The sequence below is a fragment of the Tepidiphilus sp. HLB4 genome, from assembly GCF_054823945.1.
In genome coordinates, this window is sequence record NZ_JSYB01000087.1 from 1 (window position 1) to 55,065 (window position 55,065).

Below are 55,065 nucleotides of genomic sequence, written 5' to 3' on the forward strand. Positions count from 1 at the left end.
GAATTTACAGAAAGGATGGTACACAACCTTTCCGACACAACCGCTCCGACAGCTTGGCTAGTAGTGGTAGCGGCCTTGCAAAAACTCGATCCGATCCGCTTTCACCAGATAGACGCAACGGTGTTCCTGCGTGATCCGGCGTGACCAGACATCCGGGCCCAGATACTTCAATGGTTCGGGATTGCCAATGCCCTTGAATGGATCTCGCAGGACGGCCTTGACCAGCTCCAGGAGGCGCTTGGCAGTGCGGCGTTCTGTTTCCACCCAGTAGCTCAAGTCCTCCAAGAACTCGGGATGAAACACCGCGACGCGCTTGAGCTCAGCCTTCGATGCCATAGAGTTTCTCGAGGGCATCGACCGCAGTGGGTGCGACCTCACCGGCCCGAGCACGGGCCAGGGCAGTCAACAGACGTTCCGCATTCTTTGGCGAGCGCAGCAGATGCGCTGTCTCCATCAGGCTTTGTAGTTCATCGGCGGCAATCATTGCAACGGCCCCCCCCGAGCGGCGACGCACCACGACGACTTCACGGTCATCGACCGCACGATCCATCAGAGTCTTGAGTTGCTTGCGGGCCTGGCTGTAGGTGGTTTCGATGGTCATGACGATCTCCGTTAGTTGGACATATATATTGTACAACTATGACATGACAAAGGAACCCCTTCTTCCGTCAGTTCCCACTCACTGCTGTCACACGCTGATTTTGGAAAGAAAAAAAGCCGACCCCCAGAGGCCGGCTTTTCTTCACCCTCGCGAGGGAGGAAGCTCACTCGAATTCGAGGATCACCTCGTCCACCGCCAGGCTCGCGCCCGGCTTGGCGACGATCTTCTTCACCTTGCCGTCCTGCTCGGCGCGCAGGATGTTCTCCATCTTCATCGCCTCGATCACGGCGAGTTTCTCGCCCGCCTTCACCTCCTGCCCTTCGGTGACCGAGACCTCGCGCAGCAGCCCCGGCATGGGCGAGAGGAGGAACTTGGACATGTCGGGCGGCGACTTGAGCGGCATCAGCGGCCACAGGGCGGCGATATGCTCCGGCAGCACGCGGGCACGCAGCTCGGCGCCGTGGTGGCGCAGCACGTAGAGGATGCCCTCGCGTTCGAGCTGCACCGTCATCGGCGCATCGCCGATGCGCACCTGCAGCACGATCTCGCCCAGGCGCCAGCGCGGATCGAAGTCGATCTGCAGCACCCGCTCGCCCGAGCGCACCACGAAGCGGGAGTCCGAGAGCGACTCGACCGTAGCCGGCGTGGCGCCTTGGGCATCGATCACCCGGTAGTTGGGCGAGGGCGCGTAGCGATGTCCGTTCATCTGGCCGGAGAGTCGGGCGTTGCGCAGCCGCCACTTGTGCTCGACCGCCGCCAGGATGAGGCGCAGCATCAGCGGGTCTTCGTGCGGCACCATCTCCGGCGTGAAGCCGTGGGGGAATTCCTCGGCGATGAAGCCGGTGGTGAGCCGCCCCTCGCGGAAGCGCGGATGCTGCATGAGCGCCGCCTGGAAGGGGATGTTGGAGTGGATGCCGCGAATGACGAAGGCATCGAGCGCCTCCTGCATCCGCCCGATCGCCTCCAGCCGGTCGCGCCCGTGTACGATGAGCTTGGCGATCATCGAGTCGTAGTACATCGAGATCTCGCCGCCCTCATAGACGCCGGTGTCGACGCGCACCTGGCCCGGCACTTCGGCCGGCGGACGGAACTTCACCAGGCGCCCGGTGGAGGGCAGGAAGCCGCGGAAAGGATCCTCGGCGTTGATGCGGCATTCCATCGCCCAGCCGTCGATGCGCAGCTCGGATTGCGACAGCGGCAGTTTCTCGCCGGCGGCGATGCGGATCATCCACTCGACCAGATCGAGCCCGGTGATCATCTCGGTGACCGGGTGCTCGACCTGCAGCCGCGTGTTCATCTCGAGGAAGTAGAAGGACTTGTCCTTGCCGACGACGAATTCCACCGTGCCGGCGGACTGGTACTGCACCGCGCGCGCCAGCGCCACCGCCTGCTCGCCCATGGCGCGGCGGGTGTCCGGGTCGATGAAGGGGCTGGGCGCCTCTTCCACCACTTTCTGGTGGCGGCGCTGCACCGAGCATTCGCGCTCGAAGAGATAGACATAGTTGCCGTAGGCGTCGCCGAAGACCTGGATCTCGATGTGGCGCGGCTCTTCGACGAACTTCTCGATGAAGACGCGATCGTCGCCGAAGGCGTTGCGCGCCTCGTTGCGGCAGGATTCGAACCCTTCGCGGCACTGGGCGTCGTCGTAGGCCACGCGCAGCCCCTTGCCCCCGCCGCCGGCCGAAGCCTTGATCATCACCGGATAGCCGATGTCGCGGGCGATGCGCACCGCCTCCTCGGCCGATTCGATCGGCTCGTTGTAGCCGGGGATGGTATTGACGCCCGCCTGCATGGCGAGCTTCTTCGAGGCGATCTTGTCGCCCATGGCGGCGATGGCGTCGGCCTTGGGACCGATGAAGACGATGCCCTCTTCCTCGAGCCGGCGGGCGAACTCTTCGTTCTCCGAGAGAAAGCCGTAGCCGGGGTGCACCGCCTCGGCGCCGGTCTGCTTACAGGCGGCGATGATTTTGTCCATCGCCAGGTAGGATTCCTTGGAAGGCGCGGGGCCGATGCACACCGCCTCGTCGGCGAGCTGCACGTGCAGCGCACGGCGGTCGGCCTCGGAATAGACCGCCACGGTGGCGATCCCCATCTTGCGCGCGGTCTTGATCACCCGGCAGGCGATCTCGCCCCGGTTGGCGATCAGAATCTTTTTGAACATGGTGGTGTTTTCCCTCATTGCGATGAACCGTTGGCGTGCCGCCTCACAGCGGGATGTTGCCGTGCTTGCGCCAGGGGTTTTCGAGCTTCTTGTCCTCGAGCATCGCCAGCGAGCGGCAGATGCGCTTGCGCGTGGCGTGCGGCATGATGACGTCGTCGATGTAGCCGCGCCGCGCCGCCACGAAGGGGTTGGCGAACTTCTCGCGGTACTCCGCCTCGCGCGCGGCGATCTTCTCGGGGTCGTTCTTCTCGTCGCGGAAGATGATCTCGACCGCCCCCTTCGGCCCCATGACGGCGATCTCGGCGGTGGGCCAGGCGAAGTTGACGTCGCCGCGCAGGTGCTTGGAGGCCATCACGTCGTAGGCCCCGCCGTAGGCCTTGCGGGTGATGACGGTGATCTTGGGCACCGTAGCCTCGGCATAGGCGTAGAGGAGTTTGGCGCCGTGCTTGATGATGCCGCCGTATTCCTGGGCCGTGCCGGGCAAGAAGCCGGGCACGTCGACGAAGGTGACGATGGGGATGTTGAAGGCGTCGCAGAAGCGCACGAAGCGCGCCGCCTTGATCGAGGACTTGATGTCGAGGCAGCCGGCGAGCACCATGGGCTGGTTGGCCACGAAGCCCACGGTGCGCCCTTCCATGCGCCCGAAGCCGACGACGATGTTCTTGGCGTAGTCGGGCTGGACCTCGAAGAAGTCGCCCTCGTCGACCACCTTGAGGATGAGCTCCTTGATGTCGTAGGGCTGGTTGGGGTTGTCGGGCACGAGGGTGTCGAGCGAGGGTTCCATGCGCTCGGCCGTGTCGCTGGTGGGGCGCACCGGCGGCTTCTCGCGGTTGTTGAGCGGCAGGAAGTCGAAGAAGCGGCGCAGCTGCAGCAATGCTTCGATGTCGTTCTCGAAAGCCGCATCGGCCACGCCCGAGCGCGTGGTGTGGGTGACGGCCCCGCCGAGCTCCTCGGCCGTGACCTCTTCGTGCGTGACGGTCTTCACCACGTCCGGGCCGGTGACGAACATGTAGGAGGTATCCTTCACCATGAAGATGAAGTCGGTCATGGCCGGCGAATAGACCGCGCCGCCCGCGCACGGCCCCATGATCATGGAGATCTGCGGGATCACGCCGGAGGCGAGCACGTTCCTCTGGAAGACGTCGGCGTAGCCGCCCAGGGACGCCACCCCTTCCTGGATGCGCGCCCCGCCCGAGTCGTTCAGGCCGATCACCGGCGCGCCGACCTTCATCGCCTGGTCCATGATCTTGCAGATCTTCTCGGCGTGCGCTTCCGACAGCGACCCGCCGAAGACGGTGAAGTCCTGGCTGAAGACGAAGACGAGCCGGCCGTTGATGGTGCCGTAGCCCGTCACCACCCCGTCACCGGGGATGTGCTCCTTCTCCATCCCGAAATCGGTGCAGCGGTGCTCCTTGAACATGTCCCACTCTTCGAAACTGCCCTCGTCGAGCAGCACCTCGATGCGCTCGCGCGCGGTGAGCTTGCCCTTGGCGTGCTGGGCGTCGATGCGCCGCTGCCCGCCGCCCAGGCGGGCCCGGGCGCGTTGCTCTTCCAACCGACGGATGATGTCCTGCATGGTTTATCCTCACTGACTGATGGTCTGGCTCGCATCGAGCAGGCGCCGCGCCGCGACCACCGGCGCGAGCCGCCCGCTCTCCACGTCCCGTTCGATCGCCGGCAGCATCGTGCGCACGGCGGGGTGCTGGCGGAAGCGGCGCTTGAGTTCGGCGTCGATCCGTTCCCACATCCAGGCGAGCGCCTGATGGCGGCGTTTTTCGGCAAGTGCGCCGTTTTTCTGCATCGTGTCGCGAAAGGCGAGCACCGTCTCCCAGAAGCGATCGAGCCCCTCGCCCTTGAGCGCCGAGACGAGCAGCACCGGCACGCGCCAGTCGGGGTGCGGCGGGCGCAGCATGTGCAGCGCCGTCTCGAGCTGGGCCTTGGCCCGCATGGCCGCGGCCGGGTCGGCGTCGGCCTTGTTGATGACGATGAGGTCGGCGAGCTCCATGATCCCCTTCTTGATGCCCTGCAGGTCGTCACCGGCGTTGGGCAGCTGCAGCAGGACGAACATGTCGGTCATGTTGGCCACCGCCGTCTCCGACTGCCCCACCCCCACGGTCTCGACGATGACGACGTCGAACCCCGCCGCCTCGCACACCAGCATCGTCTCGCGCGTCTTCTCGGCCACGCCCCCGAGGCTTCCCGCCGAGGGGCTGGGACGGATGAAGGCGCGCGGATCGCGGCTCAGGCGCTCCATGCGCGTCTTGTCCCCGAGAATGGAGCCGCCCGAGACGCTGGAAGAGGGGTCGACGGCGAGTACGGCGACCCGATGCCCGCGCTCGACGAGGTACAGGCCCAGCGCCTCGATGAAGGTGGACTTGCCCACCCCCGGCACGCCGGAGATACCCAGGCGCAGCGCCCTACCCGTGTGCGGCAGCAGCGCCTGCAGCACGGCCTCGGCCCGGCGCTGATGATCGGGCCGGCTCGATTCGATGAGGGTGATCGCCTTGGCGAGCGGCCGCAGCGCATGCGCGAGCACCCCTTCGACGAGGGCGCGATCCTCCTCGCCGAGTACGGACTGCCCGTCAAAACCCGCCGGCACCGCTTCCTGCTGCGACACGGCTCACCCTCGGCCGCGGGCGGCGCGGATCGCCGCGAGCACCTGGCGCGCCGCCTCGGGAATGGGCGTGCCCGGTCCGAAAATGCCCTTGGCGCCGGCGGCGTAGAGGAAATCGTAATCCTGCGCCGGGATCACCCCACCGACGAAGACGATGATGTCCTCGGCCCCCAGGCGCTTGAGCTCGTCGATGAGCGCCGGCACCAGGGTCTTGTGGCCGGCGGCCAGCGTCGACACCCCTACGGCGTGCACGTCGTTTTCCACCGCGTGGCGCGCCGCCTCTTCGGGCGTCTGGAACATGGGACCGATGTCGATGTCGAACCCCAGGTCGGCGAAGGCGGAGGCGACCACCTTGGCGCCGCGGTCGTGCCCGTCCTGGCCGAGCTTGGCGATCATGATGCGCGGGCGACGCCCTTCTTCCTCGATGAAACGCTCGATCTCGTCCTTGAGCATACGCCACTCCTCGCGCCCCTCCACGACCGCGCCGTAGACACCGGTCACCGTCTGCGGGTTGGCCTGATAGCGGCCCCAGACTTTCTCCAGGGCATCGGACACTTCTCCCACGGTGGCGCGGGCGCGCACCGCCTCGATCGCGAGTGCGAGCAGATTCCCCTCGCCGGTCTGGGCACAGCGGGTGAGCGCCTCCAGCGCCTGCTGCACGCGCACGGGGTCACGCTCGGCGCGCAGCTTCTTCAGCCGTTCGATCTGCTTCTCGCGTACGGCGCGGTTGTCGATCTCCAGCACCTCGATGGGGTGATCTTCCTTCTCCAGACGGTACTTGTTCACGCCCACGATCACGTCGAGCCCGGCGTCGATGCGCGCCTGTTTCTCGGCGGCGCACTCCTCGATCTTCAGCTTCGCCCAGCCGGATTCGACCGCCTTGGTCATACCGCCCATCGCCTCGACTTCCTCGATGAGGGACCAGGCCTTGTCGATCATCTCCTGCGTGAGCGTCTCCATCATGTAGGAGCCGGCCCAGGGGTCGATGACGTTGGCGATGTGCGTCTCTTCCTGCAAGATGAGCTGCGTGTTGCGGGCAATGCGGGCCGAGAACTCGGTGGGCAGCGCGATCGCCTCATCGAGGGCGTTGGTATGCAGCGACTGCGTGCCGCCGAAGACCGCAGCCATGGCCTCGATCGTGGTGCGGATGATGTTGTTGTAGGGATCCTGGGCGGTGAGCGACCAGCCGGAGGTCTGGCAGTGGGTGCGCAGCATCATCGAGCGCGGATTCTTGGCGCCAAACTCCTTCATGATGCGCCACCACAGGTAGCGCGCCGCGCGCAGCTTGGCGATCTCGAGGTAGAAGTTCATGCCAATGGCGAAGAAGAACGACAGCCGCCCGGCGAACTTGTCGATGTCCAGGCCGCGCTTCATGGCGGTGCGCACGTATTCCATGCCGTCGGCCAGGGTGAAGGCGAGCTCGAGCGCCTGCGTGGCCCCCGCCTCCTGGATGTGGTAGCCCGAGATCGAGATGGAGTTGAACTTGGGCATGTGCTCGGCCGTGTAGGCGATGATGTCGGCGACGATGCGCATCGACGGCTCGGGCGGGTAGATATAGGTGTTGCGCACCATGAATTCTTTGAGGATGTCGTTCTGGATTGTGCCCGAGAGCTGATCCTGCCGCACCCCCTGCTCCTCGGCGGCCACGACGTAGCCGGCGAGCACCGGCAGCACCGCTCCGTTCATGGTCATCGACACCGAGACCTTGTCGAGCGGGATGCCGTCGAAGAGGATCTTCATGTCCTCGACCGAGTCGATCGCCACGCCCGCCTTGCCGACGTCGCCGATCACCCGCGGATTGTCGGAATCGTAGCCGCGGTGCGTGGCCAGATCGAAGGCCACCGAAATGCCCTGCCCGCCGCCGGCGAGCGTCTTCTTGTAGAAGGCATTCGATTCCTCGGCGGTGGAAAAGCCCGCGTACTGGCGGATGGTCCAGGGTTTGACCGTGTACATCGTCGGCTGCGGCCCGCGGATGAAGGGCTCGAACCCGGGCAGCGTGTCGGCGTGCGGCAGACGGTCGAGGTCGGCGCGCACGTAGAGCGGATGCACGACGATGCCTTCGGGGGTGTGCCAGTCGAGCCGGCTCAGGTCGCCGTCGGGCGCCTGCTTGGCCGCGGCTTTTTTCCAGGCTTCGAGATCGGGTTTGGGGTAGACGGGTGCGGAGTCGGACATGGAGACATCCCTCGACGACGATGGAGGCGTGACATCCGCGCCGTCGAAACGCGGCACCGATCGGCAGGCGGCGCGGAAACCGGAAACGGCAAATATAATATGTAATCCATAATTATGGAAGACCCGGAGCCGCAGCGATGACTCCGCAACGCATCGCGCCCCAGGCGCTCTATCAGGAAGTGGCCGAACGGCTGCGCCAGCGCATCTTCGCCCACGAGCTGCCGCCGGGGCGGCCGATCGACGAGCTGCGCCTGGCGGCCGAATACGGCATCTCGCGTACCCCCCTGCGCGAGGCCCTGAAGGTGCTCGCCGCCGAAGGGCTGGTGACCTTGATCCCGCGGCGCGGCGCCTTCGTCAGCCAGATCTCCGGCGAAGAGCTGGATGCGATCTTCGACGTGCTCGCCGTGCTCGAGGGGCACGCCGCGCGCCGGGCCGCCGAGCGCCTGGACGAGGCATCGGCCCGGCAGCTGCGGCAGCTGCACGAACGCCTGGAGGAAGCGGCGCGCGCCGGGGCGATCGACGCTTTCTTCGAGGCGAACCAAGCTTTCCATGCAGAAGTTTTGCGCCTTGCCGCCAACCCCTTCCTCTCGGCCACGATCCAGGATCTGCGCCAGAAGATTCGGCTGAGCCGCCACCATTCGCTCTACGACGAAGGGCGGCTGGAGCACAGCCTGCAGGAGCACCGCGAGCTGCTCGCGGCCCTGCTCGGCGGCGAGGCCGCGGCGGCCGAGCGGTACATGCGCGCGCATCTGCGCTCGGGGCGCGAGGCGATCGCGCACGTGCAGCACGACGCCGTGGCCAATCCTTTTTCTTGAATGCGAGGAATTTCCATGAGCGGCACGCTTCATACCCAGCCCCATCCCGAGGCGTCCTGCCTCGTCGTCACCCTGGAAAATCCCGGCAAGCGCAACGCGATCGATGCGGCCCTGTGGCGGGCGCTGGGCGACCTGTTCACGGAACTCGCCGCCGAGGGGCTTCCCTGGCGCAGCGTGATCCTCACCGGCGCGGGCGATGCCTTCGCCGCCGGCGGCGACCTGGAGGAATTCCCCCGCGTGCGCGCCGACCTCGCCTCCGCGCTGGATTACCACGAAGGCAAGGTTGGACGGGCGCTGCGCGCCATCGCCGACTGCCCGCTGCCGGTGATCGCAGCGATCGAAGGCCCCTGTATCGGCGGCGGGCTGGAGATCGCGGCGATGTGCGATCTGCGCGTGGCCGGACGCAGCGCCCGCTTCGGTGCGCCCATCGCCCGGCTCGGTTTCTGGATGTATCCCGGTGAGCTCGCCCTGCTGCGCGAGCGTCTGCCCGAAGGGCTGCTCGCGCAGATGCTGCTCGAAGGGGCCGTGCTCGATGCCGAACGCCTGTGGGGGCTAGGCGTGCTGCATCACCGCGTCGAGGATGGCCATGCGCTCGAAGAGGCGCTCGCGGTGGCGCGGCGCATCGTCGCCGGGGCCCCGCGCGTGGCGCGCATGCACAAGCGCTGGCTCGCTCGCCTGCGCCTGCGCACGCCCTTGTCGGAAGAAGAGAAACGCGCCGGGCTGGACTTCCTCGACGACCCCGACTACCGCGAAGGGCTCGCCGCTTTCCTCGAAAAACGGGCCCCGTGTTTCGCACGCCACGGCCAGGATGAAAAATGAAGGCATTCTCGGGGGCATTGATTGCGTTCGCATTCGCTTCACGCTAAGATCATGGAATCGCCCTTGGCATCCTCAGGAGATAGCAACCATGCGCTTCGCCCCCCTGCCCCTTGCCGCTGCGCTGGGCGCCGTCCTGCTCGGCGGCTGCACCAACCCCGGCGCACCGCTTCCCACCGATTTCGCCCAGGAACCGCAGCAGAAGATCCAGGCGGTACGGCAGTGGCAAACGGTGGCCGCGAGCCTTGCCGAGCGGCTGAGCGTCATGATGATCCGCGACAACAGCTGTACGCCGCAAGCCGCCCTGTGCGACGTCCTCTACGTGCACCCGGCCGCCAATGCCTCCACCTTCGACGCCGCCTTCCGCGAAGCCTTCGTGAGCTACCTCGTCGGCCGTGGCTGGAACGTGGCGCAGGACGGGCCGGCCGACATCGAGATCGACCTCGACAGCCGCTACGCCAAGCTCGCCACCGCCCCCGAAGTCGAGGCGATGGTCACGGCCTCGGCACGGCGCGGTGACCGCTATCTCGCCCGCATCTCCGACGTCTACTACATCACCAGCCCCGAGCTCTACGCCAAGGCGACCCCGCCCCTGTACGATCCCGCCCGGCTGACGGTGAAAGGAGACTGACCATGCGGCGCATCCTTTCCCCCCTGATGCTGGCCAGCGCCCTCGCCCTGTCGGCCTGCGCCACCGAGACGCTCCCGCCCCCGCCCAAGGCCGACCCTTCCATGGTCGTCAACAAGGCCTATGAAACGGCCGATGCGCTCATCGACCAGCTGCCGCCCGAGCTGCGCGCCGGTCCCGTGCTCTTCGCCACCTTCGTCGACGTCGATGCGCTCGATCGCTCCACCACCCTGGGGCGCACGCTCACCGAACAGGTCGCCAACCGCTTCGTGCAGCGCGGCTTCGTCGTCACCGAGCTCAAGCTGCGCACGGCCGTCTTCGTCAAGCGCGACACGGGCGAGCTGATGCTCTCGCGCGAAGTCGATCAGATCGCCCGCGAACACGACGCCCGCATCGTCGTGGCCGGCACCTATTCCCCGGCCAAGGAAGCCGTCTATCTGAGCGCCAAGGCGATCGACCCGGCCACCGGCCAGGTGCTCGCGGCCAAGGACACCATCGTTCCGATGGACAACAACGTGAAGAGCCTCTTGCGCTGAAAAAGCGCACACGGAGCCGAAGGCGCCGCCTGCGGGCGGCGTTTTCATGTCCACTCCAGGACGATCAGGACAACCACAGCATCCGCCGCCAGTCGCAGTGCGCCTCGATCGCCGCAGCGAGCCGTTCGATCGCCGCTTCGCGCCGCTGCGCCGCGCCTTCGCTGACAAGCGCCGCCCCGGCCCAGCGCGAGAGCGCCGCAAACGCCGCTGCCGAATCGAAGAGTCCGTGCCAGTAGGTGCCGAGGATCTGCCCGTCTTCGGAGATCGCGCCATCGAGCACGCCGTCCTCGCCGATCACGGCGGGGCACGCGAGTGCCGGCCCTTCGCTCACGCCGAGGTGAATCTCGTAGCCTTCGGCCTCGGCCCCGCCCAGCTCGGCAGCGAGCCGCCCGCGGCAACGACGCAGCACTTTCTGGGACTCCAGCCGCGTGCGCAAAGGAAGCAACCCCAAGCCGGGCCGGCCACTCGGCGCGCCTTCCAGCCCCAAGGGATCGTCGAGCCACTCGCCCAGCATCTGGAATCCTCCGCACAGACCGACGAGTTTGCCGCCGTAGCGCAGATGCCGGCGTAGCAGCGCCGGGCCGCCTTGGGATTCGAACCAAGCGAGATCCGCCTGCACCGCCTTGGAACCCGGCAGCACCACGAGATCCGCGCCCGGCCAGTGACCGCCGTGCCACCAATGGAATTCGACCTCGGGGTGCTGGCGCCAGGCGTCGAGATCGGTGTGATTGCTCACGCGCGGCCAGGCGATCGCCGTCACCCGCAGCCGCGCGCCTGCGGTGCGCTCCACCGGCGCGAGGCCGTCCTCGGCCTCCAGCGCGAGGTTGCCTAGATGCGGCAGCACGCCGAAGACCGGTTTGCCGGTACGCTCCTCCAGCCAGCGCAGGCCCGGAGTGAGGAGCGAGACGTCGCCGCGGAAGCGGTTGATGACGAAGCCGCGCACGCGCGCACGTTCGCTTGGCGAGAGGCATTCGAGCGTACCGACGATCTGGGCGAAGACGCCGCCGCGGTCGATGTCGGCCACCAGCGCCACGGGGATGTCGACCGCCTCGGCAAAGCCCATGTTGGCGATGTCGCGCGCGCGCAGATTCACCTCCGCCGGACTGCCCGCCCCCTCGACCAGGATCCAGTCGAACTCCTGCTGCAGGCGCGCCCAGGATTCGAGCACCGCCTGCAGCGCCACCGGCTTGTAGGCGTGATAATCCCGTGCCGACAGGGTATGCACCGCCCGCCCGTGGATCACGACCTGGGCGCCGATGTCCGTGGTGGGCTTGAGCAGCACGGGGTTGAAATCCACCCGCGGTTCGAGTCCGGCGGCAAACGCCTGCAGCGCCTGGGCGCGGCCGATCTCGCCCCCATCGGCCGTGACCGCGGCGTTGTTGGCCATGTTCTGCGGCTTGAACGGCGCCACACGTACCCCGGCGCGCGCGAGCAGGCGGCACAGCCCCGCCACCAGCGTGCTCTTGCCGGCATCCGACGTAGTCCCCTGGATCATCAACGCCTGCGCCATGTTCGCCTCCGCGGCCGGAAAGCGCCCGATTATAATGGGCGACTTCGCCCCTTTCCCGCCGTCATGTCCCTTCTCCTGGCCACCGTGTTCGCACTCGCACTCGATCGCCTCTTCGGCGAGCCGCCGCGCTGGCACCCGCTCGTCGGTTTCGGCCGCTGGGCCGCTGCCCTCGAGCGCCTCGTGCGCCGGCACATCGGCGAAGGCATCGGCGCGGGGATGATCGCCTGGGCGCTGGCAGTACTGCCCTGGGTGGGACTGGTCGCCGTCCTGGGACGGGTGCATCCCTTCGTCGAAGACGCGCTCGCCGTCGGCTGCCTTGCGCTCGCCGTGGGGGCGCGCAGCCTGCGCGAGCACCTCGAGCCGGTACGGGACACGCTCGCCGCCGGCGATCTCGCCACCGCCCGGGCGCGGGTGGCCTTCCTCGTGAGCCGGGACACGGCGGCGATGACGGGCGAAGACGTGGCCCGCGCGGCCACGGAATCGGCGCTGGAGAACGGCCACGACGCGGTGCTCGCGCCGCTGGTGTGGTTCGCGCTTCTGGGCGCGCCCGGCGTGGTGCTGCATCGCCTGGCCAACACGCTGGATGCGATGTGGGGCTATCGCACGCCGCGCTACGAGCGCTTCGGCAAGTGCGCCGCTCGCATCGACGATGGGCTCGGCTGGCCGAGCGCCCGGGTCACGGCGCTCCTCTATGCCCTGGGCGGACGCACGGCGGCGGCTCTGCAGTGCTGGCGCCGGCAGGCCCCGCAGTGGGACAGCCCCAACGCCGGCCCGGTGATGGCAAGCGGTGCCGGGGCGCTCGGCGTCACCCTGGGCGGAGAAGCCTGCTATGGCGGCACGCGGCACGAACGCCCCCTGCTCGGCGAAGGCCCTGCACCGACTGCGGCCACCGTGGCCGCCGCCATGGAGCTCGTCGAACGGGCCGTCTGGGGCTGGCTGCTGCTGCTCGCGCTCCTCACGCTGGCGGGAGGCGGACGATGAGCCGGCCGGCGCACGGCGGTCGCCTGCGCGAGGCGGCGCGCCGCCGGGGCATCCCCCTCGACGCCTGGCTCGATCTCTCCACCGGCATCAGTCCCTGGTCCTATCCCCTGCCCGCGGTTCCCGAGGAAGTCTGGCGCCGTCTGCCGGAAGAAGACGACGGGCTCGACGAAGTGATACGCGCCGCCTTCGGCCGCCCCGCCCTGGCGGTGCCCGGCACCCAAGCGGCCATTTCCCGTCTGCCGTCCCTCTTGCCCGAGGTGCGCCGCGTGCTCGTGCCGCATCCCAGCTACGGCGAGCACGCCCATGCCTGGCGCGCGCACCATCTCGTGCGCTGCGCCCCTTGCGCCGACGCGATCGCGGCGCGGCTCGACGAAGTCGACGCGCTGGTGCTCGTGCATCCCAACAACCCCACCGGCGCGCGCTTTCCCGCCCAAAACCTGCACGCATGGCATCAGCGGCTCGCCGCGCGCGGGGGCTGGCTGATCGTGGACGAAGCCTTCCTCGATCCCGGCGAAGCCGGCAGCCTCGTGGCCGAAACCGGGGAACCCGGTCTCGTCGTATTGCGTTCGCTGGGCAAATTCTGGGGGCTCGCGGGCGTGCGCTTCGGCCTCGTCTTCGCCGCCAAGCCGCTGCGCGAGCGGCTCGCCGCCTTGCTCGACCCGTGGGCGGTGAGCCATCCGGCACGCTGGGCAGCCCGGCTCGCGCTCGCCGATTCCGCCTGGCAGGAACGGCAGCGCATCCGCCTTGCCGCCGCCTCGCTTGCCTTGGCGACGATGCTGGAAGAAGCCGGTCTCAGGGTGAGCGGCCGCACCTCCCTCTTTGCCTGGGTCGAGACGCCGCGGGCGTCCGCGCTCGCCGCGGCGCTCGAGCGCCGCGCCCTCCTGGTGCGCCGCTTCGACGATCCGCCGGGGCTGCGCTTCGGGCTGCCCGCCGACGACGCGCAAACCGCCCAGCTGCGGGCGGCGCTCCTCGATGCGATCGCTGAGACGGAATCACGACGATGAACGAATTCGCCCTGATCGAACGATTCTTCGCCGATCCCGCCGCGCACGAACCCCCGCCGTCCTGGCTGCGGCTGGGTATCGGCGACGACGCGGCGCTGCTTGCCGAGGAAAACGGCTGGGAGACGGCGATCACCTGCGACACGCTGGTCGAGGGACGGCACTTCCTGGCCGGAACCGATCCGGAAGCGCTCGGCTGGAAAGCGCTGGCGGTGAACCTCTCCGATCTGGCGGCCATGGGCGCCGTCCCCACCGGCTTCCTCCTCGCCCTCACTCTGCCCGAAGCCGATGAACCCTGGCTCACGGCCTTCGCCTGCGGGCTCTTTGCCTGCGCCCGGCGGCACGGCGCCCGCCTCGTCGGCGGGGACACCACCCGCGGCCCCCGTGCGCTCACGATCACGGCGCTGGGGCGGGTGCCGGCGGGCGAGGCGATCTTGCGCAGCGGCGCGCGTGCGGGCGACGACCTCTGGGTGAGCGGGCAACCGGGACGCGCCGCGCTGGGGCTCGCCGTGCGGCTCGGAGCGCTTCCTTCGACGCTGCCCGGAGCACGGGAGTGGATCGCCGCGCTCGATCGCCCCGAGCCGCGCCTTGCCTTGGGCTGCCGCCTGCGGGGCCTCGCGCACGCGATGCTCGATGTCTCGGACGGGCTGCTGGGCGACTTGCGCCACCTCCTCGAGCGCTCGGCACCGCCCTTCCTCACCGCCGAGATCGAGGTGGCCAGACTGCCCCTCGACCCCCTCGTCGCCGGCGGCGCGCCGCCCGAGCGGGCGCGGGCCGCCCTGCTCTCCGGTGGCGACGACTACGAACTCCTCTTTACGGCCGCGCCGGAATCTCGCGACCAAACCCTCCTTCTCGGCAGGGAACTCGGCCTGCCGCTTTCCCGCATCGGGCGGCTCGTGCCCGCCACGGCACATCCCATGGTGCTCATCGAGCCCGACGGCCGGCGCACCCTGCCCGAGGTTTTGGGCTATGATCATTTTTGCGCATGCAAGGAATACCCATGACCGCCGAGCGCACACGACCCACCGCCGCCTTCCTCCTCGCACACCCGGCGCACTTCATCGCGCTCGGCTTCGGCTCCGGGCTCTCCCCCTGGGCGCCGGGCACGGTCGGGTCGCTCCTGGCCTGGGCGCTCTATCCGCTGCTGCGCTCCCCCGTCTCCGAGGGCGTCTTCCTGCTGTTGCTCGTCTCTTTCTTCCTTGCCGGCATCCTCGCCTGCGAGCGCACGGCCAAGGCGCTGGGCAGCGGCGATCCCGGCGCCGTGGTCTGGGACGAGATGCTCGCCGTCTGGCTGGTGCTCTTCTTCTGCCCGCCGGGGCTTGCCTGGCAGGCGGCGGGCGTGGCGCTCTTTCGCCTGTTCGACATCGCCAAACCCGAACCCATCGCCACGCTGGAGCGGCGGTTTCGCGGCGGCTTGGGCATCATGATCGACGATCTGGCCGCCGCCGGCTACGTGCTGCTCGTGCTCGCCGTGGCGGTGCATTTCCTGGGAGGGCGCGCATGATCCGGCCCGAAGACCCCTTGGGGCGTCTCGCCCGTGAAGTCGGCGCGCGGCTCGCCGCGCGCGGCTGGATGCTCGCCACCGCCGAATCCTGCACCGGCGGGGCCGTCGCCGAGGCGATCACGGCCATCGCCGGCAGCTCTGGCTGGTTCGAACGCGGCTTCGTCACCTACTCCAATGCCGCCAAGATCGAGCTGCTCGGCGTCGCTCCTCTCACCCTCGAGCGCCATGGAGCCGTGTCGCAGGCCGTGGCCCGCGAGATGGCGCTCGGCGCACTCTCGCACAGCCGCGCCGAGGTGGCCTTGTCCATTACCGGCATCGCCGGGCCCGACGGCGGCACGCCGGAAAAACCTGTGGGCACCGTCTGTTTCGGCTGGGCCTGGAAGCGAGACCGGCCGCAGGTGCGCAGCGAGCGGCGCCACTTCGCCGGCGATCGCATCGCCGTGCGCGCCCAGGCCGTGCGCACGGCGCTTGCCGGGGTACTCGCCCTGTGCCGCCCATGAACCATCCTGTGCCATAATCGGTCGAAATCCTTTTGTAATCGCCAGTCACAAGGAATTTTTCGATGGACGACAACAAACTCAAGGCGCTGCAGGCCGCACTCGCGCAGATCGACAAGCAGTTCGGCAAGGGCTCGGTGATGCGCATGGGCGACGCGCAGGTGGAGCGCGACATCCAGACCGTCTCCACCGGCTCGCTGGGGCTGGACATCGCGCTGGGCATCGGCGGGCTGCCGCGCGGCCGGGTGGTGGAGATCTACGGCCCCGAATCCTCGGGCAAGACCACCCTCACGCTGCACGTCATCGCCGAGATGCAGAAACTCGGCGGCGTGGCCGCCTTCATCGACGCCGAGCACGCGCTCGACGTGCAGTATGCGAAGAAATTGGGCGTCGATATCGACGATCTCCTCGTGTCGCAGCCCGATACCGGCGAGCAGGCGCTCGAGATCGCCGACATGCTGGTGCGCTCGGGCGGGGTCGACATCGTGGTAATCGACTCGGTGGCCGCGCTCACGCCGAAAGCCGAGATCGAAGGCGAGATGGGCGACTCGCTCCCCGGCCTGCAGGCCCGGCTCATGAGCCAGGCGCTGAGAAAACTCACCGCCAGCATCAGCAAGACCAACACGCTCGTCATCTTCATCAACCAGATCCGCATGAAGATCGGCGTGATGTTCGGCAACCCCGAAACCACCACCGGCGGCAACGCGCTCAAGTTCTATTCCTCGGTGCGCCTGGACATCCGCAAGACCGGCACGATCAAGAAAGGCGACGAGGTCGTCGGTTCCGAGACCCGCGTCAAGGTGGTCAAGAACAAGGTCGCGCCGCCCTTCCGCGAGGCTCTCTTCGACATTCTCTACGGCGAGGGCATCTCGCGCGAGGGCGAGATCATCGACCTGGGCGTGGAGCACAAGCTCATCGACAAATCCGGTTCTTGGTACGCCTACGAGGGCGAAAAGATCGGTCAGGGCAAGGACAACGCGCGCGAATTCCTGCGTCAGCGCCCCGAGCTCGCGCGGCGCATCGAGAACCAGATCCGTGCCAAGGTGGGGCTGCCGCCGCTGCCCGAGATCGCCTCCGCCGCGCCCGGCCCGGCCCCCAGCGAAGCCGCCCTCGCCGCTCCGGCGGCCGAATAAGCCCCGACATGCCGATGAGCGGGCCGAGCGTGTGGCAAAGGGCGCTGCGGCTGCTGGCGCGCCGCGAGCACAGCCGCGCCGAGCTCGCGCACAAGCTCGCTCCCCACGGCACGCCCGAGGAAATCGAAGAAACGCTCAGCCGCCTCGAGCGCACGGGGCTCCTGTCGGACGAGCGCTGTGCCCGCGCCTTCGTCGCCGCCCGGGCCGAACGCAGCGGCCGGCACCTCCTCGAGATGCGGCTGCGCGAGCGCGGGCTGGACGATGCCCTCATCGATGAAGTCCTCGACGCGCTGGAGGCCGAATCGAGCGAAGTCGAGCGCGCCGCCGCCCTGTGGCGCAAGCGCTTCGGCACACCGCCCGCCGACGCCAAGGAATGGGCCCGGCAGGCGCGCTTCCTCGCCGGCCGCGGATTCTCCCCCTCCATCGTCACCCGTCTGCTGCGCGACCCGCCCGAAGCACTCGCCGAACCCTTTCCCGACACCGAACCCTGAGTCCCCCATGTCGCTGCTGCACGTCGAACGCCTACGCAAAACCTACGGCAAACGCACCGTCGTCGCCTCGGTCGATCTCACCGTCGAAGCCGGCGAGATCGTGGGACTGCTCGGCCCCAACGGCGCCGGCAAGACCACCTGTTTCTACATGATCGTCGGGCTGGTGCGCGCCGACGACGGCAAGATCGAGCTCGACGGCCAGGACGTCACCCACGAACCCATCCACCGCCGCGCCCGGCACGGGCTCTCCTACCTGCCACAGGAAGCGAGCATCTTCCGCCGCCTGTCGGTGCGGGAAAACGTGCGCGCCGTGCTCGAACTGCGCGGGCTGCCGAAAGACGACATCCGGCAGAAAGAAGACGGGCTGCTTGCCGAACTCGGCATCGCGCACCTGGCCGACCAGCCCTCGGTGTCGCTCTCCGGCGGCGAACGGCGCCGGCTCGAAATCGCCCGGGCGCTCGCCACCGACCCCAAGATCATCCTGCTCGACGAGCCCTTCGCCGGCGTCGATCCCATCGCCGTGATCGAGATCCAGCGCATCGTGCGCTTCCTGCAGGAACGCGGCATCAGCGTGCTCATCACCGACCACAACGTGCGCGAAACGCTCGGCATCTGCAACCGCGCCTCCATCCTCGCCGACGGCCGGGTGATCGCCTCCGGTCGCCCCGAAGAGATCATCGACGACCCGCACGTGCGCCGAGTCTATCTCGGCGAACACTTCCGGCTGTAGCCATGAGCCTCGAGCCCCGTCTGCACCTTCGTGCCAGCACCACGCTCGCCCTCTCGCCGCAGATGGCGCAGGCACTCAAGCTCCTGACGCTGTCGGCCGTCGAACTGCAGCAGACCATCGAAGAAGCCCTGCAGACGAACCCCCTCCTCGAAGTGGCCGAGACCGACGAAGAATCCCCCGAAGAAACGCTTGCCGTCGCAGCTGACTCAGGCGATGAAGTCGACGACTGGCAGGCCCAGCTGCTCGAACGTCCTAGCGCGGAATTGCCCAGCGAAGAGCGCAGCAACGCCGACGACGCCCCCCAAACCGCGCCCGAAGAGCCATCGGGCACCAACGATGCTGAATCCTTCGACGACGGGCTCCTGTGGCAGGATGCCCGCCCCGCGCACGACGACGAGGATGCGCCCGATTTCACCGAATGGCACGCCGCCACCACCGACCTGCACCACTACCTGCACGAGCAGGCCGCGCTCACGCCGCTCGCCGAACGCGACCGGGCGCTCGTCGCCTTCATGATCGAAGCGCTCGACGACGACGGCTACCTGCACGAGGATCTCGACGAACTGCTCGCCAGCATCCCGCCCGAACTCGAAGTCGGGCGCGAAGACCTCGAGATCGCCCTCAAGCTCATCCAAAGCTTCGATCCTCCCGGCGTCGGCGCGCGCGACCTCGGCGAATGCCTGCGGCTGCAACTGCGCGAACGCCCCGACACACCGGCGCGGCGCCTGGCCGAACGGCTCGCGAGCGAAGCGCTCGAGCTGCTCGCCCGCAAGGACTACGCCGCGATCAAGCGCCGCTACGGCTGCGACGACGCGCTGCTGCGCGAAGCGCTCGCCCTCATCGCTGCCCTCGACCCGCACCCCGGTAGCCGCATCGGCGGCGAGCCTCCCGCCTACGTCATCCCCGACGTGATCGTGCGCCGGCGCGACGGCCGCTGGCAGGCCGAACTCAACCCTGCCGTAGCCCCCCGGCTCACCCTCAACCAGCGCTACGCCCAGATCCTCGGCGAGCGGCGCGAGGGCACCGAAGCCCTGCGCGAGCGGCTCGCCGAAGCGAAGAACCTCATCCGTCAGCTCGAACAGCGCGGCCGCACCATCCTGCGCGTCGCCCAGGAAATCGTCGAGCGCCAGCAAGACTTCTTCGCACACGGCGAAGCGGCGATGAAGCCACTCACGCTGCGCACGCTCGCCGAAGCGCTTGGCCTGCACGAATCCACCATCTCCCGCGTCACGCAGGGAAAATACCTGCAATGTCCGCGCGGCGTCTTCGAATTCCGCCATTTCTTCGGCAGCGGCATCGCCGGAGAAGACGGCGAGATCGCCTCGGCCACCGCCATTCGGGCCAGGCTGCGCGAGCTGATCGAGCGCGAAGACCACAAGAAACCCCTGTCGGATGCCCGCCTCGCCGAGCTCCTTGCGGCCGAGGGCATCCCCATTGCCCGGCGAACCGTGGCAAAATACCGCGAGCAGCTGCAAATCCCGCCGGCAAACCGGCGCAAAGCCTTGTAATCACCACCACAGGAGTGTGCGATGAACCTCACCATCACCGGCCATCACGTCGAAGTCACCCCCGCGCTGCAAAGCTATGTCGAAGAAAAAGTGGAGCGCGTGCTGCGGCACTTCGACCACGCCACCTCGGCGCAGGTCATCCTGCGCGTCGAGCGCAACACCCACAAGGCCGAAGTCACCGTACACGTCAAGGGCAAGGACTTCTTCGCCGAAGCCACCGACCCGGCCGATCTCTACGCCGCCATCGACTTCATGGTCGACAAGCTCGACCGCCAGGTGCGCAAGCACAAGGAAATCGTCACCGACCACCACCAGCCGGCCGCTCCGGCCGCTCAAGGCGAGTGAGCGCCCGCGGGGCGGCCTTCGCGCCGCCCCGGCGCCATCGACCCGGCCATGAACCGCATCGCCTCCATTCTCGACGTCGAGCACATCGCCCTCGACCTCCCCGCCGCAAACAAAGCCCAGGCGCTGGAAGCCGCCGCCCGGCTCTTTGCGCGCGACGGGCTGGATCCGGCCAAAGTCCAAGCAGCGCTCGCCGAGCGCGAGCGGCTCGGCTCCACCGGCATCGGAGAGGGCGTAGCCATCCCCCACGGCCGCCTCAAGGGGCTGGCATCCCCCCGCAGCGCTTTCGTGCGGCTGACCGAACCCGTGGCCTTCGACGCCAGCGACGGCCGCCCCGTGCGGCTCATGTTCGTGCTCCTCGTGCCCGAGCAAGCCACCGAAGAGCACCTGCAGATTCTCTCCGAACTCGCCGAACGCTTCAGCGACCCGGACGTGCGCCAGGCACTCCTGAGCGCTCCCGACCCGGAATCCGCCCTGAATCTGCTGACCGGCGGCTGACCCCTGCGCGATGAGAGAGACCACGCTTCGCGCCGTCATCGAGGCGATCGCCCCCGAGCTTCATCTCCACCACCTTGCCGGCTCGCTCGAGCGCAAGCTCGCCGTGCTCGACGAGCGTCTGTGGCCGGCCGATCTCGTCGGTCATCTCAACCTCATCCACCCCGGCCGGGTGCAGATCGTCGGCGCCGCCGAAATGGCCTGGGCCCGCCGCCTGGGGCAGAAACGCATCGCGCATCACCTGAGCGAAATCTTCGCCGCCAAGCCCCCGGCGCTCATCGTCGCCGACGGCTGCACCCCCCCGCCCATCCTCGAAGCCCTGTGCCGCGCGCACGACGTGGCGCTCTTCACCACCGACCGTCCCTCGGCCGAAGTCATCGACCGCCTGCGCCACCACCTCTCGCGCGTGCTCGCCGAACGGGAGATGCGCCACGGCGTGCTCATGGACGTGCTCGGCCTTGGTGTCTTCATCACCGGGGACCCCGGCACCGGCAAATCGGAACTCGCGCTCGAACTCATCTCCCGCGGACACGGGCTGGTGGCCGACGACATGGTCGAATTCGCCCGCATCAGCCCCACCGTGCTCGAAGGCCGCTGTCCGCCGCTGCTGCAGAATTACCTCGAAGTGCGCGGCCTGGGCTTGCTCGACATCCGCACCATTTTCGGCGAAACCGCCCTGCGCCGGCGCATGCGGCTTCGCCTCATCGTCCACCTGCGCCGGCTGCTGCCGGGCGAACCCCCGCCGCCACGCCTGGAGATGGAGCAGGTCACCGAAGAGATCCTCGGCGTGCCCATCCCCAAGGCCACGCTGCCGGTGGCCGCCGGGCGCAATCTCGCCGTGCTGCTCGAAGCCGCCGTGCGCGCCACCATCCTGCGCCTGCGCGGCATCGACTCCACCCGCGAATTCATCGACCGCCACAACGCCCTGCTGGCACAGCAGAGCTCAACCGAAGCCGACCCTCATGCAAACCCCTGAATCCCCCTGCGACTATCTCGAACGCATCCTCACCGCCCAAGTCTACGACGTCGCCGTCGAAACCCCCCTCGATCCCGCGCCCATCCTCTCGCGGCGCATCGGCAACCGCGTGCTCATCAAGCGCGAGGATCTGCAGCCCGTCTTCAGCTTCAAGCTGCGCGGCGCCTACAACAAGATCGCCAAGCTCCCGCCGGAAGCGCTCGCGCGCGGCGTCATCTGCGCCTCGGCCGGCAACCACGCCCAGGGCGTGGCGCTCGCCGCCAAGAAGCTCGGCGCGCGCGCCATCATCGTCATGCCCACCACCACCCCCCTCATCAAGATCGAGGCGGTGCGCAGCCGCGGCGCCGAAGTCGTGCTCTACGGCGAATCCTTCTCGGATGCCTACGCCTACGCCCGCACCCTCGAAGAAGAAGAAGAGCTCGTCTTCATCCACCCCTTCGACGACCCCGACGTCATCGCCGGGCAGGGCACCATCGCCATGGAGCTCCTGCGCCAGCATCCCAAGCCGATCGACGCCGTCTTCTGCGCCGTGGGCGGCGGGGGGCTCATCGCCGGCATCGCCGTCTATCTCAAGCGCCTGCGCCCCGAGATCCGCATCATCGGCGTCGAAGCCGAAGGGTCGGACGCCATGACCCAGTCGCTCGCCCGGGGCGAACCGGTCGAGCTCGAACAGGTCGGGCTCTTTGCCGACGGCACCGCCGTCAAGCGCGTGGGCGACGAGACCTTCCGCCTGTGCCAGCGCCACGTCGACGACATGATCGTGGTGAGCAACGACGAGATCTGCGCCGCCATCAAGGACGTCTTCGAAGACACCCGCGCCATTCTGGAGCCGGCCGGCGCGCAGGCGCTCGCCGGACTCAAGGCCTACGCCCAGAAAGCGGGGCTCAAGGACAAGACGCTGGTGGCCATCGCCTCCGGGGCCAACATGAACTTCGAGCGCCTGCGCTTCGTGGCCGAACGCGCCGAAGTCGGCGAGCAGCGCGAAGCCGTGCTCGCCGTCACCATTCCCGAACGCCCCGGCGCCTTTCGCCGCTTCATCACGCTCCTGGGCAAGCGCAACGTCACCGAATTCAACTACCGCTATGCCGATCCCGAGGAAGCGCACATCTTCGTGGGCGTGGCCATCCATGACCGCCGCGAAGTCGACAAGCTCATCGCCCAGCTGCAAGCCGAAGGTCTGCCGGCGATCGATCTCACCGACGACGAACTCGCCAAGTCCCACATCCGCTACATGGTCGGCGGACGCGCCCCGCAGGTGCGCAACGAGCGGCTCTTGCGCTTCATCTTCCCCGAGCGGCCCGGGGCACTCGCCAATTTCCTCGCCCAACTGCGCTCGGACTGGAACATCAGCCTCTTCCACTACCGCAACCACGGCGCCGACTTCGGCCGCGTGCTCGTAGGCATGCAGGTCCCGCCGGAAGAAAACGAGGAATTCGCCCAGTTCCTCGCCAAACTCGGCTACGAATACGTCGAGGAAACCAACAACCCCGCCTATGCCCTCTTCCTCGCCGCCGGCTGAAACGCTCCCGCCTCGGTCACGATCCAGTCCATCGGCAGGTCGTGCACGCCGGGGTGGGTGTCGGGCAGACGCGTGCATTCATAGCCCACCCCGATCGCCGTCACCGGGCGCCCCGCTGCCCGGTAGGCCGCAAGCGTGCGGTCGTAGAACCCGCCCCCGTAGCCGATGCGATAGCCCGCTGCGTCGAACGCCACGAGCGGCACCAGCAACACCGTCGGCCACACGGCCTCCTCGCCCGCCGGTACCGGCAACCCGAAGACGTCGCGCGTCATGGGGGCGCCGGGCGACCAGGGCCGGAACACGAGCGGGACCGCTTTTTGCAACGCTGCCGGCAGAGCCAGCCCCATGCCACGCCGTGCCGTCCACGCCGCCAAGGGCGTGAGCACGTCCGGTTCCGCGCGCACCGCCCAGTACCCCCCGATCCACGGTTGCGCCGCGGGCAAGGTCGAAAGGATCTCCTTCACCCCTTGCCAGATCGCCGCATCCCAAGCCCGGCGCACCTCGGGCACGATCGCCTCCCGCCGCGCCAGGGCCCACTGCCGCATCTGCGCCCGATCCATCCCCCCTCCTCCGATGCCCGATACACAATGGGTTACAATAAACGAAACGGCCTTTCTCCGCCAACTGCCCGATCCGCCATGCCCCTCCGGCTTCCCCTGTTGCGTACCGTCCTGCTCGCCTGCGCCCTGCTGCCGGCGACGCCCACCGTGTCCGCCGCCGACGCCCACCGGGCGAAACCCGCCGCCAAGGCCGTGCAAGCCAAGGCCGGCAAGCCCGTTGCCAAGCCTGCGGCCGCGCGCAGCATCGACGCGCTCGATCGCGCCCGCGAAGCCTATGCGCGCGGCGATCTCGCCACCCTGCAGATGCTGTTGCCCCAAGTGGCCGACCAGCCGCTGGGCGACTACGTGCTGCTGTGGTCTCTCACCCAGCGCCTCGGCCGCTCCACCGAGACGGTGCTGCCGCAGGAGATCGACGCCTTCCTCGCGCGCCACGGCGATGACGCCCTGGGCGAGCGCCTGCGCCGCGAGCTGCTGCGCGCCGCCGTGCGCGACGGACGCTGGAGCGAGGCGCTGCGCCACTATCGCGCCCTCGCCAAGCCCGACCGCGACGCCCAATGCTGGGGAACGCTCGCCTGGATCCAGGATCGACCCCAATCCGGCGTGCCCACCAACGACGTGCTGCGCCTGCTGGTCTCCACCCCCCGCCCCGGCACCGAATGCCTGCCGCTCTTCGCCACGGCCGCCTTCCAGGGCCGGCTCGACCGGCAGACCCTACGCCAGCGTCTCTACGCTTCGCTCGCCCAGAGCGGCCTTGGTGCGGCGCAAGACTGGCGCGAACTCGCCGGCATGAGCGACGACGAATGGCGCGACGTCGAGCTCGCCACCCGCACCCCGGCTGCCGCCCTCGCCCAGCCCGCTGCCTCGCCCGCAGCGCTCGCCGCCGCCCTCATCGCCCTGGAAAAAGAAGACCCCGAAACCGCGCACGAACGGCTCACCGCCCTGGGCGATCGCCTCGAACCCGAAGCGCGCGACATCGTGCGCTGGTCGCTCGTGCTCTACGCCGCCAAGCGACGCCTGCCGCAGGCCAACGCCTGGGCCGACGAGATCACCCTCTCGCCGCTCTGGATCGAACCGGCGCGCTGGGCCGTGCGCGCGGCGCTCGCCGCCCAGGACTGGGTCAAGGTCTGGCAACGCATCGAGGCGCTCCCGCCCGGCGAGCGCGAACGCAACGAATGGCGCTACTGGCAAGGCTACGCGCTCAAGCAGCTCGGCAAGGACGAACTCGCCGAAGCCATCTTCCGCAAGCTCGAGCGCGGCGATGACTACTACGCCATGCTCGCCGCCCGCGCCCTCGGCCATCCCTGGCGCCTGCCGCCCCAATCCCCGCCGCCGTCGCAGCGCGAGGTGCTCGCCATCGAACGCCACCCCGTGCTGGTACGCATCCTCGCCTTGGCCGAGCGCAACTGGCTCACCGAAGCCAACCGCGAGATCGACGCCTGGAGCCGCAAACTCCCCGCTGCCCAGATGCGCGCCGCGGCGCTCGCCCTCTCGGATGCCGGTCATCTCGATCTGGCCATCCGGCTCGCCGAAGGGACCGACGACGACGGCTTCCTCGTCGCCCGCTACCCGCTCGCCTACCGCGAGCTCGTCGAACGCTACGCCGCCGAGCAGAATATCGATCCCGCCTGGGTCTGGGGCCTGATGCGCCAGGAAAGCCGCTTTCGCGCCGACGCCCGTTCGAGCAGCGGCGCGCTCGGCCTCATGCAGATCATGCCGGCCACCGGCAAGTGGCTCGCCGGCAAACTCGGCATCCCGCGCTTCGACGTCGCCCGCCTGCGCGACCCCGACACCAACGTGATGCTCGGCGTCACCTACATGCGCATGGTCACCGAACAGCTCGACGGCCATCCCGTGCTCGCCACCGGCGCCTACAACGCCGGCCCCGGCCGCATGGGACGGCTGCGGCCGCAGCAGGCGCTCGAGACCGAGATCTACATCGAAAACCTGCCGATCGACGAGACGCGCGACTACATCAAGAAAGTGCTCGCTAACACCGTCGTCTATTCGGCTATCCTGAACGGGGGTAGAGGCAAGGACATCACCGAATTCCTCCTGCCCCTGCCCGGACTGGGCAACGCCGCCGGCGCGCCGGCGCCGGTGCTGGACAACGGATGAACTTCGATGAGGGAGAAACGACCATGACCACCGCGACCGAACGCACCGCCCTCGTCCTCGGCGGCACCGGATTCGTCGGCAGCCACCTGCTCGACCGGCTCGTCGCCGAAGGCTGGCGCGTCGTCGTGCCCACGCGCCGCCTGCAGAATGCGCGCGATCTCAAGCTGCTGCCCACGGTCGAAATCGTCGTAGCCGACGTGCACGACCCGAAGACGCTCGAGCGCCTGTGCGCCGGCAAGTGCCTGGTGGTCAACCTCGTCGGCACCCTGCACTCGCGCCCCGGCACCCCCTACGGCCCCGAGTTTGCCCGCGTCCACGTCGAACTGCCACAAAAACTCGCCGAAGCCTGCCAGGCACAGGACGTGCACCGCCTCATCCACCTGAGCGCCCTTGGCGCCGCGCCCGACGCCCCCTCGCAATACCTGCGCTCCAAGGCGGACGGCGAAGCGCGCATCCGCGCCGCCGGCGACGGGCTCGACTGGACCCTCCTGCGCCCCTCGGCCATCTTCGGCCCCGGCGACTCCTTCCTCAACCGCTTCGCCGCCCTCGCCCGGCTCTTCCCCATCCTGCCCATCGGCGCAGCGCAGGCCAAGCTGCAGCCGGTCTATGTGGGCGACGTCGTCGAGGTCATCCTGCGCGCCGCCGCCACCGCCAAGGCCGCGGGACAAACCTACGAGCTCGCCGGCCCCACCGTCTATACGCTCGCCGAGATCGTCGCCTACGCCGCGCGCACGAGCGGCCATCCGCGCCGCGTGGCGGCGCTCCCGCCGCGGCTCGCCCGGATGCAGGCGTGGCTGCTCGAACACCTCCTGCCCAACCCGCCGCTCACGCGCGACATGCTCGATTCGCTCTCGATCGACAGCGTGGCCCACGGTGAGCCGCTGCCCTTCGGGCTCGAACCCACGCCGATGGAAGCGATCGCGCCGGCCTATCTCGCCAACGATACCTTCCGCAGCCGCTACGTCCTCTGGCGCATGCGCGCCCGGCACGGATGAAGATCTACTGCGTCGGCGGAGCCGTGCGCGACGAACTCCTCGGACGGCCGGTGAGCGACCGCGACTGGGTCGTGGTCGGCGCCACGCCCGAAGAGATGCTCGAGCGCGGCTTCCTGCCCGTGGGCAAGGATTTCCCCGTCTTCCTGCACCCCCAGACGAAAGAGGAATACGCGCTTGCGCGCACCGAGCGCAAGACCGGGCGTGGCTATCACGGCTTCGCCTTTCACGCCAGCCCCGAAGTCACCCTCGAAGAAGACCTCGCGCGGCGCGACCTCACCATCAACGCCATGGCCCGCGACGAAACGGGCCGCCTCATCGACCCCTACGGCGGGCTCGAAGACCTGCGCCGCAAAGTGCTGCGCCACGTCAGCCCGGCGTTTGCCGAAGACCCCGTGCGCATCCTGCGCGTGGCGCGCTTCAGCGCCCGCTTGCCCGACTTCACCCTGGCCCCCGAGACGCTCGCGCTGATGCGGCGCATGGTGGAAGAGGGCGAAGTCGATCACCTCGTACCCGAACGGGTCTGGCAGGAACTCGCCCGCGGCCTCATGGAGCCGCGGCCCGATCGCATGATCGAGGTGCTGCGCGCATGCGGCGCGCTCGCGCGTCTGCTGCCCGAAATCGACACCCTCTTCGGCATCCCCCAGCCGCCAAACCACCACCCCGAGATCGACACCGGCGTGCACGTGCTCGCTGCCCTGCGCGTGGCGGCCGAACGGGCCCTGCCGCTCCCCACCCGCTTCGCCGTGCTGCTGCACGACGTGGGCAAAGGGCGCACGCCGCCAGAACTCTGGCCGCACCATTACGGACACGAAGCCCGCGGCGCGGCGCTCATCCCTTCGATCTGTGCCCGGCTGCGCACGCCCGTCGAGTGCCGCGAACTCGCCGTGCTCACCGCGCGCGAGCACGGACTCATTCACCGCGGCCCGCGCCTTCGCCCCGCCACCCGCGTGCGCGTACTCGAGCGCTGCGACGCCCTGCGCCGCCCCGAGCGTTTCCTACAACTGCTAGATGCCTGCGCCTGCGACGCCCTCGGCCGCCCCGGACTGCACGTAGACTACGCACCGGTCGCCACCCTGTGGCGTGACACGCTGGAGGCGGCCCGCAGCGTCGACGCCGGCGCCATCGCCCGCACCTGCGCCGAACGCAGCCAGATTCCGGCGCGGCTGCACGAAGCGCGCGTGGCCGCGGTCAAGGCGCGCGAACGACGCAAGGAAAACGGCCCCGTCGCCTTATCTTCGCCCACCGCGAAGGACGCCTGACCCCGTAGTATCATGAACGGCTTACCTCGGTACACCGACGCCGGGGAAACCCCAAAGCCCTCTCTACCGAGCCCCAGATGACCGACTGCCTCGAACTGCTGCACGAAGCCCCTGCCCGGGCGCTCGATGTCCCGCCGCTCCTCTTCATCCACGGCGCCTACGTCGGCGCCTGGTGCTGGCAGGAGCACTTCCTGCCCTGGTTCGCCGCCCAAGGGTTCGACGCCTGGGCGCTGTCGCTGCGCGGCCACGGCGGCTCACGCACCAGCCGCCCGCGCGACACGCTCTCCATCGACGACTACGTCGACGACGTGCTGCGCGCCCAGGAACGCCTGCCGGCCGAGCCCATCCTCATCGGCCACTCCATGGGCGGATTCGTCGCCCAGAAAGCGCTTGAGCGCCACCCTTTTCCGGCGATCGTGCTGCTGTGTTCGGTACCGCCCACCGGGCTTGCCGGGTCGCTCCTGCACATGCTGCTGAGCTCGCCCTTGGCGCTGCTCGAGATGAACCTCTTCATGACCGGCAAGCGCAAACCGCACCGCAGCCTGGTCGAGGCACTCTTCCACCATCTGCCGCCCGAAGCGGATCTCGCCCGCTACCTGGCCGCGAGCGGCCCCGAATCGCTGCGCGCCATCTGGGACATGATGGGGTTTTCGCGCATCGATCGAACCAGACAGCACCCCGCACCGGTCCATGTCTTCGGCGCCGAACACGACAAAATCATCCCGCCCGACCAGGTGGAGACCACGGCGCGTTTCTACGGCACCACCGCCCGCATCCTTCCCGAGTTTGGCCACACCCTCATGCTCGAACCAGGCTGGGAGCGCGCCGCGCAGGCCATCGCCCAAGTGCTGCAGCCGGCAGCGCAAGCCGCCTGAACGCGCTCATTCCCAAGGAGGCAGCTCGATCCCCCGCCCCAGCGCGATCACCTTGAAGAGCTCCCCCATCTCGTGCGGCATGATGAGCCGCTGCAGGGCGCGCGCCGCCTTGAGGTACGCGAGGCTCCCCGGCTCGGCGCGTTCCTCCAGCCGCTGCAGGATGCCGTTGGCCAGCAAAAACCCCGCCTGATTCATGAAGGCCAGCGTCTCCAGCCCCTCGGCCTCGGCCGCCTCGGCCACGGCAGTAAAATCGACGAAACTGGTGATGTCCATCGCTCCCGGCAGCCACAGCGGATCCTCCACCACCCGGTGGCGAAAATAGCACTGCAGCGTGCCGCGCCAGCGCCACGGCACGTAATACGTCTCCCGCGGATAACCGTAGTCGATCAAGAGCAGCATGCCCGCCTGCAGGGCACGGGCGAGCGTCCCCACCCAGGCGCGCGCCACCGGATGGATTTCCGTCACGTACTCCTGCCCCTCCAGCCGGGGCAATTCGATCCCCTCCAGCCCGGCGAGCGCCGCCGGCGTCGGCGGACGATCCTCCCAGGCGAGCGCCCCGTCGCGCACCGTCACGCCGCGCTCGAACACCTCCCCTTCGGCCGTGCCCACCAGATGCACCGGCAGCACGTCGAGCACTTCGTTGGCGAGCAGCACCCCGCAGAAAGACTGGGGCACGGCATCGAGCCAGACCACGCGCTCGGCGAGCTCCCCCGCCTGCGCCGCGATCGTCTCCTGCTGGCGCGCACGCAGCGACCCCGATACCTCCAGGATGGCGTAACGCTCGGGCAGCGTCCCGAGCTCGGCGAGCCGGCGCAGCACGTCGGCTGCGAGCAAACCCGTGCCCGCCCCGGCTTCGAGCACGATCCCCCCCGTCTGCCGCAGCACCGGTGCGATCGCCTCGGCGAGCGTCGCCCCGAAGAGCGGCGTGATCTCCGGCGCGGTGATGAAATCTCCCGCCGGGCCGAACTTCGTCGCTCCGCCGCTGTAATAGCCCAGATCCGGCTCGTAGAGCGCCCAGCGCATGTAATCGGCGAACGGCACCCAGCCGCCGGCCTCCCCGATGCGCGCCGCGATGCGCGCGCGCAAGACTTCGCTCGCCGCCATCACTTCCGGCTCCGGCGCCGGCAATCCCCTCGTCGTCCGCTCCCGTTCGAACACTCGAGCCCCCCGTTTCACGCTACCATTGTCTGGTTTCTGCCCGCTGGACGAAGCCATGACCTCCTCGCCCCCCGAGCATCGCCCCGTCGTCCTCATCACCGGCGCCGCCCGGCGCATCGGTGCAGCCATCGCCCGCCATCTGCACGCACACGGCTGGAACGTCGCGCTGCATTATCGCACCTCGGCGACGGCCGCCGAGCAGCTCGCCGCTGAGCTCAACGCCGAGCACTCCGCCAGCGCCGCCGCCTTCGCCGCCGAGCTCGCCGCCCCCTCGTGTGCCCCCGCGCTCGTCGCCGCCGTGCTCGACCGCTTCGGCCGGCTCGACGCGCTGGTCAACAACGCCTCCAGCTTCTACCCCACGCCGCTTCCCGAGGTCACCCCCGGGCAGTGGGAAGATCTGCTCGGCGCCAACGCCCGCGCCCCCTTCTTCCTCACCCAGGCGGCTGCGCCCGAGCTCGCGCGCCGGCGCGGCGCGGTCGTCAATGTCGTCGACATCCACGCCGAGCGGCCGCTACCGCGCTACCCCGTCTACACCGCCGCCAAGGCGGCGCTCGCCGGACTCACCCGGGCGCTCGCCGTCGAACTCGCCCCGGCGGTGCGCGTCAATGGCATCGCCCCCGGCGCCATCCTGTGGCCGGAAGACGATCAATACCCGCCCGCCGAGCGCGAGCGCATCCTTGCCCAGATCCCGCTGCAGCGCCTGGGCGAACCCGGCGACATCGCCCGCGCCGTGCGCTTCCTCCTGGAAGACGCCCCCTACGTCACCGGCCAGATCCTCGCCGTCGATGGCGGGCGCAGCCTCGCCCTCTAGGGGACGCTGAAGAAATGAGCGAGCGGGATGAAACGCAAGGCGGAAGGTAGCGCAGCGACCGAGACATATCGAGTAGATAGGCGAGGGATCGAGCACCGCGCAACGCAGCAATTCGCCCGCGCAGCGAATCATTCAGCGTTTCCCTGACGCGGACGGACTATACTGAACTCTATCCGACTTCGTCGCCTTGCTGCTCGCCGAACCCGACGCCCGCGAACTCGCCCGTGGATACGGCCCGGAGCGTTTCGGCGTATGATTTCGTACCATAACGACCACCTTGGGAGCACCCAATGAAACGTCTCGTCCCGGCACTGATCGCCGCCTGCCTGAGCCTGCCCGTCCTCGCCCAGGACAAGAATTCGATGACCGCCTTCTACGGCCAAGACGGGGACATCGACCGCTATGGCCTCTCCTACCGCTTCAAGCCCTTCTGGGGCGACGTCTGGGGCGGCTGGCAGGCCACCCTCTCGCCCGAAGTCGAAGCCTCCTACCTCGAGTACGACGGCAACCATCCAGGCAATGACGATGCCGGCGAGCTCGGCGCGCTCCTGCGCTTCCGCCTCGAACGCGGCATGGGCGCCGTGCGCCCCTACCTCGACCTCGGCCTCGGCGGTGCCGGCTTCACCGACACCCATCTCGGCGACAAGGACCTGGGCAGCGCCTTCCAGTTTACCGAGCACGTCGGCTTCGGCCTGTCGATCGACCAGACCTGGTCCATCGGCTACCGCTACACGCACTACTCCAACGCCAACATCGCCGACGACAACGACGGGCTCGACCTGCACAACGTCGTGCTCGAAGTGAAATTCTGACGATGAGTTACTTCCGCCGCCATGTCTTCTTCTGCTGCAACCAGCGCCCGGCGGGCGAAGCCTGCTGCGAAAACCACGGCGCGAGCGCCCTGCTCGCGCATGCCAAGGCCCGCATCGAGGCGCTGGGCTTGAAGGGCAAAGGGGCAGTACGCATCAACAAGGCCGGCTGCCTCGGACGCTGCGACGAAGGGCCGGTGCTGGTCGTCTACCCCGAAGGCGTGTGGTACACCTACCTCGACGAGGCCGACATCGACGAGATCATCGACGAGCATCTCGTCGGTGGCCGCCCCGTCGAGCGCTTGCGACTGCCCGATTGACCATGACCCGCATCCGCATCGAGACCCTGCTCGTCCCCGGCCCGGCCGGCACGATCGAAGTCCTCGCCGACCTGCCCGCCGCGCCACGCGGCGTGGCGCTCGTCTGCCACCCCCACCCGCTCTTCGGCGGAGCCAACACCAACAAGGTCACCTACACCCTCGCGCGCGCCTACGCCGAACTCGGCTACGCCGCACTGCGGCCCAACTTTCGCGGCGTCGGGCAAAGCGCCGGCCGGCACGACCACGGCGAAGGCGAAACGGAAGACATGCTGGCGCTGCTGGCTTGGGCGCGCGGGCGTTGGGGCGAGGGCGAACTTGCGCTCGCGGGCTTTTCTTTCGGTGCCTACGTGCAGACCCGCGTCGTCGGCCGGCTCCCCGGCCCGCCGCGCCACCTCACCCTCGTGGGTCTGCCGCATGGCCTCGCGCTCGGCAGCGGCAAGCAATACGACACTCCTCTACTTCCCGAGACGCTGCCGGCACTGCTGATCCACGGCGAGCACGACGACATCGCCCCGCTCGCGCGCGTCTTCGACTGGGCCCGTCCCCAGACGCGGCCCGTCGTCGTCATCCCCGGGGCGGACCACTTCTTTCACGGCAAACTCGCCCTCATCAAGACGCTGGTGCAGCGCGACCACGCCGCCGGCCGATGAGCGACGCGGACGGGCGCTGCCTCCCTGGCGCCCCCGTCCTTCCCTCGCGGCTCACATGCTGCGCCGGTACTGCCCGCCCACCTCGTAGAGCGCCTGCGACAGCTGCCCCAGCGAGCAGTAGCGCACCGCGTCCATCAGCACCTCGAAGACGTTGCCGCCGGCCATGGCCGTTTCCTTGACCTTGGCGAGCCACTTCGGCGCCTCCTCGCGGTTGCGTTCGTGGAATTCCCGCAGGCGGCGCAGCTGGCTTTGCTTCTCTTCCTCGGTCGAGCGCGCGAGCTCGAGCTTCTCGGGGATGACGTCGCCCTTCGGATTGCGGAAGGTATTCACCCCGATGATGGGCAGGCTCCCGTCGTGCTTCTTCTGCTCGTAATAGAGCGATTCTTCCTGGATCTTGCTGCGCTGATAGCCCGTCTCCATCGCCCCGAGCACCCCGCCGCGTTCGGCCAGACGCTCGAACTCGCGCAACACCTCCTCTTCCACGAGGTCGGTGAGCTCCTCGATGATGAAGCTGCCCTGGTTCGGGTTCTCGTTCTTCGCCAGACCCCACTCGCGGTTGATGATGAGCTGGATCGCCATCGCCCGGCGCACCGACTCCTCCGTGGGCGTGGTGATCGCCTCGTCGTAGGCGTTGGTATGCAGGCTGTTGCAGTTGTCGTAGATGGCGACGAGCGCCTGCAAGGTGGTGCGGATGTCGTTGAAATCCATCTCCTGCGCGTGCAGCGAGCGCCCCGAAGTCTGGATGTGGTACTTCAGCTTCTGGCTGCGCTCGTTGGCCCCGTAGCGATGCTTCATGGCGATCGCCCAGATGCGCCGCGCCACGCGCCCGATCACGCCGTACTCCGGATCCATGCCGTTGCTGAAGAAGAAGGAAAGGTTGGGCGCGAAGTCGTCGATGTGCATGCCGCGCGCCAGATACGACTCGACGTAGGTAAAGCCGTTGGCGAGCGTGAAGGCGAGCTGGGTGATCGGGTTGGCGCCGGCCTCGGCGATGTGATAACCCGAGATCGACACCGAATAGAAGTTGCGCACGTCGTGATGGACGAAGTATTCCTGGATGTCGCCCATCAGCTTCAGGGCGAACTCCGTGGAGAAGATGCACGTGTTCTGGCCCTGATCCTCCTTGAGGATGTCGGCCTGCACCGTGCCGCGCACCGTGGAGAGCACCCACTCCTTGATCTTCTCGGCCTCCTCCTCGGTGGGTTCGCGCCCGTTCTGCTCGCGGAACTTGTCGAGCTGCTGGTCGATGGCGGTGTTGAAGAACATCGCCAGGATCATCGGCGCGGGCCCGTTGATGGTCATCGACACCGACGTGTTCGGCGCGCACAGATCGAATCCCGAGTAGAGCACCTTCATGTCGTCGAGCGTGGCCACCGACACGCCCGAGTTGCCGATCTTGCCGTAGATGTCGGGACGCTCGTCCGGATCGCAGCCGTAGAGGGTGACCGAATCGAAGGCGGTGGAGAGCCGCGCCGCCGGCATCCCTTCGGTGAGCTTGCGGAAACGCCGGTTGGTGCGGAAAGGATCCCCCTCGCCGGCGAACATGCGGGTCGGATCCTCGTTCTCGCGCTTGAAGGCGAAGACCCCGGCCGTGTAAGGGAAAGAGCCGGGCACGTTCTCCTTCATGAGAAACTTGAGCACCTCGCCCTCGTCCTCGAATGCGGGCAGCGCCACCTTGCGGATCTTGTTGCCCGAGAGCGACTCGTGATAGAGCTTGGTGCGGATCTCCTTGTCGCGGATCTTCACCACGTACTCGTCCTGGGCGTAGAGCTCCCGCAAGGTCGGCCACTGTTCGAGCAGCTTCTTGGCGTGCGGCGTGAGTTCCCCGTCCTTCCAGGCGATGAGCTCGTCGAAATGCTCGGCCGGCTTGCCGCAGCGCTCGAAGAGCGCCTTGGCGATGCGCAGGGACTGACGCTCGCGCGCGATCCTGGCCTGCGCCTGCACCTGGCGATGGTAGTCGCGCACCGTCTGGGCGATCTCGGCCAGATAACGGGTACGCTCGGCCGGGATGATGGCCCGCCCCTTGCTGGATGCGCGCACCAACACCAACGGCAGTTTGCCCGGAATCTTCGCATCCAGTCCCTGCGCCACCAGCCGCGGCAGCATGGCCTGGTAGAGGGCGGTCACGCCGTCGTCGGCGAAGCGCGAGGCCATGGTACCGAAGACGGGCATCTCTTCCGGCGCCAGATGGAAGAGCTCGCGGTTGCGCTGATACTGCTTGCGCACGTCGCGCAGCGCATCCTCCGCCCCCTTGCGGTCGAACTTGTTGATCGCCACGAAATCGGCGAAATCGAGCATGTCGATCTTCTCGAGCTGGCTCGCGGCGCCGAACTCCGGCGTCATCACGTAGAGCGAGGTGTCCACGTAAGGCACGATGGCCGCATCCCCCTGGCCGATGCCGGAAGTCTCGACGATGACGAAATCGTAGCCGGTGAGCTTGCAGGCGGCGATCACTTCCCTGAGCGAGCGCGACACCTCGCTGCCCGTGTCGCGCGTGGCGAGCGAGCGCATGTAGATGTTCTCGTGCTCGATCGAATTCATGCGGATGCGATCGCCCAGCAGCGCCCCGCCGGTGCGCTTGCGCGAGGGGTCGATGGAGATGACGGCGATTTTCAGCCGGTCCTCCTGGTCCAGCCGGAAGCGGCGCACCAGCTCGTCGGTGAGTGAGCTCTTGCCCGCCCCGCCGGTGCCGGTGATGCCGAGCGTGGGCACGCGCAGCGAAGCGGCCGCCTCCAGTAGCCCCCGGCGGATGGAGGCGGGATAGGCGTCGTTCTCCAGCGCCGTGATCACGCGCGCGAGCGTGCGCCAGTCGCCCTGCCCCAGCCGCTCGAGGATCTCCTCGAGCGTGGCCGGCGCCTCGTGGCTGAGATCGAAGTCGGCGCGCTGCACCACGTCGTTGATCATGCCCTGCAGCCCAAAGCGGGCGCCGTCCTCGGGCGAATAGATGCGCTCCACCCCGTAGGCCTCGAGCTCGCGGATCTCGGGCGGCACGATCACCCCGCCCCCGCCGCCGAACACCTTGATCTTCTCGCCGCCGTTCGCCCGCAGCAGATCGACCATGTACTTGAAGAACTCGACGTGCCCGCCCTGGTAGCTCGTCACGGCGATCCCCTGCACGTCCTCCTGCAGCGCCGCGCGCACGATCTCGCCCGCCGAGCGGTTGTGCCCCAGGTGGATCACCTCGCAGCCGGTCGCTTGCAGGATGCGGCGCATGATGTTGATCGAGGCGTCGTGCCCGTCGAAGAGCGCCGCCGCGGTGACGAAGCGCACCTTGTTCTTCGGCTTGTACGGGGCGATTTTGTGCTGGACGTGCGGATCGCTCATGAAAGTCCCTCCTCGTGCGATGCGGTTTTTTCAAACGGAAATGTAGCGCGAAGATGACGTTGACGTCAACGTCAACCGAGAGGCGGGTACGAGTTCCCGCCGCCGTCACAAAAGAAAAGGGGCCGAAGCCCCTTTCCCCGATGGAATGGAAAAACGACCGGTCGGCGTCAGAAGGAATGGGACATGCCGACGAAGAAGAGGTCGGTGTCGTCCACCTTGCCCGTCCCAGAATGACCATTGAAGGAGGAATCGGTCTGCCCCAGGTTGAAGGCGTCGTTCCAGGTGAGATCGTCGTAGTCGATCTTGTTGTAGCCGAGATACCCGGTGGTGCGCTTGGAGAACGCATGGGTATAGGCCACAGTGAAGGACTTGGGCTTCACGTCGCGCGACAGGACATTGTCCACCTTGTCGAGATCGGCCTGCCCGTAGGAGAAGTGGATGTTGCCCACGCCCACCGGCACGATCACGCCCACCTGCCACAGATCGACGTCGAAACCGTTCACCCCCATCACGTCGCGGCCCTGCTGGTAGGAGCCGGCGAGCGTAGCCATGCCAAAGTTGTAGGAGGCGCCCAGGAACCATTCTTTCTGGGTATCATCCCCTTTGGCGTACTTATCGGAGACGTTCTGCCCGCTGTACTTGATGCCGTGGTAGATGGCGCCGACTTTCAGCGGGCCGTTGTCGTAGCGCAGGGCCAGGCCATATTTGTCGTCGTCGTCGTAATCGACGCGCTTGCCGTTGGGGCTGAGAAGATTTTTCCCCGAGTCGCTTTCGCGGTTACCCGCCGAATAAATGGCGCTCAAGGAAACGGACTGAAAGACCCCGTCGTAGGCCACGGCGTTGTTCCAGCGCGCCGGCGAGTTCGGGGTGATGGTCAGATTGCCCAGCAGCGACAGCCAGCTCTGTGGGCTGGGCGTCGCCGAGAGCAACGCGTCGTAGGCATAGATGAAATAGCCCGGCGCGTATTGACGGCCCAACGCGACCTGACCGAACGAACCTTTCAGACCCACGTAGGCCTGGCGGGTAAACGTCTGGCTGCCGCCGTTGTATGCATCGTCGGCGCCGGACATGCAGCAGGATTTGCCGTTGTCGATATTGAAGCCTTGCTCGAGCACGAACACGGCCTTCAGGCCGCTGCCGAGGGCTTCCTCGCCGCGAAAACCGACGCGGCTGCCGTTGAGGCCGCCGTCGTCCACGCCGGAGGTATCATCCCCCATCCACTGACCGTACTTCAGGAAGGCATCGGCCACGCCGTAGAGCTGGATGGAGGAGGATTGTTGCGCCCAGAGCGGGGCGGAGGCAAGGCTCGCAACCGCCAGCGCGATCAGCTTTTTTTGCACTTTTTTCATGGAATTCTCCTTGCATTCGATCGGGAAAAACGCCGCGGAACTCCTCTCCGTCGAACGTTCGTCTTCTACACGGACGAAGTGGACGGATTATCGCGAGCCCGGCGAAGCAAAGCAAGGAGAGCCCCAGGAATGCGCTCCATGCCCGGCCAACGTTCTGTTGCATCGGCGCAACGGCCGCGAACGCAGGAGCAGGAGGAGACAAAAAAGGGAAGAGGACAAGCCCCTTCCCTTTCTTCAAGAACGACTATCCCTCAACCAAGCTCATCAGAACTTGTGGTTGATACCGACGTAGAAGAGGTCGGTGTCGTCCACTTTTTCCGTGCCAGCATGGCCGTTGAGATTGTTACCGAGAACCCCGGCCTCGCTCCACAGCAGGTCGTCGTAGTCGACCTTGGTGTAGCCGACGTAGCCGGTGGTGCGCTTGGAGAGCGCATGGGTGTAGGCAACGGTGAAGGACTTGGGCTTGACATCATCCTGCAGCAAGTCGGCTTTGTCGACATCGCCTTGAGCATAGGCGACGTGAATGTTGCCCGCGCCGACAGGAACGATCACGCCCACCTGCCAGAGATCGATGTCGAGGCCGTTCCAACCCAGGACGTCGCGGCCTTGCTGATAGGAGCCGGCGAGCGTAGCCATGCCGAAGTTGTAGGAGGCGCCGATCAACCATTCTTTCTGGGTTTCGTCGGCCTTCACACCAGCGATCTTATTGGAACCGCTGAATTTAATCCCTTGATAGATACCGCCGATCTTCAACGGGCCGTTGTCGTACTTCAGCGAGACACCGTACTTGTCGTCATCATTGTTGTCATCACCATTCTTGACATCGGTCTCCCGGTTACCCGCCGAATAAATACCGGAGAGACTCACCGACTGGAAGGTGCCGTTGTAGGTAACCGAGTTGTTCCAGCGCGCAGCCGAGTTCGGGGTGATGGTGAGCCGGGTGAAGTTGGACAGCAGGCTCATCGGGCTGACGTAGGCATTGAGCAGAGCGTCGTACTCGCCGGTGAAGTAGCCCGGGGCGTATTGACGACCCAGGGCGACCTGGCCGAAGTTGCCTTTCAGGCCGACGTAGGCCTGGCGGGTGAAGACGTCGTCCCCTCCCTGAGCCGAGTCCGCGCCGGAGATGGCGGTGGATTGACCATTGTCGATGTTGAACCCCTGCTCCAGCAGGAACACGGCCTTGAGCCCGCTGCCGAGGTCTTCCTCGCCGCGGAAGCCGATGCGGCTGCCTGCCAGACCGCCGGAGTCGACGCCCATCGCGTCGTCACCCATGAAGTCGCCGTACTTCATGTAGGCGTCGGCGACACCGTAGATCTGGATGTTCGACTGCGCGAACACCGGCGCGGAGACGAGGCCCGCCACCGCCAGTGCGATCAGTTTCTTTTGCATTGTGTTTCTCCTCTCTTGCAAGAAGGAATCCCGTTTCGGGCGGACGAGCCGCAATGATTCCGCCCACCGAAAAGCATCACCATGTCGGCGAAGCTTGAGATGCATTGTTGCGCAGGGGGACGAACCTTGACAAGCGCTACCGCCACGAAGAGGCCAACCTTGCCTCACTCATGTTGCGTTGATGCAACATCAGGGAACCCTCCCTCCGCTTGGCACTCTCATGCCACGAGTGCTAAATTGCATGGGTGCAAAAACGAACGGAGGAGCAGGATGACGACGAGTGCGGTCGTACCGCTGGGATACGCGGCAGGGCTTCCGGGCCCCGTCTCCAGTCTGGAGCAGTACGTGCGGGCGGTGCGCAGCATCCCGCCGCTCTCCGCCGAGGAGGAAAAGGAGCTCGCCCGGCGCTGGCGCCTGGAGCGCGACCTGGAGGCGGCGCGGCGCCTGGTGCTGGCGCACCTGCGCTACGTGGTGGCGATCGCGCGGCAGTATTTCGGCTATGGGCTGCCGGAAGCCGACCTCATCCAGGAAGGCAACGTGGGGCTGATGAAGGCGGTGCGCCGTTTCGACGAGACGCGCGGCGTGCGGCTCGTCACCTTCGCGGTGCACTGGATCAAGGCCGAGATCCATGAATTCATCGTGCGCAACTGGCGCCTGGTGAAGATCGCCACCACCAAGGCGCAGCGCAAGCTCTTCTTCAACCTGCGCCGCCTCAAAGGTTCGAGGAACGCGCTGCAGCCGGCCGAGGCGAGGGCGATCGCCGAGGAGCTGGGGGTGAAGCCCGAGGAGGTGCTGGAGATGGAGGCGCGCTTTGCCGGGGCGGAGGTGCCGCTGGAGGCGCCCACGGTGGAGGGCGAGGAAGATGCGCTCCCCGCGCCGATCGCCTATCTGCCCGATCCCGGCGCCACGCCCGAGGAGGCGGTGCTGGAAGCGGAGGCGCACTGGCTCGCCGACGAGGGGCTGCGCACGGCGCTCTCCCGGCTCGATGCGCGCAGCGCCGACATCGTGCGCCGGCGCTGGTTGGCCGAGGAGCCGGAGACGCTGCAGGCGCTGGCAGCGGAGTATGGCGTCTCGGCCGAGCGCATCCGCCAGATCGAGGCGGCGGCGCTGAAGAAACTGCGCGCGTGGCTTGCGCAGGGCATGAACGCCGGAGTGCCTGCCCATGCCTGAGGCCGTGCCCAACGTGCTCTCGATTGCCGGCATCGACCCTTCCGGCGGAGCCGGCCTCTACGCCGATCTCAAGACCTTCGCCGCGCTGCGCACCTACGGCTGCGGCGTGGTGGCGGCGCTCACGGCGCAGAATACCCAGGGCGTACGCGCGGTGCACGTGCCGCCGGCGGACTTCCTGCGCGCGCAGCTCGACACCCTCTTCGCCGACGTGGCGATCGCCGCCACCAAGACGGGGATGCTCGCCAGCGCCGCGGTGATCGAGACGACGGCCGAGCGGCTCGCCCACTGGCGGGCGCAGGGGCAAAGCCCCATCGTGGTGGTCGACCCCGTGATGGTGGCGAAGAGCGGGGATGCCCTGCTCGACCGCCAGGCGGTGGGCGCGCTCGTGGAGGCGCTGCTGCCGCTCGCTACCGTGATCACGCCCAACCTGCCGGAGGCGGCGGTGCTGCTGGGGCGCACGGCGCCGGAGAGCCGGCGCGAGATGATCCGCGCGGCCGAGGCGCTGCGCGCGCTCCTGCCCACCGACGACGGGCACTGGGTGCTCCTGAAGGGCGGGCACCTGCCGGGGAGCGAACTGGTGGATCTGCTCTTCGATGGCGAGCACCTGCACGAATTCGCCGCCCCCAAGGCGGCGACGAAGAACACGCACGGCACCGGCTGCACCTACGCCGCGGCGATCGCGGCGCTCGCCGCCCGGGCCGGCTCGCCGCTCACCGACGCGGCGATGCGTGAGGTGGTCCGCGAGGCGCACCGCTATCTCCAAGAGGCGATCGCGGCAAGCGGCGCGCTCGCCGTCGGCCACGGGCACGGGCCGCTGCATCACTTCCACGCGCTCTGGCTATAATGGGGCGACGGGCGCTTCGCCCGCCCCAGCCAGAGAGCGCATCCATGAACGCCAGAGACCATTTTTTCGCCGAGCGCGCGCGCGTCGACGCCGCCGCGGTGCAGCCTTTCCCCAATTCGCGCAAGATCTACGTGCAGGGCTCGCGCCCCGACCTGCGCGTACCCCTGCGCGAGATCCGGCAGGCGGACACGCCGGCTTCCTTCGGCGCCGAGCCCAACCCGCCGATCTACGTCTATGACACCTCCGGCCCCTACACCGACCCCGAGGCGCAGGTCGACATCCGCCGGGGTCTGCCGCCGCTGCGCCGGGCCTGGATCGAAGAGCGCGGCGACACCGAGGAACTGCCCGGCCCGACGAGTGCGCACGCGCAGGCGCGCCTGCGGGACCCCGCCACCGCCGGGCTGCGCTTTCCGGGCCTTGCGCGCACCCCGCGCCGCGCCAAGCCCGGCGCGAACGTGACGCAGCTGCACTATGCGCGCCGCGGCCTCGTCACGCCCGAGATGGAGTTCATTGCCATCCGTGAGAACCAGAACCGCCGGGCGTATCTCGAGGCGCTGGCGCGAAGCGGCCCGCGCGGCGAGCGCCTCGCGCAGATCCTCGCGCGCCAGCATCCAGGGCAGCGTTTCGGGGCCCGCATCCCCGAGGAGATCACGCCGGAATTCGTGCGCGCGGAAGTGGCCGCCGGCCGGGCGATCATCCCGGCCAACATCAATCATCCCGAATCCGAGCCGATGATCATCGGGCGCAACTTCCTGGTGAAAGTGAATGCCAACATCGGCAACTCGGCGCTCGCCTCCGACATCCAGGAAGAAGTCGACAAGATGACCTGGGCGATCCGCTGGGGGGCCGACACGGTGATGGATCTGTCCACCGGCCGCCACATCCACGAGACGCGCGAGTGGATCATCCGCAACAGCCCCGTTCCGATCGGCACGGTGCCCATCTACCAGGCGCTGGAGAAGGTCGAGGGCAAGGCCGAGGAGCTCACTTGGGAGCTCTTCCGCGACACGCTCATCGAACAGGCCGAACAAGGGGTGGATTACTTCACCATCCACGCGGGCGTGCGGCTTGCCCACATCCCGCTCACGGCCGAGCGCCTCACGGGGATCGTCTCGCGCGGCGGCTCGATTTTGGCCAAGTGGTGCCTGGCGCATCACCGGGAGAATTTCCTCTATACGCACTTCGAGGAGATCTGCGAGATCCTGAAAGCCTACGACGTGGCCTTTTCGCTGGGCGACGGCCTGCGCCCCGGCTCGATCTACGACGCGAACGACGCCGCGCAGCTGGCGGAGCTGAAGACGCTGGGCGAGCTTACCCGCATCGCCTGGAAACACGACGTGCAGGTGATGATCGAGGGACCGGGGCACGTGCCCATGCAGCTCATCCGCGAGAACATGGACAAGGAGCTCGAATGGTGCGACGAGGCGCCGTTCTACACCCTCGGGCCGCTCACCACCGACATCGCCCCGGGGTACGACCACATCACCAGCGCCATCGGCGCGGCGCAGATCGGCTGGTACGGCACGGCGATGCTGTGCTACGTCACGCCCAAGGAGCATCTGGGGCTGCCGAACAAGACCGACGTGAAGGAAGGCATCGTCACCTACAAGCTCGCGGCGCACGCGGCTGACCTTGCCAAGGGGCACCCGGGAGCGCAGATCCGCGACAACGCCCTTTCCAAGGCACGCTTCGAGTTCCGCTGGCAAGACCAGTTCAACCTTTCGCTCGACCCGGACAAGGCACGCGAATTCCACGACGAGACGCTGCCCAAGGAGTCGGCCAAGGTGGCGCATTTCTGCTCGATGTGCGGGCCGAAGTTCTGCTCGATGAAGATCACGCAGGAAGTTCGCCTCTACGCCGAAGAGAAGGCGCTCTCCGAAGAAGCGGCGCTCGCCGCGGGGCTGGAGGAAAAGGCGGGCGAATTCGTGCGCGGCGGAGCCGAGCTCTATCGTCCCGAGTAGCGCCGAGCCGATGAGCGTGCTCGTGGCGGAAGAGGAAGACGCGGCGCTCGCCGCGCGCATGCAGGCGTTGCTCGCGCGCGTCTTCGGGCATGCGCGCTTTCGCGGCCCACAGGCCGAGATCGTGGCGCACGTGGCGCGCGGCGGCGACGCGCTGGTGTTGATGCCCACGGGCGGGGGAAAATCGCTGTGCTACCAGCTGCCGGCGCTGCTGCGCGAGGGCGTGGGGGTGGTGATCTCGCCCCTCATCGCGCTGATGGAGGATCAGGTGGCGGCGCTGCGGGAGAACGGCGTGGCCGCGGCCGCGCTGCACTCGGGTGTCGCCCCGGAAGCAGCCGAGGCGATCGAGCGCGCGGCGCGCGAGGGGCGGCTGAAGCTCCTCTATTGTGCGCCGGAGCGCTTGCAGACGCGCCGCTTCCTGGAGCTCCTCGACGTGCTCGCCGCGCAGGGGGCGATCGCGCTCTTCGCCATCGACGAGGCCCACTGCGTGTGGCAGTGGGGGCACGACTTCCGCCCCGACTATCTTCACCTGGCGATGCTGCCGGCGCGCTACCCCGAGGTGCCGCGCATCGCGCTCACCGCCACGGCGGACGCGGCGGCCCGCGAGGAAATCGCCGCGCGCCTGGCGCTGCACGAGGCGCGCCGCTTCGTCACCAGTTTCGACCGCCCCAACCTCTTCTACGCCGCCGAGCGCAAGCGCGGCGACGGGCGCGCACAGCTGCTCGCCTTCCTGCGGCGGCAACCGCCCGAGGGCGGCGGCATCGTCTATTGCCTGTCGCGCGGCAAGACGGAGAAGCTCGCCCGCTGGCTGAACGAGCGCGGCATCCCGGCGCTGCCTTACCACGCCGGGCTCACGCACGAGGTACGCGAGCGCCATCAGCGGCGCTTCCTCGCCGAGGATGGCCTGGTGATGACGGCGACCATCGCCTTCGGCATGGGCATCGACAAGCCGGACGTGCGCTTCGTGGCGCATCTCGACCTGCCGCGCTCGCTCGAAGGCTACTACCAGGAGACGGGGCGCGCCGGGCGCGACGGCGAACCGGCGCAGGCCTATCTCCTGTGGGACGGCGAGGACGCGGCGTGGCACCGGCAACTCGTCGAAACATCGGACATGCTGCCGGAGCAAAAGGAGATGGCGCACCGCCGGCTGGACGCGCTGGTGGACATGGTCGCGGGCACCGGCTGCCGGCGGCAGGCGATCCTGGCCTATTTCGGCGAGACCATCGGCCCCTGCGGGCGCTGCGACCGATGCCTGGCGCCAGTGCGGCCGTGGGAGGCGACGGACGCGGCGCGCAAGGCGCTCTCCACGGTGTATCGCACCGGCCAGCGCTACGGCGCGGCACACCTCATCGACGTGCTGCGCGGGCATGCGAGCGAGGCCGTGGTGCGCCGCGGGCACGACCGGGTGAGCACCTACGGCCTGGGGGTCGATCTGCCGGCCGAGACCTGGCAGGCGGTGTTCGGCGAGCTGCTGCTGCGCGGCCATCTCTCGATCGACTTCGAGCGGCATCGCGCCCTGGTGCTCACGCCGCGCGCCAAGCCCCTGCTGCGCGGCGAGGAAACCTTCGCCCTCGCCCTGCCGCGCACGGCGGCAAAAGGGTCGGCCCGCGGCGCGGGAATGGCGAGCGCGGCGCCGGCGGCGGAACCCCTCTCGCCGTCCGAGCAGGCGCGCTTCGAGCGTCTGCGGCGCTGGCGCCTGCGCCAGGCTCAGACCGAAGGCGTGCCGGCCTACGTGATCTTCCACGACAAGACCCTGCGCGAACTTGCGCGCCGCGCACCGGCAACACTCGCGGAACTGGCGGGAATCGAAGGCATCGGCGCACGCAAGCGCGAGCGCTGGGGCGAGGAATTGCTCGCCCTGCTGGCCACGGCCACGGCGACCTGATGGAGGCTGACGAACTCGTATTCCCTCTTCGGTTCGCCGTCTTCGAGCGGCAGGGCAATGACTACGGCAAGATTGCGGTGCAGCTCATCCAAATCTGGAACATAACCCACGCGCAGACGATGACTCACGCCAAATCCACAAAGTGTGCGCGTGGCAGCATCCAGCGGCCGGGCTGGCCGGGAAGTTCGATGAAGCCGAAGTGCCGGTAGAACGCGGCTGCTGTGGGCGACTTCGCGTCGACGACGAGGGCGGCCACCGCGAGCGTTTCGCTGGCGGCGGCGACGCGCTTGCAGGCATCGACCAGCAGGATCGAACCGAGTCCCTGTCCCTGAAACGTCCGGTCCACGGCCAAACGGCCGAGTAATGCCACCGGCACCGGGTAGTGCGGCAGTTTTTTACGCCACTTCTCGGGGAGCGCCTCGGCAGCGACGCTGGCGGCGCTGAGCGTGTAGAAACCGGCCACTACCTGGGGATGCCCGACCGGGCTGGCCACGAACATCCGTGCCACGCCGCGTTTGATGTCCTGCGAGGCGTAGCGCTGCAGGTAGTCGTCGAGTGCCTTCTCGCCACAATCGAAGCCGGCCGTTCGCGCGTCGCCGTCGAACGCGCGAATGACATAGGCCATTTACCGCACATCCCTGGCGTGACGGACGAACGCACGCTGCAATGCGGGGTTGGCTGGGGCCGACGTATCCAGCGCGTCCAAGAATGCCGCGAAATCCTCCTGAGACAGGGTGATGGCTTCGTGGGCCTGCACGACCGACCGGGCTTGCTCGAGCGCGTTCCTGAGCACGAACTCGGACACGCTCATATGCGCATACGCGGCGGCTTTGTCGAGCAAACGGCGCGTCTCCTGATCGCAGCGGATATGCAGCCGGGTGTCTTTGGCAAGGGTGGGCATGGACGACTCCTGATAGACTCCTGATGGCAGATCCAATTGTGCGCCATTTGTGCGCACATGGTCAAGCCAAAATCCGCCACCAGGAACACCGGCTCATCCACGCAACGCCTCATTCCGACGCCCCTTGAGGCGTCGCTGCGATCGAGGTGCAGGTGGCGCTCCCCGATCGGCGGGATGCCTCACCGTCCCGGCGGCTGCAGCAAGCGCGTGCGTTCGCGCTCCAGGCGCGCGGCGCGGCGCTCGAGGAATTCCATCTCCTTCACCTGCCGCCGCTCCACCCCTTCGCGCTCGCGCACGCGGGCTTTTTCGTAGGCTGCGCGCTGCGCGGGTTTCAGGTCGGCGGGAGGCTCGCGCACCGCCAGCGCCATGCGCTCGTCGGCGTGGCGTGCGCGCAAGGCATCGCGCTCGCGGGCGAGATCGCGCAGCTCGCTTTCGATCTGGGCGAGCCGCTGCTGGCGCAGGGCGAACGCTTGGGGCGATTCGACGACGGTCTCTCGCGTTTTTTTCGTTGTCGCCGGCGGAGCCGAGGGCGGCGGCGGACGCAGCGTCACTGCCGCGGCGTCGGGGCCGCAGGGGTTCGCCTCGAAGCGGATGCTGCCGTCAGGAGAGGTACAACGATAGACGAGCGTCTCGCCCGCCATCACCGCAGGCGCGGCGAGCAGGGCGGCAGGCAGCAGCACGGCGCGGAGGCAAAAAGCCCGGCAACGAACGAGCGCGGTCGGCATGGACGGACGCCTCCACCTTGGATATCGAGGCAGTATATCCGGAAGCACCGCCACTCCCAAGGCCGCCGACCCGCCGCTGCCCTCCGACCTGTGAGGCGGGCATTCAGCGCACGATGCCGAAAACGGGTCGATCGTGGCGCGGCTGTAGCGGCCGGCTGGTACGCGGCCCCTGGGTGAGCGGGGCGATCTCGGTAGAGATGGCCTCGAGCGGCTCGCGGAAGACGATCCAGCGCACGTCCTCGCGGCACGGCGGCCAGGGCTCGGAGCCTTCGTAGGTGAAATAGGAGGCGTCGACCGGTTCGAGCGTGCGCAGGTCGAGCGGCAATTCGCGCGGTGCGGCGCTTCCCTGCCCGGCCCAGTCCGCCAGCGTGGCGAGCAGCGGATGGGTGCGCTCGGCGGCGACGACGCGCAGGGCCACGAAAAGGCGGGAGCCGTCTTCGGCCCGATGCTGCAGGACCAGTTCCCCCAGGGCGACGCGCACCCCGAGCCGATGCATGCCGGGGTGATGCCAGCTGATGCGCTCCAGCCGGTACCATTTTCCTTCCCAGCCCAGGCGCTGTTCCCGCGCCGGTTCGAGCACCAGGCCCGTCCTGTCCTGCTGCAGGACGACCCGGCTGGGTTGGTAGCGGAAGAAAGGAGGCGGAAGATCGGCCGGAATCGCCCCTTCGAGTGCGATGGGGGATTGACGCTTGCCCTCGCGGCAGATGCGCCAGTCGGGCGAGAGGAGGTGCCAGCGCCCGGGGCCGGCCGGACCCTCGGCGTAGGTCCATTCGCCGGGCGAGGGCCGTTTCGCCGCGATGTTCTTGCCCGAAGGAGCTGTGCGACGGGCGACGACCGGCCGGCGTGCCGCAGTGGCCATGGCAGGGGATGCTTCCCGCGGCACCGGTGGCCGGGAAGCGGACGCGGGAACGCCGGCAGGGTGCCCCCCCGCGGCCGAAGCCGCAGCGACCGGCGCCGGCGCCCGGGGTTGAGGCGCCACGGCAGAGGGCGGCGGTGGAGTCTCGGGACGGTTCACCGGCGGCTTGACTGCAGGCTGCGGCGTAGGGACCGGAAGCTTTGCCACTTCGGGCGGCAAGGCCGAAGGATCGACGAGGTCGACGCCCAGGGGCAAGGGTTTTCCGTCCGCCTGCGCGGGCTGTTTGGCTGCACCTTCCATCGCGCTCTGCGCCGAGCCCAGGGCTTCCTGGGCGATACGGCTCAATTCCTCCGGCGTGGGCGGGCGGCAGACCACCAGCCACAGCCGTTCGTCGACCGAGCCGGGCGGAATGGGCGTCGCCTCCGGCTTGGGGAGGGTCTCCTCGGAGAGCGGCAGGTCGTTGGCGTCGAGATACACCCGTTTGACGGTGGTATAGGTACGGCGCTGGCAGTCGAAGCGGTTGAGCGCCTTGACGGAGGCGTAACCGCGGCGCTTGGCTTCGTCGGCGCTGAGGACCACGCGTCCCCACGCCACCTTGATGCCGCCCTCGGCCGGAATCAAGGTGGCCGGGTCGATCTGCACCAAGCGATCGCGGTCGCGCGCCACCGTCTGCCACTCGGCAAGCGCCGCCTGGCTGAGCAGGCCCAGCGCGAGGAGCACGAGCAGGCGCAGCCCGTATCCCGTCATCCCTTTCATCGCGTCCATGATGCGTCGTATCTCCTCTCGGCCCGACGAAGCTCATGGTTTGCATTATCGGCCGGTGCGAGGAAAACTTGAGCCGCTGCGCCGAGTCTTTTCCGCCATCGCGCCGATTTCGGGTAAACTGCCGGCGATCAAGCCATTCGACATCGTTCCATGTTCGTCCTTTTCGAAGAGTCCGGCGCCTTCAAGGCCGGCACGCTCGTCTCGGAGCAGGAGGCCACGCTGCACGTCGAGCTTCCTTCCGGCCGCCGGTTGAAGATCAAGCGCAACGCCGTGCTCCTCACCTTCCGCGAACCGGAACCTCAGGCGCTGCTCGACGAGGCCCAGCGCCAGGCCGAGGCGCTCGACACCGACTTCCTGTGGGAAGTGTGCGGCGAGGAAGAGTTCTCCTATCTCGACTTCGCGCGGGAATACTATGGCGCCGAACCCTCCGCGGTCGAAGCGGCGGCGCTGTTGCTGCGCCTGCACGGCTCGCCGATCCACTTCCACCGCAAGGGCAAGGGACGCTTCCAGAAGGCGCCGGCCGAGATCCTGCAGGCGGCGCTCGCCGGTCTGGAGAAGAAACGCAAGCGCCAGGAAGCGATCGAGCGCATGCGCGACGAGCTCGTAGCGGGACGTCTGCCCGAGGAGATCGCCGCGGCCCTGCCCCAGATCCTCTACCGGCCCGACCGCAACCGCCCCGAAACCCAGGCGCTGGAGGCCGCAAGCGTCGCCCTGCGCTGCTCGACGGCCCAGCTGCTGCTCTCGGTCGGCGCGATCGCCTCGACACACGACTACCACTTCGGCCGTTTCCTCTTCGAGGTCTTCCCCGAAGGGCTGGAATTTCCCGAGCATCCCGAGCCGCCTCCTTGCGAGGATCTGCCGCTGGCCGAAGTGCAGGCGTTTTCGATCGACGACATCTCGACCACCGAGATCGACGACGCTTTCTCCGTGACCCGCCGTCCCGGCGGGGGCTGGCGCATCGGCGTGCATATCGCCGCGCCGGCCTTGGGGCTTTCTCCCGGGGATGCGGTCGATGCCATCGCCCGCGCCCGCATGTCCACCGTCTACATGCCGGGCCGCAAGATCACCATGCTGCCGCCCGACGTGGTCGATCGCTTCACCCTGGCCGAAGGCCACGTCCCGCCCGCCCTCTCCTTGTACCTCGACGTCGATGCCTCGCTCGCCATCCAGGGCATGGAGACGCGGCTCGAGCGCGTGCCGATCGCGGCCAACCTTCGCCTGCATGCCCTGGAGCCGTTCTTCAACGAAGAGACGCTGCAGGAAGCCCTGCCCGAAGATCTGCCCTGGCGCGAGGAGCTCAAGCTGCTGTGGGAGCTCGCCACCGTGCTCGAGGCGGGGCGCGGCAAAGCCTCGGTCACGCCGAATCAGATCGATTATCTCTTTCACGTCGATTGGGAGCGGGTCACGGAGGACGGCCCCGGCTGGGTGAGCATCACCCCGCGCCCGCGCGGCGCACCGATCGACAAGCTGGTGAGCGAATTCGCCATCCTCACGAACCAGACCTGGGGCAAGCGCCTGGCGGAGCATGGGCTGCCGGGCATCTATCGCGTCCAGCCCGCCGGCGGCAAGGTGCGCATGGCGCTGGAGGCGGAGAGCCACGAAGGTCTGGGGGTGGATTGCTATGCCTGGTCGAGCTCGCCCCTGCGCCGCTACGTCGACCTGGTCAACCAGATGCAGCTGCTTGCCACGGTACGCGGCACGCCCGCCCCTTTCCCCGAGCGGGGGCAGGAGCTCTTCGGCATCGTGCGCCAGTTCGAGGCAGCCTACACCACCTACCAGGAATTCCAGCGCCACATGGAACGCTACTGGTGCCTACGCTGGCTGCGCCAGCACCGGGTGGAGCGGCTCACCGCCACGGTGTTGCGTGACGATCTCGTGCGCTGTGAGCGGCTCCCGCTCGTCGCCAAGGTTCCCTCCCTGCCCCCCACCGACGCGGGTCGGCGGGTCGAGCTGGAAGTCGAGCGCATCGATCTCGTCGAGATGGAACTTCGGCTGCGTTTCCGTCGTCTCCTTACGCAGGAAGAATCCCCCGACGCGACCGCCGCCCTCATCGTGGAGCCATGAACCCCCGTTCGCTGCCTCTTTTTTCCCTGCGCGATACCGCAACGCACACGTGGCGGCAGTGGCGGCGATCCCCCTTCGCTTGGGCGATCTTCCTTTCCCTCGCCCTGCATGCCCTGCTGCTCTCCCTGGGATTCGTTCCGCCCGAAGCCCGGCTCGCGGCGCAGAAAGACGAGGGGCTGGAGATCGTCCTGGTCAATGCCTATAGCCGCTCGACGCCGGAAGAGGCAAAAGCCCTGGCCCAGACCTCCCTTGCCGGCGGCGGCAACGAGAAGACCGCCCCCGTTCCGACCACCGCCCAGCCTCCCCTCGAACGCGAGCATCCCAGCGACAGCCCGCTCGAAGCCCGCAGCCGACATCAAGAAACGGCCAGCACCACCAGGCGCAAGCTGAGCCGCCCCTCTCCTGAAAAAGCGACTCCTTCCGCGCCCGAGCCCACCGCTCCGGCCACGCCCACGCCGAGCGGCCTCGACCTGCTCGACCAGACGGCGAGCGTCGCCCGCCTGCACGCGGCGCTCGACGACACGGAACGCGCCGTGGCGGGGCAACCTCGCAAGCGATTCTTCGGCGCCAACGTCAAGGAATACCGCTTCGCGCGCTACATCGAGGATTGGCGGCTCAAGGTCGAGCGCATCGGTACCCTCAATTATCCCGAGGAAGCGCGGGGCAAACTCTACGGGAGCCTGCTCATGTCGGTGTCGATCCGCGCCGATGGCGAGCTGATCGACGCGCACATCGAACGCTCCTCCGGCCAGCCGGTACTCGACGAGGCGGCGCTTCGCATCGTCCGGCTCGGCTCCCCTTACGCACCCTTTCCCCCGGAGATCCGCGCCGACACCGACGTGATCGTCATCAAGCGCACCTGGACCTTCACCCGCGAATCGCGCCTGCAGGGGAAATGAAATGACCGATCGCTACGCCGTCTTCGGCCACCCGGTGGCGCACAGCAAGTCGCCTTTCATCCACCGCGCCTTTGCCGAACAGATGGGACAGGATCTCGACTACGAGGCGATCGACCCCGGCGCAGAGGGCTTCGCCGAAGCGGCGCGGCGTTTTTTCGCCGAAGGGGGGCGCGGCGCCAACGTGACGCTGCCTTTCAAGGAAGAGGCGCTGGCGCTCGCCGACGAGGCGCTGCCGCGCGCGCGCGAGGCCGGCGCCGCCAATACGCTCATCGCGCGCGAGGGGCGGCTTCTGGCCGACAACACGGACGGCGTGGGACTGGTGCGCGACTTGACACGGCGCCACGGCGTGCCGCTCGCGGGAGCCGAGGTGCTGCTCGTGGGCGCGGGCGGCGCCGCGCGCGGCGTGCTGGGGCCGATTCTGCGCGAACGGCCGCGGCGGCTGGTGCTTGCCAACCGCACTCCTGCCCGCGCCGAGACGCTCGCCCGCGCGTTCGCAGCGCTCGCCGCCGAGACGGGCGTGAAACTGGACGTGCAAACCTGGGATGCGCTGCGCCCCCCTTTCACGCTGCTGATCAACGCCACCAGCGCGAGCCTCGCCGGCGAGCTGCCGCCGCTGCCGCCGGAGCTCTTCGCCGCAAGGCCCTTCGTCTATGACATGATGTACGGCGCCGCCCCTACGCCCTTCCTGCGCGAGGCGGCGCGGCACGGCGCGCACACCGCCGACGGCCTGGGGATGCTGGTGGAACAGGCCGCCGAGAGCTTCTTCCTCTGGCGCGGCGTGCGCCCGGACGCCCAGGCGGTGTATGCCCGCCTGCGCGCCGCGCTCGCGGGCTGAGGATCAAAGGGGGTCGCTCGAAGAACCGCTGCGCAGCAGGTTATTCGAGGTGCCCAAGGGTAGCGAACGCCCGATGCGCCGCTTCCACCGTGGCATCGATGTCGGCTTCAGTGTGCGCCGCCGAGACGAACCCCGCCTCGAAGGCGGAGGGCGCGAAATGATGCCCCGCCGCCAGCATGGCATGGAAGAAGCGCTTGAAGCGCTCGACGTCGCAGGCCATCACTTCGGCGTAGGAACCCGGCACCTGGGGCGCGAAATAGAGGCCGAACATGCCGCCGAGCGAATCGGCCGCGAACGGCACGCCCGCCTCCTCGGCCGCACGCTGCAATCCCGACACCAGCCGGGCGGTGAGCGCTTCGAGCCGTTCGTAGAATCCCGGCTGGGCGACGAGCTCGAGCGAAGCGAGTCCGGCGGCCACCGCCACGGGCGAACCGGAGAGCGTGCCTGCCTGATACACCGGCCCGAGCGGGGCGACGCACTCCATGATCTCGCGCCGTCCGCCGAAGGCGGCCACCGGCATGCCGCCGCCGATCACCTTGCCCAGCGTGGTGAGGTCGGGCCGGATGCCGGTGCGACCCTGCATCCCCTGCAGCCCCACGCGAAACCCCGTCATCACCTCGTCGAAGATGAGCACCGCGCCGTGGCGGTCGCACAGCGCGCGCAGTCCTTCGAGAAAACCGGGACGCGGCTTGACGAGGTTCATGTTGCCGGCAGCCGGCTCCACGATCACCGCGGCGATCTCGTCGCCGCACTCGGCAAAGGCCGCCTCCACTGCCGCCAGATCGTTGTAGGGCAACACCAGGGTATCGCGCGCCGCCCCTTCGGGCACGCCGGCCGAACTCGGGTGCCCGAACGTGAGGGCGCCGGAGCCCGCCTTGACGAGCAGCGCGTCGGCGTGACCGTGGTAGCACCCCTCGAACTTGACGATGCGGGCGCGCCCCGTGTAGCCGCGCGCCAGGCGAATGGCGCTCATCGTGGCCTCGGTGCCCGAGCTCACCAGCCGCACCAGCTCGAGCGACGGCAGCAGCGCCGTGAGCCGCTCGGCCATCTCCACTTCCAGCGCCGTGGGGGCGCCGAAGGAGAGTCCGTCGGCGGCCGCCCGCTGCACCGCTTCCACGATCTTCGGGTGCGCGTGCCCGGCGATCGCCGGCCCCCAGGCGCCGACGTAATCTATATAGCGCGTCCCGTTTTCATCCCAGAGGTAGGCGCCCTGTGCGCGCCGGATGAAGCGCGGCGTGCCCCCCACCGAGCGAAATGCCCGCACCGGCGAATTCACTCCGCCCGGAATCACGCGCCGGGCCCGTTCGAACCACGCTTCGTTGCGATCCGTCATCGTTCCTTCCCTTCCGTGCCGAAAACGCGATTGTGCCACGCCGCCCAGGCGAGCGCCCGTTCCAGCGGATCGGGCGCGGCGAAGAGATCCGAGATCACGGCGAGCCAATCGGCCCCGGCAGCGACGAGCTCGTCGGCGCGCTCCAAAGTGATGCCACCGATCACTGCGATCGGTACGGCGAGCTCGGCGCGGGCGCAGCGCAGGAGTTCGAGCGAGGCGCGGCTCGCCTGGGGCTTGGTCGGGGAAGGATACATCGCCCCGAAAGCGACGTAGCTCGCTCCTTCGGCGAGTGCCGCCTGCGCCCGCCCGAGCTCCGCGTAGCAGCTCGCCCCGATGAGTGCGTGCGGCCCCAGAAAGCGCCGCGCCTGCGCGATCGAACCGTCGTCTTTGCCCAGATGAACCCCGGCCTCGAACTGGGCGGCGAGCTCGACATCGTCATTGACGACGAGCGCCGCCCCGGCAGCCCGCACCAGCGGTGCGATGCGCTCGAGCTGACGTGCCCTGGCGGCGCGGTCGAGCGCCTTGTTGCGGTATTGCACCAGCACCGGGCGGGCGGCGAGCGCCGTGCGCAGCGCCGCGAAGAGGGCGCCGTCGTCAGGCTCGTCGGGGGTGATCAGATACAGGCCGCGCGCGGGCGACCGAGAAAAACGCGTTTGCATTGGATCATGGTATCATGGATCATCGCCGACACGGCCTGCCTGCCAAGAACGGGGATCCGACGTGAACACCGAACGCAAACCACGCATCCTGGTGGTCGACGACAGCAACACCATCCGCCGCAGCGCGGAGATCTTCCTCGGCCAGGCCGGCTACGAAGTCATGCTGGCCGAAGATGGGTTTTCCGCGCTCGCCAAAGTCGTCGAGTTCGCGCCGGATCTCATCTTCATCGACGTGATGATGCCCCGTCTCGACGGCTACCAGACCTGCGCCCTCATCAAGCAAAATCCCAAATTCCGCCACATCCCGGTGATCATGCTCACCTCGAAGGACGGCGTCTTCGACCGGGCAAGGGGGCAGCTCGTGGGCTCCGACGAGTACCTCACCAAACCCTTCACCAAGAACGAGCTGCTGGAGGCCATCGCCCGGCACTGGCCGCCCAAGACCGAGGCGCGACCCCCGGCGAAAGGAGATTGAGCCCATGCCCATCCGCCGTATCCTCGTCGTCGACGACTCTCCCACCGAACGGCTCGCCCTCACCGAGCTCCTCACCCGCGAGGGCTATCAGGTGCTCACCGCCGAGAACGGCGAACAGGCCCTCGCGCTCGCGCGCGCCGAGCTCCCCGACCTCGTGCTGATGGACGTGGTCATGCCCGGCATGAACGGCTATCAGGCCACGCGCCAGCTGCATCGCGACGCGGCCACGCGCCACATCCCGGTCATCATCTGCACCACCAAAGGCCAGGAAGCCGACCGCGCCTGGGGCCTGCGGCAAGGCGCGGTGGCCTACCTCGTCAAGCCCATCGACGAAACGGCGCTCCTTGCCGCCATCCGCAGCATGGAATGACGCCCATGGCCCGACGGACTTCGTTGCGCGAATTCCAGGAACGGCTCGCCGAACGGCTCGCCCAGGCCTCTGCCGCCCGTACCGAGCACTGGCTGGTGCTCCCCGCCGCCGGTCACCGGCTGCTGCTGCCCCTCACCGACGCCTCCGCCATCGCCAACGAATTCACCCTCGCCCCGGTTCCCCGCGCCCCCGCCTGTTACCGGGGTCTGGCCAACGTGCGCGGCAACCTCATCGGCGTGGTCGACCTCTGCTGGCTGGAGAACCACACGCCCACCCAGAGGAGCAAACGTGCGCAACTCCTGGTGCTGGCCACCCGCCTCATCGAAAACACGGCGCTCCTGCTGCCCGAGGCAGTCGGCCTGCGGCCCCTCGAGTCCTTCACGCCCATGGAGCATCCCCTTTCCCGCCCCTGGCACGTGCGCGCCTATCGGGCACCCGATGACGACCGGCCTTGCATCCTGATCGACGCGAGCCGGCTCATCACCGACCCACTTTTCTATGGCATCGATTCCGGCTCGTCCCTCCTCGGTTCGAGCTGACCTGAAGACCGCATCCGAGCAACGAGGACCCTACCATGGCGTTTCGTCTGTTTTCCTCCCGCACCCCTGCTGAGGCCGCCGACACCTCCACGACCCCCGGCACGAAGGGGGGAGCGCTGCGGCAGCGTATCCTTCTCCTGTCG

Annotated in this window: 54 protein-coding genes (1 of these 54 only partly in view); 36 read left to right on the forward strand and 18 right to left on the reverse strand. The window is 68.2% G+C overall.

The features are described 5' to 3' along the window. Positions 1-57 precede the first annotated feature (57 nt). From OA56_RS10120 to scpA, 6 genes are all read right to left on the reverse strand, one after another. A complete protein-coding gene (locus OA56_RS10120; protein ID WP_055423920.1) occupies positions 58-336 on the reverse strand; it encodes a Txe/YoeB family addiction module toxin in 279 nt (92 codons plus the stop codon). Next, a complete protein-coding gene (locus OA56_RS10125) occupies positions 320-601 on the reverse strand; it encodes a type II toxin-antitoxin system Phd/YefM family antitoxin (protein WP_055423919.1) in 282 nt (93 codons plus the stop codon). The genes OA56_RS10120 and OA56_RS10125 overlap by 17 nt, the downstream gene beginning before the upstream one ends. Before the next feature lie 163 nt (positions 602-764). Beyond that, complete coding sequence (accC, locus tag OA56_RS10130) at positions 765-2,762, reverse strand: acetyl-CoA carboxylase biotin carboxylase subunit (RefSeq protein WP_461585106.1); 1,998 nt, start codon at positions 2,760-2,762, stop codon at positions 765-767. A gap of 43 nt (positions 2,763-2,805) precedes the next feature. Then, positions 2,806-4,338, reverse strand: coding sequence for an acyl-CoA carboxylase subunit beta (locus OA56_RS10135; RefSeq protein ID WP_141056473.1), 1,533 nt, complete (start codon positions 4,336-4,338; stop codon positions 2,806-2,808). Between the two features lie 9 nt (positions 4,339-4,347). After that, positions 4,348-5,379, reverse strand: coding sequence for a methylmalonyl Co-A mutase-associated GTPase MeaB (gene meaB, locus OA56_RS10140; RefSeq protein ID WP_206202264.1), 1,032 nt, complete (start codon positions 5,377-5,379; stop codon positions 4,348-4,350). Positions 5,380-5,382: 3 nt separating this feature from the next. Next, positions 5,383-7,548, reverse strand: coding sequence for a methylmalonyl-CoA mutase (gene scpA, locus OA56_RS10145; protein ID WP_055423916.1), 2,166 nt, complete (start codon positions 7,546-7,548; stop codon positions 5,383-5,385). A gap of 137 nt (positions 7,549-7,685) precedes the next feature. Here scpA and OA56_RS10150 point away from each other — a divergent pair, with 137 nt between their 5' ends. From OA56_RS10150 to OA56_RS10165, 4 genes are all read left to right on the forward strand, one after another. After that, positions 7,686-8,363: a GntR family transcriptional regulator gene (locus OA56_RS10150; RefSeq protein WP_055423915.1), complete on the forward strand. Its 678-nt coding sequence runs from the start codon at positions 7,686-7,688 to the stop codon at positions 8,361-8,363. A gap of 15 nt (positions 8,364-8,378) precedes the next feature. Further along, entirely contained in the window at positions 8,379-9,182 is an 804-nt protein-coding gene (locus OA56_RS10155; protein ID WP_055423914.1) for an enoyl-CoA hydratase/isomerase family protein, read from the forward strand. A gap of 88 nt (positions 9,183-9,270) precedes the next feature. Then, positions 9,271-9,810, forward strand: coding sequence for a hypothetical protein (locus tag OA56_RS10160; protein ID WP_055423913.1), 540 nt, complete (start codon positions 9,271-9,273; stop codon positions 9,808-9,810). A 2-nt stretch (positions 9,811-9,812) separates the two neighbouring features. After that, a complete protein-coding gene (locus OA56_RS10165) occupies positions 9,813-10,343 on the forward strand; it encodes a FlgO family outer membrane protein (protein ID WP_055423912.1) in 531 nt (176 codons plus the stop codon). A gap of 64 nt (positions 10,344-10,407) precedes the next feature. Here the strand turns inward: OA56_RS10165 and OA56_RS10170 are convergent, their stop codons facing one another. Further along, entirely contained in the window at positions 10,408-11,853 is a 1,446-nt protein-coding gene (locus OA56_RS10170) for a cobyric acid synthase (protein ID WP_461585108.1), read from the reverse strand. Between the two features lie 63 nt (positions 11,854-11,916). Between OA56_RS10170 and OA56_RS10175 the strand changes: the two genes are divergently transcribed. From OA56_RS10175 to ilvA, 13 genes are all read left to right on the forward strand, one after another. Continuing rightward, positions 11,917-12,834, forward strand: coding sequence for a CobD/CbiB family cobalamin biosynthesis protein (locus OA56_RS10175; protein WP_461585111.1), 918 nt, complete (start codon positions 11,917-11,919; stop codon positions 12,832-12,834). Beyond that, positions 12,831-13,838, forward strand: coding sequence for a threonine-phosphate decarboxylase CobD (gene cobD / locus OA56_RS10180; protein ID WP_461585112.1), 1,008 nt, complete (start codon positions 12,831-12,833; stop codon positions 13,836-13,838). Before OA56_RS10175 ends, cobD begins: the two co-directional genes overlap by 4 nt. Then, a complete protein-coding gene (gene thiL / locus OA56_RS10185) occupies positions 13,835-14,839 on the forward strand; it encodes a thiamine-phosphate kinase (RefSeq protein WP_461585115.1) in 1,005 nt (334 codons plus the stop codon). The genes cobD and thiL overlap by 4 nt, the downstream gene beginning before the upstream one ends. Then, on the forward strand, positions 14,836-15,339 hold the full coding sequence (locus tag OA56_RS10190; RefSeq protein WP_055423907.1) for a phosphatidylglycerophosphatase A family protein: 504 nt from the start codon (positions 14,836-14,838) through the stop codon (positions 15,337-15,339). The genes thiL and OA56_RS10190 overlap by 4 nt, the downstream gene beginning before the upstream one ends. Next, positions 15,336-15,839, forward strand: a complete 504-nt coding sequence (locus OA56_RS10195; RefSeq protein ID WP_055423906.1) for a CinA family protein — start codon at positions 15,336-15,338, stop codon at positions 15,837-15,839. The genes OA56_RS10190 and OA56_RS10195 overlap by 4 nt, the downstream gene beginning before the upstream one ends. Positions 15,840-15,901: 62 nt before the next feature. After that, positions 15,902-16,969, forward strand: a complete 1,068-nt coding sequence (recA, locus tag OA56_RS10200) for a recombinase RecA (RefSeq protein WP_055423905.1) — start codon at positions 15,902-15,904, stop codon at positions 16,967-16,969. Positions 16,970-16,983: 14 nt separating this feature from the next. Next, positions 16,984-17,460: a recombination regulator RecX gene (gene recX, locus OA56_RS10205; protein ID WP_055423926.1), complete on the forward strand. Its 477-nt coding sequence runs from the start codon at positions 16,984-16,986 to the stop codon at positions 17,458-17,460. Positions 17,461-17,467: 7 nt separating this feature from the next. Then, positions 17,468-18,190: an LPS export ABC transporter ATP-binding protein gene (gene lptB / locus OA56_RS10210; RefSeq protein ID WP_055423904.1), complete on the forward strand. Its 723-nt coding sequence runs from the start codon at positions 17,468-17,470 to the stop codon at positions 18,188-18,190. Positions 18,191-18,192: 2 nt separating this feature from the next. Next, entirely contained in the window at positions 18,193-19,698 is a 1,506-nt protein-coding gene (locus tag OA56_RS10215; protein ID WP_461585120.1) for an RNA polymerase factor sigma-54, read from the forward strand. A 21-nt stretch (positions 19,699-19,719) separates the two neighbouring features. Then, positions 19,720-20,043, forward strand: a complete 324-nt coding sequence (hpf, locus tag OA56_RS10220; protein ID WP_055423902.1) for a ribosome hibernation-promoting factor, HPF/YfiA family — start codon at positions 19,720-19,722, stop codon at positions 20,041-20,043. 48 nt (positions 20,044-20,091) lie between these two features. Next, positions 20,092-20,538, forward strand: coding sequence for a PTS sugar transporter subunit IIA (locus OA56_RS10225; RefSeq protein WP_055423901.1), 447 nt, complete (start codon positions 20,092-20,094; stop codon positions 20,536-20,538). Between the two features lie 10 nt (positions 20,539-20,548). Next, complete coding sequence (gene hprK, locus OA56_RS10230) at positions 20,549-21,511, forward strand: HPr(Ser) kinase/phosphatase (RefSeq protein WP_055423900.1); 963 nt, start codon at positions 20,549-20,551, stop codon at positions 21,509-21,511. Further along, entirely contained in the window at positions 21,498-23,030 is a 1,533-nt protein-coding gene (gene ilvA / locus OA56_RS10235) for a threonine ammonia-lyase, biosynthetic (RefSeq protein ID WP_055423899.1), read from the forward strand. Before hprK ends, ilvA begins: the two co-directional genes overlap by 14 nt. On the opposite strand, the gene OA56_RS10240 is transcribed toward ilvA, so the two are convergent. After that, positions 23,003-23,590, reverse strand: a complete 588-nt coding sequence (locus OA56_RS10240) for a 5-formyltetrahydrofolate cyclo-ligase (protein ID WP_461585123.1) — start codon at positions 23,588-23,590, stop codon at positions 23,003-23,005. The two genes, ilvA and OA56_RS10240, sit on opposite strands and share 28 nt — an antisense overlap. Before the next feature lie 78 nt (positions 23,591-23,668). Here OA56_RS10240 and OA56_RS10245 point away from each other — a divergent pair, with 78 nt between their 5' ends. The 4 genes from OA56_RS10245 (at position 23,669) to OA56_RS10260 (ending at position 28,834) form a co-directional block, all read left to right on the forward strand. Then, the gene (locus OA56_RS10245; RefSeq protein ID WP_461585125.1) at positions 23,669-25,705 is read left to right on the forward strand and encodes a lytic transglycosylase domain-containing protein; all 2,037 of its coding nucleotides are present in this window, start codon (positions 23,669-23,671) and stop codon (positions 25,703-25,705) included. 23 nt (positions 25,706-25,728) lie between these two features. Beyond that, complete coding sequence (locus OA56_RS10250) at positions 25,729-26,700, forward strand: complex I NDUFA9 subunit family protein (RefSeq protein ID WP_461585127.1); 972 nt, start codon at positions 25,729-25,731, stop codon at positions 26,698-26,700. After that, positions 26,697-27,959, forward strand: a complete 1,263-nt coding sequence (locus tag OA56_RS10255; RefSeq protein WP_461585129.1) for a multifunctional CCA addition/repair protein — start codon at positions 26,697-26,699, stop codon at positions 27,957-27,959. The genes OA56_RS10250 and OA56_RS10255 overlap by 4 nt, the downstream gene beginning before the upstream one ends. Before the next feature lie 77 nt (positions 27,960-28,036). After that, positions 28,037-28,834, forward strand: a complete 798-nt coding sequence (locus OA56_RS10260) for an alpha/beta hydrolase (protein WP_141056491.1) — start codon at positions 28,037-28,039, stop codon at positions 28,832-28,834. A gap of 6 nt (positions 28,835-28,840) precedes the next feature. Here the strand turns inward: OA56_RS10260 and OA56_RS10265 are convergent, their stop codons facing one another. Then, complete coding sequence (locus OA56_RS10265) at positions 28,841-30,049, reverse strand: class I SAM-dependent methyltransferase (RefSeq protein WP_461585132.1); 1,209 nt, start codon at positions 30,047-30,049, stop codon at positions 28,841-28,843. Here OA56_RS10265 and OA56_RS10270 point away from each other — a divergent pair. The 4 genes from OA56_RS10270 to OA56_RS10285 all read left to right on the forward strand — a co-directional run bounded on the left by OA56_RS10270 (position 30,048) and on the right by OA56_RS10285 (position 32,582). Next, a complete protein-coding gene (locus OA56_RS10270) occupies positions 30,048-30,803 on the forward strand; it encodes a pteridine reductase (protein ID WP_055423924.1) in 756 nt (251 codons plus the stop codon). The genes OA56_RS10265 and OA56_RS10270 overlap by 2 nt on opposite strands. A gap of 290 nt (positions 30,804-31,093) precedes the next feature. Further along, positions 31,094-31,615 (forward strand): acyloxyacyl hydrolase, encoded by a 522-nt coding sequence (locus tag OA56_RS10275; protein ID WP_055423893.1) that lies wholly within the window; start codon positions 31,094-31,096, stop codon positions 31,613-31,615. 2 nt (positions 31,616-31,617) lie between these two features. Next, positions 31,618-31,932, forward strand: coding sequence for a (2Fe-2S) ferredoxin domain-containing protein (locus OA56_RS10280; protein ID WP_055423892.1), 315 nt, complete (start codon positions 31,618-31,620; stop codon positions 31,930-31,932). Positions 31,933-31,934: 2 nt separating this feature from the next. Beyond that, on the forward strand, positions 31,935-32,582 hold the full coding sequence (locus OA56_RS10285; RefSeq protein WP_461585135.1) for an alpha/beta hydrolase: 648 nt from the start codon (positions 31,935-31,937) through the stop codon (positions 32,580-32,582). Positions 32,583-32,633: 51 nt separating this feature from the next. On the opposite strand, the gene icmF is transcribed toward OA56_RS10285, so the two are convergent. The 3 genes from icmF to OA56_RS10300 all read right to left on the reverse strand — a co-directional run bounded on the left by icmF (position 32,634) and on the right by OA56_RS10300 (position 38,644). Continuing rightward, the gene (icmF, locus tag OA56_RS10290; protein ID WP_461585137.1) at positions 32,634-35,906 is read right to left on the reverse strand and encodes a fused isobutyryl-CoA mutase/GTPase IcmF; all 3,273 of its coding nucleotides are present in this window, start codon (positions 35,904-35,906) and stop codon (positions 32,634-32,636) included. Positions 35,907-36,073: 167 nt separating this feature from the next. Then, a complete protein-coding gene (locus tag OA56_RS10295; protein ID WP_461585139.1) occupies positions 36,074-37,255 on the reverse strand; it encodes a porin in 1,182 nt (393 codons plus the stop codon). A 264-nt stretch (positions 37,256-37,519) separates the two neighbouring features. Continuing rightward, positions 37,520-38,644 (reverse strand): porin, encoded by a 1,125-nt coding sequence (locus tag OA56_RS10300; protein ID WP_461585141.1) that lies wholly within the window; start codon positions 38,642-38,644, stop codon positions 37,520-37,522. Between the two features lie 270 nt (positions 38,645-38,914). On the opposite strand from OA56_RS10300, the gene rpoH reads away from it, so the two are divergent. Genes rpoH through recQ form a run of 4 tightly spaced genes read left to right on the forward strand, consistent with a single transcriptional unit; the run spans position 38,915 to position 44,501 of the window. After that, a complete protein-coding gene (gene rpoH, locus OA56_RS10305) occupies positions 38,915-39,814 on the forward strand; it encodes an RNA polymerase sigma factor RpoH (RefSeq protein WP_055423887.1) in 900 nt (299 codons plus the stop codon). After that, on the forward strand, positions 39,807-40,658 hold the full coding sequence (thiD, locus tag OA56_RS10310) for a bifunctional hydroxymethylpyrimidine kinase/phosphomethylpyrimidine kinase (protein WP_141056501.1): 852 nt from the start codon (positions 39,807-39,809) through the stop codon (positions 40,656-40,658). The genes rpoH and thiD overlap by 8 nt, the downstream gene beginning before the upstream one ends. A 44-nt stretch (positions 40,659-40,702) precedes the next feature. Then, positions 40,703-42,619, forward strand: a complete 1,917-nt coding sequence (thiC, locus tag OA56_RS10315) for a phosphomethylpyrimidine synthase ThiC (RefSeq protein WP_055423885.1) — start codon at positions 40,703-40,705, stop codon at positions 42,617-42,619. Positions 42,620-42,629: 10 nt separating this feature from the next. Continuing rightward, a complete protein-coding gene (gene recQ, locus OA56_RS10320; protein WP_461585144.1) occupies positions 42,630-44,501 on the forward strand; it encodes a DNA helicase RecQ in 1,872 nt (623 codons plus the stop codon). Between the two features lie 124 nt (positions 44,502-44,625). On the opposite strand, the gene OA56_RS10325 is transcribed toward recQ, so the two are convergent. The 4 genes from OA56_RS10325 to OA56_RS10340 all read right to left on the reverse strand — a co-directional run bounded on the left by OA56_RS10325 (position 44,626) and on the right by OA56_RS10340 (position 47,748). Next, a complete protein-coding gene (locus OA56_RS10325; RefSeq protein WP_055423883.1) occupies positions 44,626-45,126 on the reverse strand; it encodes a GNAT family N-acetyltransferase in 501 nt (166 codons plus the stop codon). After that, the gene (locus OA56_RS10330; protein WP_055423882.1) at positions 45,127-45,402 is read right to left on the reverse strand and encodes a type II toxin-antitoxin system TacA family antitoxin; all 276 of its coding nucleotides are present in this window, start codon (positions 45,400-45,402) and stop codon (positions 45,127-45,129) included. 179 nt (positions 45,403-45,581) lie between these two features. After that, complete coding sequence (locus OA56_RS10335; RefSeq protein ID WP_055423881.1) at positions 45,582-46,127, reverse strand: DUF4124 domain-containing protein; 546 nt, start codon at positions 46,125-46,127, stop codon at positions 45,582-45,584. 103 nt (positions 46,128-46,230) lie between these two features. After that, positions 46,231-47,748 carry a surface-adhesin E family protein gene (locus OA56_RS10340; RefSeq protein WP_055423880.1) on the reverse strand — a complete coding sequence of 506 codons (1,518 nt, stop codon included), beginning with the start codon at positions 47,746-47,748 and terminating at the stop codon, positions 46,231-46,233. A gap of 150 nt (positions 47,749-47,898) precedes the next feature. Here OA56_RS10340 and OA56_RS10345 point away from each other — a divergent pair, with 150 nt between their 5' ends. The 3 genes from OA56_RS10345 to aroE are packed head-to-tail and all read left to right on the forward strand — an operon-like array spanning position 47,899 to position 51,546. Beyond that, entirely contained in the window at positions 47,899-49,812 is a 1,914-nt protein-coding gene (locus OA56_RS10345) for a ribonuclease catalytic domain-containing protein (protein WP_055423879.1), read from the forward strand. Beyond that, positions 49,809-50,711 carry an energy transducer TonB gene (locus tag OA56_RS10350; protein WP_141056505.1) on the forward strand — a complete coding sequence of 301 codons (903 nt, stop codon included), beginning with the start codon at positions 49,809-49,811 and terminating at the stop codon, positions 50,709-50,711. Before OA56_RS10345 ends, OA56_RS10350 begins: the two co-directional genes overlap by 4 nt. A 1-nt stretch (position 50,712) precedes the next feature. Then, positions 50,713-51,546, forward strand: a complete 834-nt coding sequence (gene aroE / locus OA56_RS10355) for a shikimate dehydrogenase (RefSeq protein WP_461585148.1) — start codon at positions 50,713-50,715, stop codon at positions 51,544-51,546. A 40-nt stretch (positions 51,547-51,586) separates the two neighbouring features. Here the strand turns inward: aroE and hemL are convergent, their stop codons facing one another. Beyond that, positions 51,587-52,879: a glutamate-1-semialdehyde 2,1-aminomutase gene (gene hemL / locus OA56_RS10360; protein WP_461585150.1), complete on the reverse strand. Its 1,293-nt coding sequence runs from the start codon at positions 52,877-52,879 to the stop codon at positions 51,587-51,589. Next, on the reverse strand, positions 52,876-53,538 hold the full coding sequence (thiE, locus tag OA56_RS10365; RefSeq protein WP_461585152.1) for a thiamine phosphate synthase: 663 nt from the start codon (positions 53,536-53,538) through the stop codon (positions 52,876-52,878). Before thiE ends, hemL begins: the two co-directional genes overlap by 4 nt. Before the next feature lie 61 nt (positions 53,539-53,599). Here thiE and OA56_RS10370 point away from each other — a divergent pair, with 61 nt between their 5' ends. The 4 genes in view from OA56_RS10370 to OA56_RS10385 are tightly spaced (at most 35 nt apart) and all read left to right on the forward strand, a layout consistent with a single transcriptional unit that may run on beyond the window. Then, positions 53,600-54,013, forward strand: coding sequence for a response regulator (locus OA56_RS10370; protein ID WP_055423875.1), 414 nt, complete (start codon positions 53,600-53,602; stop codon positions 54,011-54,013). Positions 54,014-54,017: 4 nt separating this feature from the next. After that, positions 54,018-54,383: a response regulator gene (locus tag OA56_RS10375; protein WP_055423874.1), complete on the forward strand. Its 366-nt coding sequence runs from the start codon at positions 54,018-54,020 to the stop codon at positions 54,381-54,383. Between the two features lie 5 nt (positions 54,384-54,388). Next, a complete protein-coding gene (locus tag OA56_RS10380; protein ID WP_055423873.1) occupies positions 54,389-54,922 on the forward strand; it encodes a chemotaxis protein CheW in 534 nt (177 codons plus the stop codon). Between the two features lie 35 nt (positions 54,923-54,957). Beyond that, on the forward strand, positions 54,958-55,065 hold the 5' end (the start) of the coding sequence (locus OA56_RS10385) for a methyl-accepting chemotaxis protein (protein WP_055423872.1). Its footprint extends 1,575 nt past the window's final position; only the first 108 of its 1,683 coding nucleotides appear in the window; its start codon is at positions 54,958-54,960; its stop codon lies off the right edge, out of view.

Excerpts from the sequence above, each read along its gene's own strand:
- rpoH (WP_055423887.1), top strand. The coding sequence starts at position 38,915 with ATGACGACGAGTGCGGTCGTACCGCTGGGATACGCGGCAGGGCTTCCG.
- OA56_RS10345 (WP_055423879.1), top strand. The coding sequence starts at position 47,899 with ATGTTCGTCCTTTTCGAAGAGTCCGGCGCCTTCAAGGCCGGCACGCTC.
- recQ (WP_461585144.1), top strand. The coding sequence starts at position 42,630 with ATGAGCGTGCTCGTGGCGGAAGAGGAAGACGCGGCGCTCGCCGCGCGC.
- OA56_RS10175 (WP_461585111.1), top strand. The coding sequence starts at position 11,917 with ATGTCCCTTCTCCTGGCCACCGTGTTCGCACTCGCACTCGATCGCCTC.
- OA56_RS10375 (WP_055423874.1), top strand. The coding sequence starts at position 54,018 with ATGCCCATCCGCCGTATCCTCGTCGTCGACGACTCTCCCACCGAACGG.
- OA56_RS10270 (WP_055423924.1), top strand. The coding sequence starts at position 30,048 with ATGACCTCCTCGCCCCCCGAGCATCGCCCCGTCGTCCTCATCACCGGC.
- recX (WP_055423926.1), top strand. The coding sequence starts at position 16,984 with ATGAGCGGGCCGAGCGTGTGGCAAAGGGCGCTGCGGCTGCTGGCGCGC.
- OA56_RS10135 (WP_141056473.1), bottom strand. The coding sequence starts at position 4,338 with ATGCAGGACATCATCCGTCGGTTGGAAGAGCAACGCGCCCGGGCCCGC.
- OA56_RS10325 (WP_055423883.1), bottom strand. The coding sequence starts at position 45,126 with ATGGCCTATGTCATTCGCGCGTTCGACGGCGACGCGCGAACGGCCGGC.
- thiE (WP_461585152.1), bottom strand. The coding sequence starts at position 53,538 with ATGCAAACGCGTTTTTCTCGGTCGCCCGCGCGCGGCCTGTATCTGATC.
- OA56_RS10155 (WP_055423914.1), top strand. The coding sequence starts at position 8,379 with ATGAGCGGCACGCTTCATACCCAGCCCCATCCCGAGGCGTCCTGCCTC.
- recA (WP_055423905.1), top strand. The coding sequence starts at position 15,902 with ATGGACGACAACAAACTCAAGGCGCTGCAGGCCGCACTCGCGCAGATC.
- OA56_RS10215 (WP_461585120.1), top strand. The coding sequence starts at position 18,193 with ATGAGCCTCGAGCCCCGTCTGCACCTTCGTGCCAGCACCACGCTCGCC.
- OA56_RS10125 (WP_055423919.1), bottom strand. The coding sequence starts at position 601 with ATGACCATCGAAACCACCTACAGCCAGGCCCGCAAGCAACTCAAGACT.
- hpf (WP_055423902.1), top strand. The coding sequence starts at position 19,720 with ATGAACCTCACCATCACCGGCCATCACGTCGAAGTCACCCCCGCGCTG.
- OA56_RS10285 (WP_461585135.1), top strand. The coding sequence starts at position 31,935 with ATGACCCGCATCCGCATCGAGACCCTGCTCGTCCCCGGCCCGGCCGGC.
- scpA (WP_055423916.1), bottom strand. The coding sequence starts at position 7,548 with ATGTCCGACTCCGCACCCGTCTACCCCAAACCCGATCTCGAAGCCTGG.
- aroE (WP_461585148.1), top strand. The coding sequence starts at position 50,713 with ATGACCGATCGCTACGCCGTCTTCGGCCACCCGGTGGCGCACAGCAAG.
- OA56_RS10250 (WP_461585127.1), top strand. The coding sequence starts at position 25,729 with ATGACCACCGCGACCGAACGCACCGCCCTCGTCCTCGGCGGCACCGGA.
- OA56_RS10190 (WP_055423907.1), top strand. The coding sequence starts at position 14,836 with ATGACCGCCGAGCGCACACGACCCACCGCCGCCTTCCTCCTCGCACAC.
- cobD (WP_461585112.1), top strand. The coding sequence starts at position 12,831 with ATGAGCCGGCCGGCGCACGGCGGTCGCCTGCGCGAGGCGGCGCGCCGC.
- OA56_RS10275 (WP_055423893.1), top strand. The coding sequence starts at position 31,094 with ATGAAACGTCTCGTCCCGGCACTGATCGCCGCCTGCCTGAGCCTGCCC.
- OA56_RS10380 (WP_055423873.1), top strand. The coding sequence starts at position 54,389 with ATGGCCCGACGGACTTCGTTGCGCGAATTCCAGGAACGGCTCGCCGAA.
- hprK (WP_055423900.1), top strand. The coding sequence starts at position 20,549 with ATGAGAGAGACCACGCTTCGCGCCGTCATCGAGGCGATCGCCCCCGAG.
- lptB (WP_055423904.1), top strand. The coding sequence starts at position 17,468 with ATGTCGCTGCTGCACGTCGAACGCCTACGCAAAACCTACGGCAAACGC.
- accC (WP_461585106.1), bottom strand. The coding sequence starts at position 2,762 with ATGTTCAAAAAGATTCTGATCGCCAACCGGGGCGAGATCGCCTGCCGG.
- OA56_RS10340 (WP_055423880.1), bottom strand. The coding sequence starts at position 47,748 with ATGGACGCGATGAAAGGGATGACGGGATACGGGCTGCGCCTGCTCGTG.
- OA56_RS10295 (WP_461585139.1), bottom strand. The coding sequence starts at position 37,255 with ATGAAAAAAGTGCAAAAAAAGCTGATCGCGCTGGCGGTTGCGAGCCTT.
- OA56_RS10260 (WP_141056491.1), top strand. The coding sequence starts at position 28,037 with ATGACCGACTGCCTCGAACTGCTGCACGAAGCCCCTGCCCGGGCGCTC.
- OA56_RS10195 (WP_055423906.1), top strand. The coding sequence starts at position 15,336 with ATGATCCGGCCCGAAGACCCCTTGGGGCGTCTCGCCCGTGAAGTCGGC.
- OA56_RS10330 (WP_055423882.1), bottom strand. The coding sequence starts at position 45,402 with ATGCCCACCCTTGCCAAAGACACCCGGCTGCATATCCGCTGCGATCAG.
- OA56_RS10225 (WP_055423901.1), top strand. The coding sequence starts at position 20,092 with ATGAACCGCATCGCCTCCATTCTCGACGTCGAGCACATCGCCCTCGAC.
- OA56_RS10240 (WP_461585123.1), bottom strand. The coding sequence starts at position 23,590 with ATGGATCGGGCGCAGATGCGGCAGTGGGCCCTGGCGCGGCGGGAGGCG.
- OA56_RS10350 (WP_141056505.1), top strand. The coding sequence starts at position 49,809 with ATGAACCCCCGTTCGCTGCCTCTTTTTTCCCTGCGCGATACCGCAACG.
- thiL (WP_461585115.1), top strand. The coding sequence starts at position 13,835 with ATGAACGAATTCGCCCTGATCGAACGATTCTTCGCCGATCCCGCCGCG.
- OA56_RS10280 (WP_055423892.1), top strand. The coding sequence starts at position 31,618 with ATGAGTTACTTCCGCCGCCATGTCTTCTTCTGCTGCAACCAGCGCCCG.
- OA56_RS10160 (WP_055423913.1), top strand. The coding sequence starts at position 9,271 with ATGCGCTTCGCCCCCCTGCCCCTTGCCGCTGCGCTGGGCGCCGTCCTG.
- OA56_RS10165 (WP_055423912.1), top strand. The coding sequence starts at position 9,813 with ATGCGGCGCATCCTTTCCCCCCTGATGCTGGCCAGCGCCCTCGCCCTG.
- icmF (WP_461585137.1), bottom strand. The coding sequence starts at position 35,906 with ATGAGCGATCCGCACGTCCAGCACAAAATCGCCCCGTACAAGCCGAAG.
- OA56_RS10255 (WP_461585129.1), top strand. The coding sequence starts at position 26,697 with ATGAAGATCTACTGCGTCGGCGGAGCCGTGCGCGACGAACTCCTCGGA.
- thiD (WP_141056501.1), top strand. The coding sequence starts at position 39,807 with ATGCCTGAGGCCGTGCCCAACGTGCTCTCGATTGCCGGCATCGACCCT.
- OA56_RS10265 (WP_461585132.1), bottom strand. The coding sequence starts at position 30,049 with ATGGCTTCGTCCAGCGGGCAGAAACCAGACAATGGTAGCGTGAAACGG.
- OA56_RS10335 (WP_055423881.1), bottom strand. The coding sequence starts at position 46,127 with ATGCCGACCGCGCTCGTTCGTTGCCGGGCTTTTTGCCTCCGCGCCGTG.
- thiC (WP_055423885.1), top strand. The coding sequence starts at position 40,703 with ATGAACGCCAGAGACCATTTTTTCGCCGAGCGCGCGCGCGTCGACGCC.
- OA56_RS10245 (WP_461585125.1), top strand. The coding sequence starts at position 23,669 with ATGCCCCTCCGGCTTCCCCTGTTGCGTACCGTCCTGCTCGCCTGCGCC.
- ilvA (WP_055423899.1), top strand. The coding sequence starts at position 21,498 with ATGCAAACCCCTGAATCCCCCTGCGACTATCTCGAACGCATCCTCACC.
- hemL (WP_461585150.1), bottom strand. The coding sequence starts at position 52,879 with ATGACGGATCGCAACGAAGCGTGGTTCGAACGGGCCCGGCGCGTGATT.
- OA56_RS10120 (WP_055423920.1), bottom strand. The coding sequence starts at position 336 with ATGGCATCGAAGGCTGAGCTCAAGCGCGTCGCGGTGTTTCATCCCGAG.
- OA56_RS10300 (WP_461585141.1), bottom strand. The coding sequence starts at position 38,644 with ATGCAAAAGAAACTGATCGCACTGGCGGTGGCGGGCCTCGTCTCCGCG.
- OA56_RS10170 (WP_461585108.1), bottom strand. The coding sequence starts at position 11,853 with ATGGCGCAGGCGTTGATGATCCAGGGGACTACGTCGGATGCCGGCAAG.
- OA56_RS10150 (WP_055423915.1), top strand. The coding sequence starts at position 7,686 with ATGACTCCGCAACGCATCGCGCCCCAGGCGCTCTATCAGGAAGTGGCC.